This window comes from Pseudomonas sp. TMW 2.1634 (assembly GCF_001703595.1).
GTDB classification, from domain to species: Bacteria; Pseudomonadota; Gammaproteobacteria; order Pseudomonadales; family Pseudomonadaceae; genus Aquipseudomonas; species Aquipseudomonas fragi.
This window is the reverse complement of sequence record NZ_CP016849.1, coordinates 4,234,275-4,290,065: the sequence shown is the minus strand read 5'-3', so window position 1 is coordinate 4,290,065 and position 55,791 is coordinate 4,234,275. Positions and strand designations below refer to the sequence as shown.

At 61.0% G+C, this 55,791-nt stretch carries 55 protein-coding genes and 1 pseudogene (2 of these 56 running past the window's edge); 30 read left to right on the top strand and 26 right to left on the bottom strand.

All coding sequences use genetic code 11. From position 1 onward, the window contains the following. The 11 genes from BFC21_RS20330 to BFC21_RS20280 form a co-directional block, all read left to right on the top strand. A protein-coding gene (locus tag BFC21_RS20330) for a C40 family peptidase (RefSeq protein WP_029611615.1) crosses the window boundary here: on the top strand, positions 1-97 show its 3' end. It extends 551 nt beyond the left edge of the window; only the last 97 of its 648 coding nucleotides appear in the window; its start codon lies beyond the left edge, outside the window; the stop codon is at positions 95-97. A 179-nt stretch (positions 98-276) separates the two neighbouring features. Continuing rightward, a complete protein-coding gene (locus tag BFC21_RS20325) occupies positions 277-963 on the top strand; it encodes a YggS family pyridoxal phosphate-dependent enzyme (protein ID WP_088378770.1) in 687 nt (228 codons plus the stop codon). A gap of 33 nt (positions 964-996) precedes the next feature. Next, complete coding sequence (gene proC, locus BFC21_RS20320) at positions 997-1,815, top strand: pyrroline-5-carboxylate reductase (protein WP_016782539.1); 819 nt, start codon at positions 997-999, stop codon at positions 1,813-1,815. A gap of 11 nt (positions 1,816-1,826) precedes the next feature. Continuing rightward, complete coding sequence (locus BFC21_RS20315; protein ID WP_088378769.1) at positions 1,827-2,414, top strand: YggT family protein; 588 nt, start codon at positions 1,827-1,829, stop codon at positions 2,412-2,414. Beyond that, complete coding sequence (locus tag BFC21_RS20310) at positions 2,414-2,704, top strand: DUF167 domain-containing protein (protein WP_016782541.1); 291 nt, start codon at positions 2,414-2,416, stop codon at positions 2,702-2,704. Before BFC21_RS20315 ends, BFC21_RS20310 begins: the two co-directional genes overlap by 1 nt. Positions 2,705-2,891: 187 nt before the next feature. After that, positions 2,892-4,031, top strand: a complete 1,140-nt coding sequence (locus BFC21_RS20305) for a homoserine O-acetyltransferase (protein WP_088378768.1) — start codon at positions 2,892-2,894, stop codon at positions 4,029-4,031. Between the two features lie 7 nt (positions 4,032-4,038). Continuing rightward, entirely contained in the window at positions 4,039-4,659 is a 621-nt protein-coding gene (metW, locus tag BFC21_RS20300) for a methionine biosynthesis protein MetW (RefSeq protein WP_016782543.1), read from the top strand. 25 nt (positions 4,660-4,684) lie between these two features. Next, positions 4,685-5,122: a DUF4426 domain-containing protein gene (locus BFC21_RS20295; RefSeq protein ID WP_120266455.1), complete on the top strand. Its 438-nt coding sequence runs from the start codon at positions 4,685-4,687 to the stop codon at positions 5,120-5,122. Then, positions 5,119-5,715, top strand: a complete 597-nt coding sequence (rdgB, locus tag BFC21_RS20290) for an RdgB/HAM1 family non-canonical purine NTP pyrophosphatase (RefSeq protein WP_088378766.1) — start codon at positions 5,119-5,121, stop codon at positions 5,713-5,715. The genes BFC21_RS20295 and rdgB overlap by 4 nt, the downstream gene beginning before the upstream one ends. Next, positions 5,712-6,926, top strand: a complete 1,215-nt coding sequence (gene hemW, locus BFC21_RS20285; RefSeq protein WP_088378765.1) for a radical SAM family heme chaperone HemW — start codon at positions 5,712-5,714, stop codon at positions 6,924-6,926. Before rdgB ends, hemW begins: the two co-directional genes overlap by 4 nt. Before the next feature lie 9 nt (positions 6,927-6,935). Further along, positions 6,936-7,259: a DUF3392 domain-containing protein gene (locus BFC21_RS20280; protein WP_088378764.1), complete on the top strand. Its 324-nt coding sequence runs from the start codon at positions 6,936-6,938 to the stop codon at positions 7,257-7,259. Positions 7,260-7,423: 164 nt separating this feature from the next. On the opposite strand, the gene trmB is transcribed toward BFC21_RS20280, so the two are convergent. The 4 genes from trmB to BFC21_RS20255 all read right to left on the bottom strand — a co-directional run bounded on the left by trmB (position 7,424) and on the right by BFC21_RS20255 (position 9,660). Then, positions 7,424-8,146, bottom strand: coding sequence for a tRNA (guanosine(46)-N7)-methyltransferase TrmB (gene trmB, locus BFC21_RS20270; protein ID WP_016782548.1), 723 nt, complete (start codon positions 8,144-8,146; stop codon positions 7,424-7,426). A gap of 9 nt (positions 8,147-8,155) precedes the next feature. Further along, a complete protein-coding gene (locus tag BFC21_RS20265) occupies positions 8,156-8,950 on the bottom strand; it encodes a thiazole synthase (RefSeq protein WP_086795669.1) in 795 nt (264 codons plus the stop codon). Positions 8,951-9,007: 57 nt separating this feature from the next. Continuing rightward, a complete protein-coding gene (gene thiS / locus BFC21_RS20260) occupies positions 9,008-9,208 on the bottom strand; it encodes a sulfur carrier protein ThiS (protein WP_016782550.1) in 201 nt (66 codons plus the stop codon). An 80-nt stretch (positions 9,209-9,288) separates the two neighbouring features. After that, positions 9,289-9,660, bottom strand: a complete 372-nt coding sequence (locus tag BFC21_RS20255) for a DUF423 domain-containing protein (RefSeq protein WP_095003922.1) — start codon at positions 9,658-9,660, stop codon at positions 9,289-9,291. A 44-nt stretch (positions 9,661-9,704) separates the two neighbouring features. Here BFC21_RS20255 and mtgA point away from each other — a divergent pair, with 44 nt between their 5' ends. Continuing rightward, entirely contained in the window at positions 9,705-10,460 is a 756-nt protein-coding gene (gene mtgA / locus BFC21_RS20250) for a monofunctional biosynthetic peptidoglycan transglycosylase (protein ID WP_371914921.1), read from the top strand. 74 nt (positions 10,461-10,534) lie between these two features. Here the strand turns inward: mtgA and BFC21_RS20245 are convergent, their stop codons facing one another. Next, entirely contained in the window at positions 10,535-11,035 is a 501-nt protein-coding gene (locus tag BFC21_RS20245; RefSeq protein ID WP_088378763.1) for an ATP-dependent zinc protease, read from the bottom strand. A 231-nt stretch (positions 11,036-11,266) separates the two neighbouring features. Between BFC21_RS20245 and BFC21_RS20240 the strand changes: the two genes are divergently transcribed. Then, positions 11,267-12,154: an acyltransferase gene (locus tag BFC21_RS20240; protein ID WP_088378762.1), complete on the top strand. Its 888-nt coding sequence runs from the start codon at positions 11,267-11,269 to the stop codon at positions 12,152-12,154. A 3-nt stretch (positions 12,155-12,157) separates the two neighbouring features. On the opposite strand, the gene BFC21_RS20235 is transcribed toward BFC21_RS20240, so the two are convergent. After that, a complete protein-coding gene (locus tag BFC21_RS20235; RefSeq protein ID WP_016782555.1) occupies positions 12,158-12,715 on the bottom strand; it encodes a DUF2780 domain-containing protein in 558 nt (185 codons plus the stop codon). A 182-nt stretch (positions 12,716-12,897) separates the two neighbouring features. On the opposite strand from BFC21_RS20235, the gene BFC21_RS20230 reads away from it, so the two are divergent. Next, complete coding sequence (locus BFC21_RS20230) at positions 12,898-13,530, top strand: sigma-70 family RNA polymerase sigma factor (protein WP_177342598.1); 633 nt, start codon at positions 12,898-12,900, stop codon at positions 13,528-13,530. Then, complete coding sequence (locus BFC21_RS20225) at positions 13,527-14,201, top strand: anti-sigma factor domain-containing protein (RefSeq protein WP_086795666.1); 675 nt, start codon at positions 13,527-13,529, stop codon at positions 14,199-14,201. The genes BFC21_RS20230 and BFC21_RS20225 overlap by 4 nt, the downstream gene beginning before the upstream one ends. Before the next feature lie 119 nt (positions 14,202-14,320). Here the strand turns inward: BFC21_RS20225 and fdhA are convergent, their stop codons facing one another. The 7 genes from fdhA to glyA form a co-directional block, all read right to left on the bottom strand. Next, entirely contained in the window at positions 14,321-15,520 is a 1,200-nt protein-coding gene (gene fdhA / locus BFC21_RS20215; protein WP_088378760.1) for a formaldehyde dehydrogenase, glutathione-independent, read from the bottom strand. A 66-nt stretch (positions 15,521-15,586) separates the two neighbouring features. Beyond that, entirely contained in the window at positions 15,587-16,444 is an 858-nt protein-coding gene (purU, locus tag BFC21_RS20210; RefSeq protein WP_095003924.1) for a formyltetrahydrofolate deformylase, read from the bottom strand. A 146-nt stretch (positions 16,445-16,590) separates the two neighbouring features. Next, the gene (locus BFC21_RS20205) at positions 16,591-17,223 is read right to left on the bottom strand and encodes a sarcosine oxidase subunit gamma (RefSeq protein ID WP_120266737.1); all 633 of its coding nucleotides are present in this window, start codon (positions 17,221-17,223) and stop codon (positions 16,591-16,593) included. 12 nt (positions 17,224-17,235) lie between these two features. Then, entirely contained in the window at positions 17,236-20,253 is a 3,018-nt protein-coding gene (locus BFC21_RS20200; RefSeq protein ID WP_120266453.1) for a sarcosine oxidase subunit alpha, read from the bottom strand. Then, the gene (locus BFC21_RS20195) at positions 20,250-20,582 is read right to left on the bottom strand and encodes a sarcosine oxidase subunit delta (RefSeq protein ID WP_016782562.1); all 333 of its coding nucleotides are present in this window, start codon (positions 20,580-20,582) and stop codon (positions 20,250-20,252) included. Before BFC21_RS20195 ends, BFC21_RS20200 begins: the two co-directional genes overlap by 4 nt. 14 nt (positions 20,583-20,596) lie before the next feature. After that, positions 20,597-21,847 (bottom strand): sarcosine oxidase subunit beta family protein, encoded by a 1,251-nt coding sequence (locus BFC21_RS20190; RefSeq protein ID WP_016782563.1) that lies wholly within the window; start codon positions 21,845-21,847, stop codon positions 20,597-20,599. Between the two features lie 22 nt (positions 21,848-21,869). After that, positions 21,870-23,123 carry a serine hydroxymethyltransferase gene (gene glyA, locus BFC21_RS20185; protein ID WP_088378758.1) on the bottom strand — a complete coding sequence of 418 codons (1,254 nt, stop codon included), beginning with the start codon at positions 23,121-23,123 and terminating at the stop codon, positions 21,870-21,872. Positions 23,124-23,472: 349 nt separating this feature from the next. Here glyA and BFC21_RS20175 point away from each other — a divergent pair, with 349 nt between their 5' ends. Continuing rightward, positions 23,473-24,513 (top strand): low specificity L-threonine aldolase, encoded by a 1,041-nt coding sequence (locus tag BFC21_RS20175; RefSeq protein ID WP_094999835.1) that lies wholly within the window; start codon positions 23,473-23,475, stop codon positions 24,511-24,513. 129 nt (positions 24,514-24,642) lie between these two features. Here the strand turns inward: BFC21_RS20175 and BFC21_RS20170 are convergent, their stop codons facing one another. From BFC21_RS20170 to gbcB, 3 genes are all read right to left on the bottom strand, one after another. Continuing rightward, positions 24,643-24,945, bottom strand: a complete 303-nt coding sequence (locus tag BFC21_RS20170; protein ID WP_016782567.1) for a cell division protein ZapA — start codon at positions 24,943-24,945, stop codon at positions 24,643-24,645. Further along, the gene (locus BFC21_RS20165) at positions 24,942-25,166 is read right to left on the bottom strand and encodes a hypothetical protein (RefSeq protein WP_016782568.1); all 225 of its coding nucleotides are present in this window, start codon (positions 25,164-25,166) and stop codon (positions 24,942-24,944) included. Before BFC21_RS20165 ends, BFC21_RS20170 begins: the two co-directional genes overlap by 4 nt. Positions 25,167-25,311: 145 nt before the next feature. Then, a complete protein-coding gene (gbcB, locus tag BFC21_RS20160; protein WP_016782569.1) occupies positions 25,312-26,412 on the bottom strand; it encodes a glycine-betaine demethylase subunit GbcB in 1,101 nt (366 codons plus the stop codon). A 282-nt stretch (positions 26,413-26,694) separates the two neighbouring features. On the opposite strand from gbcB, the gene gbcA reads away from it, so the two are divergent. Beyond that, on the top strand, positions 26,695-27,987 hold the full coding sequence (gene gbcA / locus BFC21_RS20150) for a glycine-betaine demethylase subunit GbcA (RefSeq protein WP_095003926.1): 1,293 nt from the start codon (positions 26,695-26,697) through the stop codon (positions 27,985-27,987). A gap of 21 nt (positions 27,988-28,008) precedes the next feature. Here gbcA and BFC21_RS20145 read toward each other — a convergent pair whose 3' ends face one another. From BFC21_RS20145 to BFC21_RS20115, 7 genes are all read right to left on the bottom strand, one after another. Beyond that, entirely contained in the window at positions 28,009-28,590 is a 582-nt protein-coding gene (locus BFC21_RS20145; RefSeq protein WP_120266452.1) for a GNAT family N-acetyltransferase, read from the bottom strand. 527 nt (positions 28,591-29,117) lie between these two features. Further along, a complete protein-coding gene (locus BFC21_RS20140) occupies positions 29,118-29,888 on the bottom strand; it encodes an electron transfer flavoprotein subunit beta (protein ID WP_088378755.1) in 771 nt (256 codons plus the stop codon). A gap of 69 nt (positions 29,889-29,957) precedes the next feature. After that, entirely contained in the window at positions 29,958-31,199 is a 1,242-nt protein-coding gene (locus tag BFC21_RS20135) for an electron transfer flavoprotein subunit alpha/FixB family protein (protein ID WP_088378754.1), read from the bottom strand. Further along, a complete protein-coding gene (dgcB, locus tag BFC21_RS20130) occupies positions 31,196-33,139 on the bottom strand; it encodes a dimethylglycine demethylation protein DgcB (protein ID WP_088378753.1) in 1,944 nt (647 codons plus the stop codon). Before dgcB ends, BFC21_RS20135 begins: the two co-directional genes overlap by 4 nt. A 135-nt stretch (positions 33,140-33,274) precedes the next feature. Continuing rightward, a complete protein-coding gene (gene dgcA, locus BFC21_RS20125; RefSeq protein WP_088378752.1) occupies positions 33,275-35,335 on the bottom strand; it encodes a dimethylglycine demethylation protein DgcA in 2,061 nt (686 codons plus the stop codon). A gap of 15 nt (positions 35,336-35,350) precedes the next feature. Continuing rightward, the gene (locus BFC21_RS20120; RefSeq protein ID WP_088378751.1) at positions 35,351-35,881 is read right to left on the bottom strand and encodes a 4-vinyl reductase; all 531 of its coding nucleotides are present in this window, start codon (positions 35,879-35,881) and stop codon (positions 35,351-35,353) included. 179 nt (positions 35,882-36,060) lie between these two features. Then, positions 36,061-37,038, bottom strand: a complete 978-nt coding sequence (locus tag BFC21_RS20115; RefSeq protein WP_016782575.1) for a dipeptidase — start codon at positions 37,036-37,038, stop codon at positions 36,061-36,063. A 230-nt stretch (positions 37,039-37,268) separates the two neighbouring features. Between BFC21_RS20115 and BFC21_RS20110 the strand changes: the two genes are divergently transcribed. From BFC21_RS20110 to BFC21_RS20100, 3 genes are all read left to right on the top strand, one after another. Further along, positions 37,269-37,670: a lysozyme inhibitor LprI family protein gene (locus BFC21_RS20110; RefSeq protein WP_016782576.1), complete on the top strand. Its 402-nt coding sequence runs from the start codon at positions 37,269-37,271 to the stop codon at positions 37,668-37,670. Positions 37,671-37,800: 130 nt separating this feature from the next. Next, positions 37,801-38,208 (top strand): DUF3010 family protein, encoded by a 408-nt coding sequence (locus tag BFC21_RS20105; RefSeq protein WP_088378750.1) that lies wholly within the window; start codon positions 37,801-37,803, stop codon positions 38,206-38,208. Positions 38,209-38,439: 231 nt separating this feature from the next. Then, positions 38,440-38,697: a hypothetical protein gene (locus BFC21_RS20100; RefSeq protein WP_088378749.1), complete on the top strand. Its 258-nt coding sequence runs from the start codon at positions 38,440-38,442 to the stop codon at positions 38,695-38,697. Positions 38,698-38,762: 65 nt separating this feature from the next. Here BFC21_RS20100 and BFC21_RS20095 read toward each other — a convergent pair. Next, positions 38,763-39,865: pseudogene (locus BFC21_RS20095) on the bottom strand (GlxA family transcriptional regulator). 447 nt (positions 39,866-40,312) lie between these two features. After that, positions 40,313-41,689, bottom strand: a complete 1,377-nt coding sequence (locus BFC21_RS20090; protein WP_088378747.1) for an L-serine ammonia-lyase — start codon at positions 41,687-41,689, stop codon at positions 40,313-40,315. 360 nt (positions 41,690-42,049) lie between these two features. Between BFC21_RS20090 and BFC21_RS20085 the strand changes: the two genes are divergently transcribed. The 3 genes from BFC21_RS20085 to choV all read left to right on the top strand — a co-directional run bounded on the left by BFC21_RS20085 (position 42,050) and on the right by choV (position 45,086). Further along, entirely contained in the window at positions 42,050-42,997 is a 948-nt protein-coding gene (locus tag BFC21_RS20085) for a choline ABC transporter substrate-binding protein (RefSeq protein WP_088378746.1), read from the top strand. A 68-nt stretch (positions 42,998-43,065) separates the two neighbouring features. Continuing rightward, positions 43,066-43,911, top strand: a complete 846-nt coding sequence (gene choW / locus BFC21_RS20080; protein WP_088378745.1) for a choline ABC transporter permease subunit — start codon at positions 43,066-43,068, stop codon at positions 43,909-43,911. Beyond that, positions 43,908-45,086, top strand: a complete 1,179-nt coding sequence (gene choV / locus BFC21_RS20075) for a choline ABC transporter ATP-binding protein (RefSeq protein WP_088378744.1) — start codon at positions 43,908-43,910, stop codon at positions 45,084-45,086. The genes choW and choV overlap by 4 nt, the downstream gene beginning before the upstream one ends. 114 nt (positions 45,087-45,200) lie before the next feature. Here choV and BFC21_RS20070 read toward each other — a convergent pair whose 3' ends face one another. Beyond that, the gene (locus tag BFC21_RS20070; RefSeq protein ID WP_232462841.1) at positions 45,201-47,138 is read right to left on the bottom strand and encodes a BCCT family transporter; all 1,938 of its coding nucleotides are present in this window, start codon (positions 47,136-47,138) and stop codon (positions 45,201-45,203) included. Between the two features lie 475 nt (positions 47,139-47,613). On the opposite strand from BFC21_RS20070, the gene betI reads away from it, so the two are divergent. From betI to mdtD, 7 genes are all read left to right on the top strand, one after another. Further along, entirely contained in the window at positions 47,614-48,207 is a 594-nt protein-coding gene (gene betI, locus BFC21_RS20065) for a transcriptional regulator BetI (protein ID WP_016782585.1), read from the top strand. Between the two features lie 108 nt (positions 48,208-48,315). Further along, entirely contained in the window at positions 48,316-49,788 is a 1,473-nt protein-coding gene (gene betB, locus BFC21_RS20060) for a betaine-aldehyde dehydrogenase (RefSeq protein ID WP_088378742.1), read from the top strand. A 141-nt stretch (positions 49,789-49,929) separates the two neighbouring features. Beyond that, complete coding sequence (gene betA / locus BFC21_RS20055) at positions 49,930-51,633, top strand: choline dehydrogenase (protein WP_088379558.1); 1,704 nt, start codon at positions 49,930-49,932, stop codon at positions 51,631-51,633. A 228-nt stretch (positions 51,634-51,861) separates the two neighbouring features. After that, complete coding sequence (locus tag BFC21_RS20050) at positions 51,862-52,557, top strand: RraA family protein (RefSeq protein ID WP_047278180.1); 696 nt, start codon at positions 51,862-51,864, stop codon at positions 52,555-52,557. A 133-nt stretch (positions 52,558-52,690) separates the two neighbouring features. Continuing rightward, positions 52,691-54,133, top strand: a complete 1,443-nt coding sequence (locus tag BFC21_RS20045) for a TldD/PmbA family protein (protein WP_088378741.1) — start codon at positions 52,691-52,693, stop codon at positions 54,131-54,133. Then, entirely contained in the window at positions 54,133-55,470 is a 1,338-nt protein-coding gene (locus BFC21_RS20040) for a TldD/PmbA family protein (protein WP_088378740.1), read from the top strand. The genes BFC21_RS20045 and BFC21_RS20040 overlap by 1 nt, the downstream gene beginning before the upstream one ends. A gap of 124 nt (positions 55,471-55,594) precedes the next feature. After that, positions 55,595-55,791, top strand: the 5' portion of a protein-coding gene (gene mdtD / locus BFC21_RS20030) for a multidrug transporter subunit MdtD (RefSeq protein WP_016782591.1). It continues 1,234 nt past the right edge of the window; the window shows 197 of its 1,431 coding nt (coding positions 1-197); its start codon is at positions 55,595-55,597; the stop codon falls past the right edge of the window.

The following is a 55,791-nucleotide window of genomic DNA, read 5'->3' as shown; positions in this document are numbered from 1 at the left end:
CGACACCCTGCAAAAGCCGTACTGGCAGAGCCACTATGTGGTCGCCAAACGTGTGCTGCCTAAAGAGAAGTCCACACTGCAGGTTGTGCAACGCTAACACCGCTTTTGCTTTTGATGCTGTGGGAGCACCGCCGCTCCCACAGCGTTATCGCTGCCAACTCCCGGCCCCTGCGCTCCAATCTTCGCTCCCTCCCCCGGCGACAGGCCGGCGATATCCATCCCCCCTGCCAATTCCAGTAGAATGCCGCTGACTTTCACAACGGCGGGCTTAAACGAATGTCCACGATAGCAGGCAACATTGCCCAGGTTGAGGCGCGTATCCGTGCCGCTGCACTGGCTGTTCACCGTGATGTAACCAGCATTCATCTACTCGCGGTCAGCAAGACCAAGCCTGCCGCCGCGCTGCGTGAGGCCCATGCCGCCGGGGTTCGCGACTTTGGCGAGAACTACCTGCAGGAAGCCCGCGCCAAACAGGTCGAATTGGCCGACCTGCCCTTGTGTTGGCACTTCATCGGCCCCATTCAATCGAACAAGACGCGTGATATCGCCGAGCATTTTGCGTGGGTGCATTCCGTCGACCGGCTCAAGATTGCCCAGCGTTTGTCTGAACAACGCCCGGCAGACTTGCCGCCGCTCAATATCTGCATCCAGGTCAATGTCAGCGGTGAAGCCAGCAAATCGGGCTGTACCCCGGCAGACTTGCCTGCGCTGGCGGCCGCCATCAGCGCCCTGCCACGCTTGAAGCTGCGCGGCTTGATGGCGATTCCGGAGCCCACTGAGGACCGCGCCGAGCAGGATGCTGCTTTTGCGCAGGTGCGCACGCTGCAAGAGCGCCTGAACATGGGCCTCGACACGCTTTCAATGGGCATGAGCCACGACCTGGAGTCAGCCATTGCCCAAGGCGCCACCTGGGTGCGCATCGGCACTGCATTATTTGGCGCCCGCGACTACGGCCAGGCCTGAAAGGGCCTATCTCATTTTTTATAAGGATCGGTTATGAGCAAAACGCGTATTGCCTTTATCGGCGCCGGCAACATGGCGTCCAGCCTGATCGGCGGCCTGTTGGCCAAAGGCCTGGATGCAGCACAGATCCGCGCCAGCGATCCGGGTGCCGAGACGCGGGCCAAAGTGGCCGCTGAGCATGGCATCGAACTGTTTGCCGATAACGCGCAAGCCATCCAGGACGCCGACGTGATTGTCATTGCGGTCAAGCCACAGGCCATGAAAGCCGTGTGCCAGGACCTGCGCCCGCATCTGCAGCCCCATCAATTGCTGGTCTCGATTGCTGCCGGCATTACCTGCGCCAGCCTGCTCAACTGGCTGGGCAGCCAGCCGCTGGTGCGCTGCATGCCCAACACCCCGGCCCTGCTGGGCAAGGGTGTGAGCGGCCTGTTCGCCACTGCCGACGTCACCGCCGAGCAACGCCAGCAGGCGGAGCAACTGCTCAGCGCCGTGGGCATTGTGGTGTGGGTGGACAGTGAAGCGCAGATCGATGCCGTGACGGCCGTGTCCGGCAGCGGCCCGGCGTACTTCTTCCTGCTGATCGAAGCCATGACCGACGCCGGCGTCAAACTCGGCCTGCCGCGTGACGTGGCCAAGCAACTGGCCGAGCAGACCGCGCTGGGCGCCGCACACATGGCCGTGGCCAGCGATGTCGATGCCGCCGAACTGCGCCGCCGTGTGACCTCGCCAGCGGGCACCACTGAAGCTGCGATCAAATCATTCCAGGCTGACGGCTTTGCCGCCTCGGTCGAAAAAGCATTGAGTGCCGCCGCGCACCGCTCGGCCGAAATGGCCGAACAACTGGGTCAATAAAGGAGCACATGATGTCCGGACTTAATGGCGCTGCCATTTTCGTGATTCAAACCCTGGGTAGCCTCTACCTGCTGATCGTACTGCTGCGGTTTATCCTGCAGCTGGTGCGGGCCAACTTCTACAACCCGCTGTGCCAGTTCATCGTCAAGGCCACCCAGCCGCTGCTCAAGCCGCTGCGCCGGGTGATCCCGAGCGTGTTCGGCCTGGACATGTCGTCACTGGTGCTGGCGATTCTCGTGCAGATGGTGATCTTCGCCGTGGTCCTGACGCTCAGCTACATGTCCTTCAACATTCTGGGCCTGTTGCTGTGGGCGATCATTGGCGTCACCGCGCTGTTCCTGAAGGTGTTCTTCTTCGCCATGATCATCAGCGTGATCCTGTCGTGGGTAGCACCGGGCAGCGTCAGCCCGGGCGCTGAACTGGTCAACCAGATCACCGAACCGGCCCTGGCGCCGTTCCGCCGCTTCCTGCCAAGCATGGGCGGCCTGGATATCTCGCCGATCCTGGCGTTCATGGTCATCCAACTGATCCAGAGCTTCGTGATCCCGCCATTGGCCATGTATGTCGGCATGCCGGTCATGTTGTTCGGCCTGATCTGATGAGCTACTTCCGGTGGGACGGCGAGGACCTGATTCTCGACTGTCACCTGCAACCCAAGGCCAGCAGCGACGAGTTTGCCGGCCTGCACGGTGACCGTCTGAAAATCCGCCTCACCGCCCCGCCGGTAGAAGGCAAGGCCAACGCCCACCTGATGGCCTTCCTGGCCAAGGCGTTCGGCATTGCCAAAAGCCAGGTGAGCCTGATCAGCGGCGAACTCAACCGGCAGAAGCGCGTGCGTTTACATGCGCCGAAAAAACTGCCGGACTTGCCGGGTTTGGTCCGACCCTGAACCTGTGGGAGCGGGCTTGCCCGCGATCCTGGCACCGCAGTCTGTCGACAAACAGCGGTGATGCAATCGCGAGCAAGCCCGCTCCCACCGAGTTTGGCTACAGGTCATAAAATCAGCCCAGACCATTGCTTGCTGCTGCGCCCCCCGCTCATTAGACTTACGCCTCATTTAAATGAGAGCAGGGTCGATGCCAGCTGCCTTTCCCCCCGATTCCGTTGGTCTGGTCGTGCCGCAAACAGCGCACTTCAACGAGCCCCTGGCACTCGCCTGCGGCCGCTCACTGCCTGCCTATGAACTGATTTACGAAACCTACGGCCAGCTCAATGCCACGGCCAGCAATGCCGTGCTCATCTGTCACGCGCTGTCAGGGCATCATCACGCGGCGGGCTACCACAGCGCCGACGATCGCAAGCCCGGTTGGTGGGACAGCTGCATCGGCCCCGGCAAGCCCATCGACACCAACAAGTTCTTCGTCGTCAGCCTCAACAACCTGGGCGGGTGCAACGGTTCTACCGGCCCAAGCAGCCTCAACCCGCAAACCGGTCGCCCGTTTGGCGCTGACTTCCCGGTACTGACCGTTGAAGACTGGGTGCACAGCCAGGCGCGCCTGGCTGACCGCCTGGGCATCAACCAGTGGGCCGCCGTGATCGGTGGCAGCCTGGGCGGCATGCAGGCGTTGCAGTGGAGCATCAGCTACCCGGATCGCCTGCGCCATTGCCTGGCAATTGCCTCGGCGCCCAAATTGTCCGCGCAAAACATCGCGTTCAACGAAGTCGCCCGCCAGGCCATCCTCACCGACCCCGAGTTCCACGGCGGTTCGTTCCAGGAAAAAGGCGTGATTCCCAAGCGCGGCCTGATGCTGGCGCGCATGGTCGGGCACATCACCTACCTGTCCGATGACTCGATGGGTGAAAAATTCGGCCGTGGCCTGAAGAACGAAAACCTCAACTACGACTTCCACAGCGTCGAGTTCCAGGTCGAGAGCTACCTGCGTTATCAGGGTGAAGAGTTCTCCGGGCGCTTCGATGCCAACACTTACCTGCTGATGACCAAGGCGCTGGACTACTTCGACCCGGCCGCCAACTTCGACAACGACCTGGCCAAAACCTTTGCCGGGGCCAAGGCGCGCTTCTGCGTGATGTCGTTCACCACCGACTGGCGCTTCTCGCCGGCCCGTTCGCGGGAGCTGGTGGATGCACTGATGGCGGCGAAAAAAGACGTCTGCTACCTGGAAATCGATGCTCCGCAAGGCCATGACGCCTTCCTGATTCCGATCCCGCGTTACCTGCAAGCCTTCAGCAACTACATGAACCGCATAGAACTGTGAGAACGCCATGAGAGCCGACCTGGAAATCATCCAAGACTGGATCCCCGCCGGCAGCCGCGTGCTCGACCTCGGTTGTGGTGATGGCGAACTGCTGAGCTGGCTGCGCGACAACAAGCAAGTCACCGGCTATGGCCTGGAAAACGACCCGGACAACATCGCCGAATGCGTCGCCAAGGGCATCAATGTCATCGAGCAGGACCTGGACAAGGGCCTGGGCAACTTCGCCAGCAACAGTTTCGACATCGTGGTCATGACCCAGGCGCTGCAGGCCGTGCATTACCCCGACCGGATCCTCGACGAAATGTTGCGCGTCGGCCGCCAGTGCATCATCACCTTCCCCAACTTCGGTCACTGGCGCTGCCGCTGGTACCTGGCCAGCAAGGGGCGGATGCCGGTTTCCGAATTTCTGCCGTACACCTGGTACAACACGCCGAACATTCACTTCTGTACGTTCGAAGACTTCGAAGCGCTGTGCCGCGAGCGCGAAGCACAAGTGATCAACCGCCTTGCCGTAGATCAACAACACCGACACGGGTGGGCGAGCAAGATATGGCCTAACCTGTTGGGCGAGATTGGCATTTATCGTGTCAGCAGTCCTGGCCTTCAGGATCATCAAGTCGCGGTCTAAACCGGCAAGTTCAAGGAGAGTGACAATGGGTCGTATTGGATTACTACTGCTTTCGATGTGTTTTGGCATGCAGGCGTTTGCCGCTGACGGCACCTCTGCCCAGCGTCAGCAGACGTTTGGCGACACAACGGTGTATTACAACGCGTTCCCGTCGACTTTCCTTACGCCGGACATCGCCAACGAATTTGAGGTCACCCGCAGTAAAACCAACGGGGTGCTCAACATCACCCTGAACAAGGGCGGCAAGAACATTGCCGCCAACGTTCAAGGCACGGTGCAGACCGGCGATGCCAAGCCAACGCCGCTGACGTTCCGTCAGGTGGGCAAGAACGGCGAAATCAATTACCTGGCCCAGTTCCCGGTGGCCGGGCCGCAGACCTTCACCTTCAAGGTGGATGTGAAGGCTGGCGGCGCCACCTCTGAAACCCTCCAATTTTCCCAAATGGTCGCTCCAATCGAATGATGAACCTTACGCAACTGGTACTGGCTAGCCACAACGCCGGCAAACTCAAAGAACTTCAGGCCATGCTCGGCGAGTCGGTGCAGTTGCGCTCGATTGGAGAATTCAGCAGCGTCGAGCCGGAAGAAACCGGCTTGTCGTTTGTTGAGAACGCGATTCTTAAAGCCCGTAATGCGGCGCGTCTCTCGGGTTTGCCGGCACTGGCCGACGACTCGGGGCTGGCGGTGGACTTTCTTGGCGGCGCGCCGGGCATTTACTCGGCCCGTTACGCGGACGGCAAAGGTGATGCCGCGAACAACGCCAAGCTGCTCGACGCCCTCAAGGACGTGCCTGAAGCCGAGCGCGGTGCACAGTTTGTCTGCGTGCTGGCACTGGTGCGCCACGCCGACGACCCGCTGCCGATCATCTGCGAGGGCCTGTGGCAAGGGCGCATCCTGCCTGCCGCCAGTGGTGAACACGGTTTTGGCTATGACCCGCTGTTCTGGGTACCTGAGCGCAACTGCTCCAGCGCCGAACTGAGCCCCACTGAGAAAAACCAGCTAAGCCATCGTGCTCGCGCCATGGTCCTGCTGCGTCAGCGTTTGGGCCTGAAATGACCCACGACACACCTCCACAGCCGCTCTATCTGGGCGCGGCTGGCTTTACCCAGCAGGCGCCGCGTGCGCCGCTGAGCCAATTGCCACCCCTGTCGCTGTATATCCATATTCCGTGGTGCGTGCGCAAATGCCCGTATTGCGATTTCAACTCCCACACCGCCAGCCCGGTGCTGCCCGAAGACGAATACGTTGACGCGCTGCTGGCCGATCTTGATCAGGACCTGCACGCGGTTTATGGCCGCGAGCTGAGCTCGATCTTCTTCGGTGGCGGCACGCCAAGCCTGTTCAGTGCGCAAGCGCTGGGGCGCCTGCTCAAGGGCGTTGAGGCGCGCATCCCGTTTGCCGGCGACATCGAAATCACCCTGGAAGCCAACCCGGGCACTTTCGAGCAGGAAAAATTCGTGGCTTACCGCAAGCTGGGCATCAACCGCCTGTCGATCGGTATCCAGAGCTTCCAGCAAGAAAAACTGCAGGCCCTGGGCCGCATCCACAACGGTGACGAAGCCGTGCGTGCGGCCGGCATGGCGCGCCAGGCAGGTTTTGACAACTTCAACCTGGACCTGATGCACGGCCTGCCCGACCAGTCCCTGGACGACGCCCTGAGCGACCTGCGCCAGGCCATCGCGCTCAAGCCGACCCACCTGTCGTGGTATCAGCTGACACTGGAGCCCAATACGGTGTTCTGGAACCAGCCGCCGGTGCTCCCCGAAGACGACACCCTGTGGGACATTCAGGAAGCCGGCCAGGCGCTGCTCGCCGAACATGGCTACACCCAGTATGAAGTATCGGCCTATGCCCAGCCTGGCCGCCCGGCGCGGCATAACCTCAACTACTGGAGCTTTGGCGATTTTATCGGCATTGGCGCTGGCGCCCACGGCAAACTGAGCCATCCTGATGGTCGCATCGTGCGCACCTGGAAAACTCGCCTGCCTAAGGACTACCTGAATCCGGCGAAAAACTTTCAAGCAGGCGAGAAAACCCTTACAGCTGAAGAGCTACCTTTTGAGTTTCTAATGAACGCCTTGCGCCTGACCGACGGCGTTGATTCAGCGCTCTACCCGCAGCGCACCGGTCTGGCACTGGACAGCTTGAGCATTGGACGCAAAGCAGCCGAACAAAGTGGCTTATTGCAGGTCGAACCGTCACGCCTGGCGGCAACCGCCCGGGGCCAGCTGTTTCTCAACGACTTGTTGCAGCACTTTTTGATCTAAGGAACTCGAATGGACTTGGTACTTGACCTGCTTGCCACCGTATCGCGCTGGAGCCGCAGCCATCTCTCGGAGATTGCCCTGGCGTTGATTGGCTGTGTGCTGGTGCTGTTTGGTGCCGACTTCAAGAGCTGGGTCGAGCAGCGTCTGGGCAGCATTGCCGGGGCTTTGCGCGTGCCATTGATGGCATTGCTGTGCCTGATCGGCAGCGGTGCGGCCCTGATCTACGCCACGCCGTGGGTGGAACGCGGGCTGAGCCAGTTCAACAACTACAGCCTGGCGCCGGTGTTGTTGGTGGTGCTGGTGTTGATCGGGGTTGTGGCGGATCGGCGCTGAGGAACACCCAGGATATCTTGTGGGAGCGGGCTTGCTCGCGATACAGGCAACGCGGTGCAGCTGATTCACCGCTGTGATGCCATCGCGAGCAAGCCCGCTCCCACAGATACCGTACGAACTTCACCGACCCCAAAGCAGGGTGAGATCGGTGATTGAAAAACCGCTTACGCCAGTTTTTCGAACTTCAAATCCCACACGCCATGACCCAGGCGTTCGCCGCGGCGTTCGAACTTGGTCACCGGGCGCTCAGGCGGACGTGGCACGCACTTGCCGTCTTCAGCCAGGTTGCGATAACCCGGCGCGACGTTCATCACTTCCAGCATGTATTCAGCATACGGTTCCCAGTCGGTCGCCATGTGCAACACGCCGCCCACCTTGAGCTTGGAGCGCACCAGCTCCGCGAAGGACGCTTGCACGATCCGGCGCTTGTGGTGACGGCTCTTGTGCCAAGGGTCCGGGAAGAACAGCAGCAGGCGGTCAAGGCTGTTGTCTGCCACGCAACGGGTCAGGACTTCGATGGCATCGCAATCGTAAACCCGCAGGTTGGTCAGGCCTTGAGTCAGCACGCCATTGAGCAGCGCACCCACACCCGGGCGGTGAACCTCAACCCCGATAAAGTCCTGTTCAGGCGAAGCCGCGGCCATTTCCAGCAGGGAATGGCCCATGCCAAAACCGATTTCCAGGGTGCGCGGCGCAGAGCGACCGAACACCTGGTCGAAATCGACTGGCGCGTCAGCCAGCGGCAGTACATACAGCGGCGTGCCTTGATCGAGACCGCGTTGCTGGCCTTCGGTCATGCGCCCGGCGCGCATCACAAAACTCTTGATGCGACGGTGTTGGCGATCTTCGCCTTCTTCCGGGATTGGGGTGTCTAGTGATTCAGTCATCAGTGGCTCTTACTTGATCAGACCATCCAGCGGCGAAGAGGCGCTGGCATAGAGTTTTTTCGGCATGCGCCCGGCCAGATACGCCAGGCGGCCCGCCACAATGGCGTGTTTCATGGCTTCGGCCATGATGATTGGATGCTGGGCGTTGGCGATGGCCGAGTTCATCAGCACCGCTTCACAGCCCATTTCCATGGCAATGGTCGCGTCGGAGGCAGTGCCCACGCCCGCATCGACCAGCACCGGAATTTTGGCTTCTTCAAGGATGATGCGCAGGTTGTAGGGGTTGCAAATCCCCAGGCCAGTGCCGATCAGGCCAGCCAGCGGCATCACGGCAATACAGCCCATCGCCTCGAGTTCACGCGCAATGATCGGGTCATCACTGGTGTACACCATCACGTCGAAACCGTCCTTGACCAGAATCTCGGCGGCCTTGAGGGTTTCGATCACATTGGGGAACAGGGTTTTCTGATCGGCGAGCACTTCCAGCTTGACCAGCTTGTGGCCATCGAGCAGCTCACGGGCCAGGCGGCAGGTGCGCACGGCTTCGACTGCGTCGTAGCAACCGGCGGTGTTCGGCAGGATGGTGTAGCGATCCGGCGGCAGCACGTCGAGCAGGTTAGGCTCGCCAGGATTCTGACCGATGTTGGTGCGACGCACGGCAACGGTGACGATCTCGGCACCCGAGGCTTCGATGGCCAGGCGGGTTTCTTCAAGGTCACGGTACTTGCCGGTGCCCACCAGCAGGCGCGACTGATAAGTACGGCCAGCCAGGGTAAAAGGCTTGTCGTTGCGAACGTTGCTCATCGGGAATCCTCTTTAATTATGTGCACTGCGGGGTGAGCGTGACGCGTGTGGCAATACTTAGCCGCCACCGATGGCGTGCACCACTTCGACCTGATCACCTGCTTTAAGTACCGTTTCGGCATGCTGGCTGCGCGGGACAATGTCCAGGTTCAGCTCCACCGCAACCCGACGGCCGGTCAGCTCCTGACGGGCCAAAAGGTCGGCGACGGTCTCGCCGTCCGGTAGTTCAAAGGATTCACCGTTCAACTGAATGAGCATGCGCGACGCTGCCTTCATTTTAAGGGGCCAGCATTCTAGCCCGATCAGTCAGGTCGACCCAAGCCATTCATCTTGCCGGCTCAGCCAAGGCGCCAGGCGGCCAGCCCCAGGCACAACCAGCCGGCCAAAAAGGCCAGGCCGCCAAAGGGGGTAATGATCCCCAGCTTGCTGATGCCGGTCATGGTCAGCAGGTACAGGCTGCCGGAAAAGAGCACGATCCCGAGGGTGAAGCAGATACCCGCCCAGGTCACCAGGCGCCCGGGAAGGTGGGTGGCCAGCAGAGCCACGCCAAACAGGGCCAGGGTGTGGACCAGTTGGTAGGTCACGCCTGTATGAAAAATAGCCAGATATTGCTCAGTCAGGCGGCCTTTCAGACCGTGGGCAGCGAATGCACCCAGAGCAACACCGGTGAAGCCGAAAAAGGCGGCCAGCATCAGGTAAACGCGCAGCATGGGTAACTCCCGTCAGGATCATGGAATGGCGCAGGGTCTGTATAATGGCCCGCTCAACGGGTTCGGCCAAGTCATCCATGCTGCGTATTCTGGTTCATCGCTTTCTCAAGGTCCTGCTCTGGTTCGCAGTGGGCAGCGCATTGCTGGTGCTGGTTTTTCGCTGGGTGCCACCGCCAGGTACGGCACTGATGGTCGAGCGCAAGGTCGAGTCGTGGCTAGAAGGCCAGCCGATTGACCTGCAACGCAGTTGGCGGCCGTGGGATGAAATATCCGACGAACTGAAAGTTGCGGTCATGGCGGGTGAAGATCAGAAATTCCCCGAGCACTGGGGTTTTGACTTCGGCGCGATCAAGGCCGCACTGATCCACAACGAGCAGGGCGGTACGTTGCGCGGCGCCAGTACGCTGAGCCAACAGGTGTCGAAGAACCTGTTTTTGTGGTCTGGCCGCAGTTGGCTGCGCAAAGGCCTGGAGGCCTGGTTTACCGCATTGATTGAAGTGTTGTGGCCCAAGCAGCGGATTCTTGAGGTGTACCTCAATAGTGCGGAGTGGGATGAAGGCGTGTTCGGCGCCGAAGCCGCAGCGCAGCATCACTTTGGTGTGAGCGCGAAAAACCTTTCGCGCCAGCAGGCCAGTTATCTGGCGGCCGTGCTGCCCAGCCCGCTGAACTGGAGTGCCAGCCACCCCAGCACCTATGTCAGCCGCCGCGCCGGCTGGATTCGTCAGCAGATGAACCAGCTGGGTGGCGACAGCTACCTCACCACACTGAACAACTCACGCAAGGCGCCCTGGTCCAGTTAACCCGAAAGCCTGAAAGCCCCTCACCCCAACCCTCTCCCTCCGGGAGAGGGTTGGGGTGAGGGCCAGGGGTTGACTCAGCAATCCGGCTTGTCCGCCGTATACCGCCGCGCCGGGTTTACCGCCGCGCCAAACTCACGCAGTGCCTTGGCGCCAATCAACAGCGGGTAATTGAAGCTGCTGCGGTCAGTCAAATTGACCTCCACGGTGCGCTTGACGTTACCCAGGCACATTTCCAGATCCACCACCGGGCGCCTGGCACTTTCGGGGGTATCCCGGTCTTCATCTTCATCGGCACGGCTTTTGATTTTGCTGATGCGCGCCACCTTGTGTTCATACACTTTGCTGCTTGCGCCTTCGGTGGCCAGCTGGAAGCGCACCCACTCTTCACCGTCACGGGTAAAGGTCTGGATATTTTTGGCCGACAGCGACGCGGTCAAGGCACCCGTGTCCATCTTGGCTTTAAGGGTCTGGCCGATTTCCGGCAATTTTATGTACTCGTAACGCCCATAAAGGGTCGGCTCGGCGGCCATCACCGGCAGCGCCAATACAGACAGCAACGCAAGAACAGACTTCATGCAGGCATTTCCTTTCAAAGAGTTCAGGTTAGACCACGGCGCCGCAGTAGGTTCATAACGCTTGTTTCTGTGGGAGCGGGCTTGCTCGCGATAGCATCACTGCGGCCATATCAGATACACCGGGTTGTCTGCATCGCGAGCAAGCCCGCTCCCACAAAGGCGGGTCATTGATTTGGCGTTCTACGCCAGTCTGCTTATCATGACCAGTCCTTAAACGTTCAAGAGTTGCTTATGCGCCGCCTGCTCACCGGCTGTCTGGTCACCCTGTTATTGCTGTGCAACACCCTGGTCCTGTTCGGGCCGTTGATGCTGTTTGCCCTGCTCAAACTGGCATCGTCGGGGCGCCTGCGCGACTACAATTCGCGGGCGGTGATGTGGATCGCCGAAACCTGGTCCGAAATCGACAAACGGATTTTTGCCCTGTGCCTGCCCACCCAATGGGACATTCGCGGCGCCGAAGGCCTGAGCCGCGAGACCTCGTATCTGGTGATCAGCAATCACCAGTCGTGGGTTGATATCCCCGCCCTGATGCAGGGCCTTAACCGGCGCACGCCGTTCTTCAAGTTCTTCCTGAAAAAAGAACTGATCTGGGTGCCCTTCCTGGGCCTGGCCTGGTGGGCCCTCGACTACCCCTTCATGAAGCGTTATTCCAAGGCCTTTCTGGCCAAACACCCGCAGCTCAAAGGCGAAGACCTGAAGATCACCCGGGCCGCCTGCGAGCTGTTCAAGCGCCAACCGGTGACGATCGTCAATTACCTCGAAGGTACGCGCTTCACCCCGGCCAAACACGCGCAGCAACACTCACCCTATACCTGGCTGCTCAAGCCCAAGGCAGGCGGCGTAGCGTTTGTGCTGGCGGCAATGGGCGAACAGCTGGATGCCGTGCTCGACGTGACCGTGGTGTACCCACAGGCAAAGATTCCGGGCTTTTGGCAGTTGATCAGCGGGCAGGTGCCCAAGGTGATTGTCGATATACAGACCCGCGAACTGGATCCGGAATTGTGGCAAGGCGATTACGAAAACGACCCGGTGTTCCGTGAACAGGTCCAGGGCTGGGTCAACCAGCTCTGGACCCTGAAAGACCAGCGCATCAGCACTTTGCGTGCCGAGCGCGGCTAGCCTTTAAACGCCCCAGGCGCTGCTCAGTTTGCTCAGCAACGAAGTGCTGACGTTCTGGCCCTTGAAGTAGTCCAGCAAGACCGGTGCGAACTTGGCAACCATGCCGTCCTGCATGCCCAGCGCAGTAAAGGCGCTGTTGAGCTGGTCAGTGTTGGCCACGTTGCTCACCGCGCTGGTCGCGGTCTCGGAAACGCCATTGGACTTGCCCAGCAGGCCGCCCAACTGGCTCAGCTGGCCCAGGGCACCGGCGCCGGCCAGCTTGTTGACGCCTGGCACTTGCTTGGTCAGTTCGGAGTAGTCGCTGGAGGTCAGCTGGTTTTTCGCCAGGCTCAACATTGCGCCAATACCGCCCGCCGCCTGCTCAGGCTTGACGCCCAGCTCGTTGACCTTGGTCAGCATTTGCACAGCCTGAGCCGACTTGTCCGTGGTTGCGCCATTGCCGTTGCCGCCCTGCACTTGCGCAGCCACGTTAGCCACGTCGCTCAGGCTGAAACCTGCAAACACCGGGCTCGCTGCCACGGTCATCAATGTTGCCAGTGCCACGCCGCTCAACTTTTTCATCGCTTCAACCTCTAGAACCAAAATGCCGCCCGCATTGGGGCGGTAAAACTATGGGTTTGACCCGAAACCCGGGCAGATGTTCCCAAGTGCCACTATCGGATCAAACGGCCCCCAATCTTAATTGAAAACAGGTGCATCCGCTGAGCCCTTGCCTGCGTATACCGAGTAGCGAGGTGACTCACATGATTGGAACAACCCCACACCCTGAACTACCCTCAACCGACAACTGGTCTGAAGTCCTGGCTTTTTTTGAGGGGAGAACAGCTATTTTAACTGCCAATACCGATTACCTTGAAAAGCTCCTGGCCCAATGTTCATTGGGTAATCGGCGTGCCTTCGAAACCCTCTATCGCAGCGTGGCCCCGCGTTTGTACAGCGTGGCTTTGCGCTGCATGGGGCGCAGCGATCTGGCCGAGGAAGTGGTGCAGGAAAGTTTTGTGCGTATCTGGCACAACGCCTCGCGTTACCAGGCCCATTTGTCGTCACCGCTGACCTGGATGATCACCATCACCCGCAACCAGGCCATCGACCAGTTGCGCAAACACCGCGAATTGCCATTGAGCGACCTGCAGCAGGACGCCGTGGTCGATGACAGCCCCAGCGCCCTCGAACAACTGGGCAGCGCGCGTGAAGCCAGCGCTCTCAATCAGTGCCTGGAAGGCCTCGAAAGCATGCAGCGCCAGAGCATCACCATCGCCTATTTTCATGGGCTGAGCGCCAGTGAACTGGCACAGCAATTGGCCGCGCCCCTGGGTTCGGTCAAATCCTGGATTCGCCGGGGCATGGAGCGACTGCGCAGGTGCCTGGAATCATGAACTATCAAACCCCCGAACGGCGCCGTGCGCTGGCCGCCGACTACGCCATCGGCCTGATGCCGCCCACCGCCCGCAAACGTTTCGAGCATCTGCTGCAAGACGATGCGCCGCTGCGCGCCGAACTGGCGCGCTGGAACACCCACCTCAGCCAGTTGACCGAGCCTTTGCTCGAGCAACCCGTGCCCGACCATGTGTGGCAGGCCATCGTGGCGCGCATCGAGCCGCAAACCCTGCATGTGCCGGCCAGGCGGCCGTTCTGGAGCTGGGTACGCCTGAGTGCGCTGGCCTGTTCCTTGCTGATTGCCTTGACCGTGGGCCTGCTCTACAACCGCGACAGTGTGCAGTACAAGGCCACCCTGCTCAGCGGCACGGCGCAGCCGGGCCTGAGCATCGAGGCCCACAGCGACTACCTGGCTGTGCGGCCACTGGAACTGGCGGCGGTGGATGGCGGCCGCAGCCTGGAGTTGTGGGCGATACCGGTCGAAGGCAAACCGGTGTCCCTGGGCCTGATCCCCCGCGATGGGGATGGCCGGATCACCCTTAGCCAAACCCAGCAGCAATTGATCAGAATTCCGGTGGTGCTGGCGGTCAGCCTTGAACCGCAAGGCGGCTCGCCGACCGGGCAACCGACGGGCCCGGTGCTGTATCAGGGGCCGCTGGCCAGCCTGTAAAAACAATCCACGCACTTGTGGGAGCGGGCTTGCTCGCGATGCAGACAACTCGGTACACCTTAATAACCGAGGTGCTGCAATCGCGGGCAAGCCCGCTCCCACAGGGTTGGTGGTGGTGTTTAGGCCTTGCTGAACATCCGGTGCGGGTCGATCACGAATTTCTTCGGCACACCGGCATCGAACTCGCCATAGCCCCGTGGCGCTTCGTCCAGGCTGATGACTTCTACACCCACAATGTCAGCAATCTTGATCCGGTCCCACATGATGGCCTGCATCAGCTGGCGGTTGTATTTCATCACCGGGGTCTGGCCGGTGTGGAAGCTGTGGGACTTGGCCCAGCCCAACCCGAAGCGGATGCTCAGGCTGCCCTTCTTCGCCGCCGCGTCCACCGCGCCCGGGTCTTCGGTCACATACAGGCCCGGAATGCCGATCTTGCCCGCTACCCGCACCACACCCATCAGCGAGTTGAGCACCGTGGCCGGCGCTTCGTGCTTGACCCCGTCATGGCCGTGACCGCGCGCTTCAAAGCCCACGGCATCCACTGCACAGTCCACTTCCGGCTCGCCCAGCAGTTCGGCGATCTGTTCATGCAGCGGCGTGTCCTTGGACAAGTCGGCGATTTCAAAACCCTGGGCCTTGGCGTGGGCCAGGCGAATCGGGTTAACGTCGCCGACAATCACCACCGCCGCCCCGAGCAAACGCGCCGAGGCCGCAGCCGCCAGGCCCACCGGGCCAGCGCCGGCGATATACACCGTGCTGCCCGGGCCAACGCCTGCGGTAACGGCACCGTGATAACCGGTGGGCAGGATGTCGGAGAGGCACGTCAGGTCGCGGATTTTTTCCATCGCCGCATCGCGATTGGGCAGCTTGAGCAGGTTGAAATCGGCATACGGCACCAATACATATTCAGCCTGACCGCCAACCCAGTCGCCCATGTCCACGTAACCATATGCGCCGCCGGGACGGGCCGGGTTGACGGTCAGGCACACGCCGGTGTTCTGCTCCTTACAGCTGCGGCAGCGGCCGCACGCCACGTTGAACGGCACCGACACCAGGTCGCCGACTTTCAGGTGTTCCACATCGCGCCCGGCCTCGATCACCTCGCCGGTGATCTCATGGCCCAGCACCAGCCCGGTTTGCGCCGTGGTGCGGCCACGCACCATATGCTGGTCGGAGCCGCAGATATTGGTCGACACCACCCGCAGGATCACGCCGTGGTGGATGGGCTTGCCCTGGGGGTTCTGCATCTTGGGGAAAGGAATGCTTTGCACTTCGACCTGGCCATTGCCCAGGTACACCACACCGCGATTGTCAGCCATCGTATTCACCCTTGTTGTTATTGGAGGGATTAACTTGCTGCTTGCAGCTTAGAAGGTGGCGCGGGCTCACAGCACCACCGTACGACCTCCATTTAGGAAAACGCGCCGTTCAATGTGATAGCCCACGCCTCGGGCCAGGGTTTGCGCTTCGATATCGCGGCCCTTGGCGATCAGATCTTCGGGGTAGTGGCTGTGGTCTACCACCTCGACGCCCTGGGCAATGATCGGGCCTTCGTCGAGGTCGTTGTTGATGTAATGGGCGGTGGCGCCCACCAGTTTCACGCCTTTTTCGTAGGCCTGGTGATAGGGCTTGGCGCCCTTGAAACCGGGCAGCAGGGAGTGGTGGATATTGATCGCCTTGCCGTCGAGCTTGCGGCACAGCTCGGGGGACAGCACTTGCATGTAACGGGCGAGGATCACCAGTTCGGCGCCGGTGTCTTCGATTACTTGCCAGACTTTGGCCTCCTGCGCGGGCTTGTTGGCCGGATCGAGGGCGAAGTGGTGGTAGGGGATGCCGTGCCATTGCGCCAGCGGCTCCAGATCGGGGTGATTGGAGACCACGGCCACCACGTCCATCGACAATTGGCCGATACGCTGGCGATAGAGCAGGTCGTTAAGGCAGTGGTCAGCTTTGGACACCATGATCAGCACTTTGGGCCGGTGGTGTGGCGGTGTCAGTTCGAAGGTCATGCCGAACGCGGCGCCGCGTTCGGCCAGGCCTGCGCGAAACTCGTGCTCATCGAAGCCATCTGGCTGGCGGAATTCCACACGGATAAAAAACCGCGCCGAGCGCTGGTCGTCGAAGGAATGGTGTTCAGTGACGTAGCAGCGGTGCTCGAACAGATAACGGGTGACCGCGTCCACCGTGCCCAGCAGGCTCGGGCAGTCGGCGGTGAGGATCCAGGTGTCGGGGGCGCGGCTCATGGCGGGAGTCCTTGGTTGTTGTTGGAATGCGCACTTACAGGTGTGGGAGCGGGCTTGCTCGCGATTGCAGCATCTCGGTTATTCAGATGTACCAAGTTGTCAGCATCGCTGAGCAAGCCCGCTCCCACAGGGGACAGCAGGCGGGTTTACGCTTCCACGCTCAACCCGTATTCCGCCGCCGCATCCTGCAACCATAACCACCAGTAATCCGAAAAGCTGCGGCGGATCAGCAGTTCCCAGGTGTCTTCAGCCGTGTGGCGAATCACCAGCTGCGACTTGGCGAACACCGTGCCCACGGCCTTGCCCACCGGGAAGTTATCCGGGTGTACGTCATAGCTGGTGGACTTCATCAGTACGTCGCGCACGTTCGGCCCGCTCAGTTCCAGCAGCTGCTGCCCACCACTGACATTGACCACCGAAATATGCAGCCCCGCCAGCGCCGCCCGCAATGCTTGTTCTACGGCGAATTCCTGGCCGCCGGGCACAATCAGCAGCCATTCATCGGGGCCCATCCATTGCAGCGAGGTATCAGCGTTGGCCACCAGGCTCAGGGCCACGGGCAGTTCCAGGCCCAGGGCCTTGTGTACGCCTTCGGCAAAGACCGGATCCTTGCCGTCGCCGCGCAGGGTCAGGTGGCCCAGCAGTTTTTTCTCGCGCACAGTCACGCCGGGGTTTTTACGACCCTTGCCAATCAGGCCGGCGAGGTTGGCGTGGTGCAGCGATGACTCGGCTTTGGCGCCCGAACCCGGGCGCTGTTGGTATATGTTGGCTGTGGTCATGAGATCACCCATTCAAATATTCTGCCGGTCGCCTTTCGGGTCGAAGAACACCGAAGACACAATTTCCGCTTCGATCACGCTGCCATCCGCCTGGGGCGAAAACACCCGCTCGCCGATGCGCTTCAAGCCGCCCTTGACCACCCCCATTGCAAACGAATACCCCAGCGAGTTGTGCGCATAGCTGGAGGTCACATGGCCGACCATCGTCATCGGGATCGCCTGTTTGGCGTCGAACACCAGCTGCGCCCCTTCGGGCAGCCATTGGGTCGGGTTAACGGGCTTGAGGCCCACCAGTTGCTTGCGCTGTTCACGCAGGCAGTCTTCACGGTTCATGCCGCGCCAGCCGATCCACGAGAACGGTTTGGTGCGGCCCACGCACCAGCCCATGTTCAGGTCGTCGGGGGTCATGGAGCCGTCGGTGTCCTGGCCCACAATGATGAAGCCCTTCTCGGCCCGCAACACGTGCATGGTCTCGGTGCCGTACGGGGTAAGGTTGTAGGCCTTGCCCGCCTCGACGATTTTTTCCAGCACGCCCATCGCGTAATCGGCCTGGATATTGACCTCATACGACAGCTCGCCGGTAAACGAGATACGGAACACCCGCGCCGGCACGCCCGCCACCAGGCCTTCTTTCCAGGTCATGAACGGGAACGCATCGCGGTCCAGGTCGATATCGGTCACTTCACTCAGCAGCTTGCGGCTGTTGGGGCCGGACAGGGTCAGGGTCGCGTAGTGGTCGGTGACCGAGGTGAAGTAGACCTTCAGCTCCGGCCATTCGGTCTGCTGGTAGATTTCCAGCCATTGCAACACGCGGGCCGCGCCGCCGGTGGTGGTGGTCATGACGAAATGGTTGTCGGCCAGGCAGGCCGTCACGCCGTCGTCGAAGACCATGCCGTCTTCCTTGCACATCAGGCCGTAGCGGGCCTTGCCCACGTCGAGCTTGGTCCAGGCGTTGGTGTAGATGCGGTTGAGAAACTCCCGCGCATCCGGGCCCTGGATGTCGATTTTGCCCAGGGTGGAAGCATCGAGGATGCCGACGCTGTCGCGCACCGCCTTGCACTCGCGCTTGACCGCTGCGTGCAGGTCTTCGCCGGCGCGCGGGAAGTACCACGGCCGCTTCCACTGGCCGACGTCTTCAAATTCAGCGCCCTGCTTCACATGCCAGGCTTGCAGCGCGGTGTAGCGCACCGGCTCGAAGATATGCCCGCAATGGCGGCCCGCTACCGCGCCAAACGTCACCGGCGTGTAGTTGGGACGGAACATGGTGGTGCCCATCTGCGGGATGGTCACGTTCAGCGAGCGTGCAGCGATGGCCAGCCCGTTGACGTTGCCCAGCTTGCCCTGGTCGGTGCCGAAGCCCAGCGCGGTGTAGCGCTTGACGTGCTCCACCGACTCGAAGCCTTCGCGGGTTGCCAGTTCGATGGCCGCTGCGGTGACGTCGTTTTGCAGGTCGACAAATTGCTTGGGCGCCCGCGCCGTGCCTTTTTCATGGGGCACATGGAACAGCGCCAGGGTGGGTTCCTGCAACTGGTTCAGGGCTTTGGGCAACACGCCTTCCACCGCCTTGAAACCCGCTTCACTGGCTGCACGCACGCCGCCTTCAAAGCCATCGGCCAGGCTGTCGCCCAACGGATAAACGCCGTTGATGCCGCCTACGCACACACGCTTTTGCGGGGCTTCGCCGGGGACGAAACCGAGAATGTCTTCGCGCCAGGTCGGCTTGCCGCCCAGGTGCGAGGCCAGATGCACCACCGGGCTGTAGCCGCCCGAGGTGGCCAGCAGGTCGCAGTCCAGCCATTCGCCGGGGCTGGCGACGCTCAGCGCCTTGACGTCAATCGCCGCCACCCGGGCACCGGTTACATGTTTGCTGCCACGGGCTTCGATCACGGCGCTGCCGGTGAGGATGCGGATGCCCTTGGCCCGCGCTTCTTCGACCAGCGCACCACGAGGGTTGCTGCGCGCATCGGCAACGGCGACCACCTGCTGGCCGGCGTCGAGCCAGTCCAGGGCCACGCGGTAGGCGTGGTCGTTGTTGGTGCTGAGCACCAGCTTTCTGCCCGGCGCCACGCCATAGCGGCGCACATAGGTGGACACCGCACCGGCGAGCATATTGCCCGGCACGTCGTTGTTGCCGTACACCAACGGCCGCTCGCAGGCACCGGTGGCCAGCACCACGCGCTTGGCGCGGACCCGATGGATGCGCTGGCGTACCTGGCCGATCGGGGCACGGTCGCCCAGGTGGTCGGTGAGGCGTTCGTGAATGGTCAGGAAGTTGTGGTCGTGATAGCCGTTCACCGTCGCCCGGGGCAACAGGATCACGTCCGGCAGTGACTTGAGTTCAGCGATAACCTTGGCCACCCATTCCATCGCCGGTTTGCCGTCCAGGCTTTCGCGGCTGTCGAGCAGGCTGCCGCCGAATTCTTCCTGCTCATCGGCGATGATCACCCGTGCCCCGCTGCGGGCAGCTGCCAGTGCCGCCGCCAACCCCGCAGGGCCAGCGCCGACGATCAGCACGTCGCAGTGGTGGTTCATGTTGTCGTAGGTGTCGGGGTCGTTCTGGGTCGGGGATCGGCCCAGGCCTGCCGCCTTGCGAATGTACTTCTCGTAGGTCATCCAGAACGACTGCGGGTACATAAAGGTTTTGTAGTAGAAACCCGGCGGCATCAGCTTGCCGCCAACCTTGCCGAGGATGCCCATCACGTCGTTATTAACGTTGGGCCAGCCGTTGGTGCTGGTGGCGACCAGGCCCTGGTACAGCGCCTGTTGCGTGGCGCGCACGTTGGGGATTTGCGTGGCTTCGGTGGCGCCGATCTGCAGCACCGCGTTGGGTTCTTCGGCACCGGCGGCATAGATGCCCCGGGGCCGGGAATATTTGAAACTGCGGCCGATCACGTCAACGCCGTTGGCCAGCAAGGCGGCCGCCAGGCTGTCGCCTTCATAGCCTTTATATTGCTGACCGTTGAAGGTGAAGCTCAGCACTTTGGTGCGGTCAACGCGGCCGCCATTGGGCAAGCGATGGGTCTGGCTCATACTTTTTCTCCCAGCTCGCGGGTAGCCGTGGTGGCCGCTGGCGCCGCCTGTTCAGTGAACTGCGGCTTGCTGCCGATCAAGTAGGTTTCGAGAATTTCGTAAGTCACGGTGTTGCGCGTGGCATTGAAAAACTGCCGGCAACCGGCGACGTGGTTCCACAGTTCGTGGTGCAGGCCGCGGGGGTTGTCGCGAAAGAACAGGTAGTCGCCCCACTCGGCGTCGGTGCAACTGCCGGGGTCGAGCGGGCGCGGGATGTGCGCCTGGCCGCTGGCGTGGAATTCCTCTTCGGAGCGAAGCTCGCCGCAATGGGGACAGAAGATATGCAACATGGGTATTTCTCCTGTTAGTGGGCGACAGCGGCTGCGCCGTGTTCGTCGATCAGGGCACCGGTGTGGAACCGGTCAATGGAAAACGGTGCGGCCAGCGGATGCATTTCGCCCTTGGCCAGGCTGGCGGCAAACACGTTGCCCGAACCTGGTGTGGCCTTGAAGCCACCCGTGCCCCAGCCGCAGTTGAAGAACAGGTTCGGCACCGGGGTTTTCGAAATGATCGGGCAGGCGTCGGGCGTGGTGTCGACGATGCCGCCCCACTGACGGTTCATGCGCACGCGGGACAACACCGGGAACATTTCCACAATCGCCTGGATGGTGTGCTCGATCACCGGGTACGAGCCGCGCTGGCCGTAGCCGACCCAGCCGTCGATACCGGCGCCGATCACCAGGTCGCCCTTGTCGGACTGGCTGATGTAGCCGTGAACGGCGTTGGACATGATCACGCTGTCGATAATCGGCTTGATCGGCTCGGACACCAGGGCCTGCAGCGGGTGCGACTCGATGGGCAGGCGAAAGCCCGCCTGGCGGGCCATGTGTCCCGAGTTGCCGGCCGTGACCACCCCCACGCGCTTGGCGCCGATAAAGCCCTTGCTGGTTTCGACGCCGATGCACACGCCGTTTTCCTTGCGAAAACCGAGCACTTCGGTTTGCTGGATCAGGTCCACGCCCAGGGCATCGGCGGCGCGGGCAAAGCCCCAGGCCACGGCATCGTGACGGGCTACGCCGCCACGGCGCTGTACGGTGGCGCCGATGATCGGGTAGCGGGTGTTTTTCGAGCAGTCGAGGTACGGGATTTCATCCGCCACCTGCTTGCCGTTGAGCAGTTCACCGTCCACGCCGTTGAGGCGGTTGGCGCTCACCCGGCGCTCAGAGTCGCGCATGTCCTGCAGGGTGTGGCACAGGTTGTAGACGCCGCGCTGGGAGAACATGACGTTGTAGTTCAAGTCCTGGGACAACCCTTCCCACAGCTTCATCGCATGTTCGTAAAGGTGTGCCGACTCGTCCCACAGGTAGTTGGAGCGCACGATGGTGGTGTTACGCGCCGTGTTGCCGCCGCCCAGCCAGCCCTTCTCGACCACGGCCACGTTGGTGATGCCGTGTTCCTTGGCCAGGTAGTACGCGGTCGCCAGCCCGTGGCCGCCACCGCCGACGATGACCACGTCATAGACCTTTTTCGGGGTCGGCGTGCGCCACATCTTCTGCCAGTTTTCGTGATGGCTGAGGGAGTGCTTGAAGAGGCCGAAGCCTGAATACCGTTGCATAGGATCTACTCCAAAAACGCGCTCAGCGATAAACCGGGAAGTCTTTGCACAGCGAGGTCACCTGGCGGGCCACATCGGCCTCGATATCGGCATCGCCGAGGTGATCGAGGATGTCGCAGATCCAGCCCGCCAGCTCCGTGCATTGCGCCACCTTGAAACCGCGGGTGGTCACTGCCGGGGTGCCGATGCGCAGGCCCGAGGTGACAAAGGGTGATTGCGGGTCGTTGGGCACGGCATTTTTATTGACCGTGATATGGGCGCGGCCCAGGGCGGCGTCGGCGTCCTTGCCGGTCAGGCCCTGGCGGATCAGGCTGAGCAGGAACAGGTGGTTGTCAGTACCGCCCGAGACCACGTCATAACCGCGCTTGATAAACACCTCGGCCATAGCCTGGGCGTTATCGATGACCTGTTTTTGATAGGTTTTGAAGCCCGGCTCCAGTGCTTCCTTGAAGCACACGGCCTTGGCAGCAATCACGTGCATCAACGGCCCGCCCTGGCCGCCGGGGAACACCGCCGAGTTGAGTTTTTTCTCCAGCGCTTCGTTGGCCTTGGCCAGGATCAGCCCACCACGGGGGCCGCGCAGGGTTTTGTGGGTGGTGGTGGTCACCACGTCGGCATACGGCAGCGGGTTGGGGTACAGCCCGGCTGCGACCAGCCCGGCAACGTGGGCCATATCCACAAACAGATATGCACCGACCTTGTCCGCTATCTGACGAAAGCGTGGGAAATCGAGGAATTTGGAGTAGGCCGAGAACCCGGCAATGATCATTTTTGGTTGATGTTCAACAGCCAGACGCTCGACTTCGTCGTAGTCGATCAAGCCGGTGCTGGTGTCGATACCGTACTGCACGGCGTTGTAGAGTTTGCCCGAGAAGCTGACGCTGGCGCCGTGGGTCAGGTGGCCGCCGTGGGCCAGGCTCATGCCCAGCACCGTGTCGCCAGCATTGAGCAACGCCAGGTACACCGCTGCGTTGGCCGAGCTGCCCGAATGCGGCTGCACGTTGGCGTAATCGGCGCCGAACAATTGCTTGGCGCGGTCGATGGCCAGCTGTTCGACTTTATCCACATGCTCGCAGCCGCCGTAGTAGCGCTTGCCCGGGTAGCCTTCGGCGTACTTGTTGGTCAGGCCGCTGCCCTGGGCTTGCATCACCCGCTGGCTGGTGTAGTTCTCGGAGGCGATCAACTCGATGTGATCTTCCTGGCGCTGGTCTTCGGCGTTCATGGCCGCCAACAAGGCGTCGTCGTAACCCTGGATCTGATCCTGCTTGCTGAACATTGCGTTCTCCCAGCGCCAGCGCGCCTTTTGGTCTCGGTGGGGCTGATGCCCTTTGAGCCAGATGGTAGAGCTGGCGCAGGCAGACCAAATGCCCATGGACGCCACGCAATGGTGCGTTTACGACATGGTTTCCCATAACCCTGTGGGAGCGGGCTTGCTCGCGATACTGGCTGCGAGGTTTGTCTGGCGAAACCGGGCGATGCCATCGCGGGCAAGCCCGCTCCCACATTTTGTTACGGGGCTTTGGGCTATTCTTTTGTAAGGTATTTCCGCACTTCACGTCGTGCCTGTGCACCTGCCTGAATGTTGGATAAAGTGCACCCACACAATTGGACCATGGAACCGGGAAATGACTGATAAGAGCCAACAATTCGCCAGCGACAACTACTCCGGTATCTGCCCTGAAGTCTGGTCCGCTATGGAAAAGGCCAACCACGGCCACCAGCGCTCATACGGTGACGATGAGTGGACCCTGCGCGCCTCCAACGACTTTCGCAAACTGTTCGAAACCGACTGCGAAGTGTATTTCGCCTTCAACGGTACGGCGGCCAACTCCCTGGCGCTGTCGTCCCTGTGCCAGAGCTTTCACAGCGTGATCTGCTCCGAAACCGCCCACGTCGAAACCGACGAATGCGGCGCCCCGGAGTTCTTTTCCAACGGTTCCAAACTGCTGATCGCCCGTACTGAAAACGGCAAGATCACCCCCGAGTCGATCCGCGAAATCGCCCTCAAGCGCAAGGACATCCACTATCCAAAACCGCGGGTGGTCACCATCACCCAGGCCACCGAAGTCGGCAGCGTGTACCGCCCCGAAGAAATCCGCGCCATCAGCGACACCTGCAAGGAACTGGGCCTGCTGCTGCACATGGACGGCGCCCGTTTCTCCAATGCCTGCGCTTTCCTGGGCTGCACGCCGGCAGAGCTGAGCTGGAAAGCCGGGGTGGATGTGCTGTGTTTTGGCGGCACCAAAAACGGCATGGCGGTGGGCGAGGCGATCCTGTTTTTCGACCATGCCTTGTCAGTGGATTTTGACTACCGCTGTAAGCAGGCCGGGCAACTGGCCTCGAAAATGCGCTTTCTCTCGGCGCCGTGGGTGGGCCTGCTGGAAAACGACGCCTGGCTCAAACACTCGCGCCACGCCAACCACTGCGCACAGTTGCTCAGCCAGCTGGTCAGTGACATTCCGGGGGTCGAGCTGATGTTTCCGGTGGAGGCCAATGGCGTGTTCCTGCAACTGTCGGAACCGGCCGTGGCTGCATTGACCGCCAGGGGCTGGCGCTTCTACACCTTTATCGGCAAAGGCGGCGCACGTTTCATGTGCTCGTGGGACACCGAGGAGGCCCGTGTGCGGGAACTGGCAGCGGATATTCGGGAAGTGATGTCAGCTTAATAAAACACACCCGCAATACTGTGGGAGCGGGCTTGCTCGCGATGGCATCAGCGCAGTCGTGGAGACATACCGCGTTGCCTGAATCGCGAGCAAGCCCGCTCCCACAGGGGATGATTGATGGGCGAAGCGTCAGGATTGCCCTAACGTTCGTTCAATCACATCGACCGTGGCGCTGACTTGCTCTTGATAACGGTCGAGTTCCTGTTTGTGGCTCAGTTGCAACTCAATCTGTTGTGAACACAGATTCAGTGCTGCCAGCACCAGCAGTTTGTCCCCGATCAGGCTCGGGTACTTTCTTTTCGTTTCGGCCAGGGCGGCTTTTAACATGACCGTGGCCGCCATCAGGGTCTTTTGCTCCCCCTCCGGCGCCTTGATCGTGTAGTCGTTACCCAGAATCGAGACGACATTTACTCCGTCTCTGTCAAGGCTCATGCGCTGACAGGGCTCGCGCGCTCAACCAGTGCCTGGATGCGGGCGGCGGTCGCGCCTTGCTTTTCTTCCTGTTCCATCAGGGTCAGTTGCAGGCTTTCGTTTTCGTCACGGGCCTGGGCCAGTTCGGTGTTCAGTTGCTCGTTGGCGTCCAGCAGTTCCTGCTTTTGCTGTACCAGGTCGCTGACCAGTTGTTCCAGTTTGCTAAGGGATGACTCAATCATGGTGGTGTTCTCAAGCAGTTTCGAAGGGCGCGTACGATAAAGAAAAGTCACCGGCTAAGCTAGCGGCAACCTTGCTTTCAGACCCCTAAAGACTGTGGTTTGCAACCTTTGTTCCCGGCCGGCTCCCACAAGTGGCCTGCACACCTCAAAACTCAATCCGCACATCGCCTTTCGGCACGCTGCAACACGACAGGATGTAGCCCTCGGCGACGTCTTCATCGGTGATGCCGCCGTTGTGCTCCATCTCCACCTCGCCGCCCAGTTTCAGCACCTTGCATGTCCCGCAAATGCCCATGCCGCAAGCCTTGGGGATCATCAGCCCGAGTTTGGCCGCGGCCGCATGCACCGTCTCGCTTGGGCCCACGCGGATGCTCTTGCCGGAAGCCGTGAACTCCACCTGGTTCAAGTCCGCCACGTCCAGCTCCGGCGCGTCGGCCGCCTGTTCGGCCTGTTCCACCGCCTCGGCCCGCACCTCAGGCGGCGTCGCGCCAAACGACTCTTCGTGATACCGGCTCATGTCGAAACCGTTGCTTTCCAGCAGGCGCTTCACGGCATTCATATAAGGTGTCGGCCCGCAGCAAAACACCTCGCGCTCCATAAAGTCGGGCGCCATCAGGTCGAGCATCTTGTGGTTCAGATAGCCGCGATACCCGGCCCAGGGTTCGCCCAGCCCGTGCTTCTCGCAGATCAGGTGCAGGCTGAAGTTGTCGATACGCGAGGCCATATGCTCCAGCTCGCGGTGGTAAATGATGTCCTTGGGCGAACGGGCGCTGTGGATAAACACCATGTCGACATTGGCGTTGGTGTCGTAGAACCAGCGCGCCATCGACATCACCGGGGTAATCCCGACGCCACCGCTGAGGTACAGCACCTTGGGGCTGGGCGCATCGATGGCGTTGAACAGCCCCACCGGGCCGTGTACCGCCAACTCCTGGCCTTCCTGCAGGGTGTCGTGCAGCCAGTTGGACACCCGCCCGCCGGGCACGCGCTTGATGGTCACCGAGAAGCTGTACGGCACCGACGGCGAACTGGAGATGGTGTACGAGCGCATCACCGGGTCACCGTCAATTTCCAGCTCCAGGGTCACGAACTGCCCCGGCTTGAAAAAGAACAGGATTGGCTGGTCGGCCATAAAACAGAAGGTGCGCACATCCCAGGTTTCCTGAATCACTTTGACGCATCGCACGATGTGTCGGCCATTGGCCCAGGTCTGGGTGGTTACCGGGTTCAGAAAGCTGTTGGACATGCGCTTCTCCACGGCCGACAGCCGGCCTCTTGCTGGCGATTCTGCGCATGCCCCGAAGCGGCCATTTATCTATTCGCGACATCCACATACTTATCGCGACCAGCCCCTGAGAGCAGGCGCTTGCGCGTCGGGAACAGATTGGGCCATGTCGCCCGCAGATATGGCCCCGGCGCACTTCGAACGCACACTCAGCGCCACTCACTATGTGTATTGCTTTGCCTTGCGTCGCACCCCTGATCAGCCACTTTAAGGCCACACCGAATGGCCATGAGGACTACAACGATGGACGTCACCGCAAACCTGAGCCTGGGCGATCCACTGGAACCCGCACGCAAGGCCACCGCCGAGATGCTGCAGAACCGCGAGCGCACCTATTCGCTGCCGCAGCCGTTCTATAACGACGAACGACTGTTTCAGATCGACATGCAGGAAATCTTCCAGAAGGAGTGGCTGATTGCAGGCATGACCTGCGAGATTCCGGCCAAGGGTAACTTCCTGACCCTGCAGGTGGGTAACAACCCGATCATCGTGATCCGCGGCGCCGAAGGCCAGGTGCATGCCTTTCATAACGTGTGCCGCCATCGCGGCTCGCGGCTGTGTACCAGCGAAAAGGGCAAGGTCGCCAAACTGGTGTGCCATTACCACCAGTGGACCTACGAGCTGGACGGGCGCCTGCTGTTTGCCGGCACCGAGATGGGCGCCGATTTCGACATGAAGCAATACGGCCTCAAGCCGGTGAACGTCAAAACGGCGGGCGGCTACATCTTTATTAGCCTGGCCGAACATCCGCCGGCCATCGACGAATTCCTGGCCACCCTGAACCACTACATGGAACCCTATGACATGGAAAACACCAAGGTGGCGATCCAGACCACCCTGGTGGAAAAAGCCAACTGGAAGCTGGTGCTGGAAAACAACCGCGAGTGCTACCACTGCAATGCGTCGCACCCCGAGTTGCTCAAGACCCTGCTGGAATGGGACGACGTGACCGACCCTCGCGCCGACCAGGCATTCAAGGATCACGTCGCGGCTTCGGCCGCCGCCTGGGACGCCGAAAAAATCCCCTACGCCCACGCCAGCTTCGGCCTGCGCAACCGCATCGTGCGCATGCCACTGCTCAAGGGCACCGTATCGATGACCCTGGATGGCAAGCAAGGCTGCGCAAAGCTGATGGGGCGCATCAAAAACCCGGACCTGGGCTCGATGCGCATCCTGCACTTGCCCCACTCCTGGAACCACTGCATGGGCGACCACATCATCGTGTTCACGGTGTGGCCGATCAGCGCGCAAGAAACCGTGGTCACCACCAAGTGGCTGGTGCACAAAGACGCAGTCGAGGGTGTGGACTACGACGTGGAACGCATGCGCAAGGTCTGGGACGCCACCAACGACCAGGACCGCCGGCTGGCAGAAGAAAACCAGCGCGGCATCAACTCGATCGCCTACCAACCAGGGCCGTATTCGCAAACCTATGAATTTGGTGTGGTCAACTTTGTGGACTGGTACAGCGAACGGTTGCTGAACAACCTGGGGGCGGCGCCGGCGGCGTACCTCAAAGGGGTGGTTGCTCAATAAATACCATCAACCTGTGGGAGATTATCTGGACAGGGGGCAATGCATCAAATACGCCTCACCCGTCACGCGGATCAACGGGTGGGGCGTTATCTGGCAGGTTTTAACGATCTCGAACCCATGACGCTCATAAAAGCGCCGTGCTCCTGTGTTGGCGGCATAGTCGATCAGGCTCAGGCCCTCGACACCCAGGTCGCGGCAGCGCTCGCGGGCCTGTTGCAAAAACTGCTGGCCCAACCCAAGGCTGCGCCAGCCCTCATGCAGGGCCAGGCTTGAGATATACAGCGTGTCCGGGATTTCCATGTCGGCGTAGGGCGCCAGCACCGGGTCGGTCTCAGGCTGAGCCTCTGGGTCATGGCGCATCACAAAGCTGTGCATCATGCCGATCACCCGGCCCTCGGCCTCGGCCTCGGCGATCAGGCAGTTCTCATACGAGAAAATCACACCTTCGCGGGCATACCGCTGCTCACCCACGTCCAGTAGCGACTGCCCCGGTTGCGCGATCTGGCTCCAGATGTAGTCAGCACAACCTTCGGACGATATCTGAAACAAACGGGCAATTTCTCGCGCATCGGCACGCACGGCTGGACGAAATAGAACGGTCATTCACTTCACTCCACAGGTGATCGGGCGCTCTTTTTAGCCCAGCCTCAAGAGGGGCAACAACTCAAAGGCGAGGGAACATTATTTCCAGGCATTACCATGTACTGATCATTTATTGAGCAGCGCGCTATACCCCGCGCAATCAAAGGGCCGCAGCCCTCCGCTAACAACTTGTCCACAGGCACACCCACAGCAATTGTGGGGAAGTGGACAAGTCATCCCGATAATCACGATTGAACGTTTTTTGTACAACACCCTGAAAGCCACGATTTTAAAGGCCTGTAGCCAGCCGCGAACACCTTATCCACATATCCACCAACAGAGATTGTGCGCAACTTATGCACTGGCCGCACAGACTGTGGAAAACCGCGCAAGCAACCGATTATTCAGGGGTTTAAAGGCTGGCCAGTGGATAAAACAGCAGATTGATCGTTTTTTGATCAGAACCTTGCAGCGCCCGGTTTATATGGCTTACGGACGATAGCAAACAACTTATCCACATAAGCGCTAACAGACTTTGTGGGCAAGTGTCAGCGCACCACACCTTCTTCAATCAACAGCTTCAAAATGGCCTGGGCACCCTCTTCGGCACCGATGCCCTTGAGCACTTGCCCGGAACCGCCAGCGGACTTGGCCGTAGCGGCTTTCATACGGTCGGCGCCACTCTTGGCCTTGATCACCTTCAAGCGCTTGGGCCGTGGTCGCGCAGGTTGCAGGCTCCCCGTTGTGGATAACTCATCGGCGACGATTTCAACCACTTCGGCGTTGACCAAACCCCGCGTGGCAGGGCCGTAGGCGCTTTGCCGCGCCTTGGGAGCAGCGTTATCCACAGTGACCAGAAACGGCAGCCGCACCTGCAGCCGGCGTCGTTGGCCCCGGGGCAAGGCTTGCAGCACCTGCGCCACGCCGTTGTGGACAGATTCGATCTGCGCCACGCCCACCAGCAGTGGCCAGCCCAGCTCCTCGGCCAGCAGGTACGGGAGCATGCCCGAGCCTTCGCCGGTTTCGGCCTGGCTGCCGGTGAGCACCAGTTGCACACCGGCCTCGCGGATGTAATCGCGCAACACCGGCACGGCATCGGCGCCGTCCGCTTGTTCCAGCACATGCAGTTCGTCCAGGCCCATGCCCAGATAGGCGCGCAAGGCCGGCTCATGGGGGTTGCCCGCATGCAGCACATGCAGATTGTCCCCAACCAGCTCCAGGCCAAGCTCGACGGCACGCGCGTCCTGCTCGGCGCGACGGGTGCGGCCTGAAGCGGGATGGGCGCCGATTGAAACCAGTGCAACGGTGGCGATGGTCATCTATAAATCTCCAGACTGAACTCAATCCTGTGGGAGCGGGCTTGCTCGCGATGGGATCACTGCGGTGGATCAGGCAGACCGGGTAGCCTGAATCGCGGGCGAGCCCGCTCCCACAGAGGTTGCGTTGCGCCAGTTATCCACAGCCACGATCAGCGCTTCAAGCACCGCCGCCCCGTCACCGATGACCGACAAATCAGCGCGTTTGATCATGTCGCAGCCCGCATCCTGGTTAATCGCCACCACCTTGTCGCACGCGCCAATCCCTTGCAGGTGCTGGATCGCACCGCTGATGCCAACCGCCACATAGACCCGCGCCGTAACCCAGGTGCCACTGGCACCCACCTGCCGGTCACGACCCATAAAGCCGTCATCCACCGCCACCCGCGACGCACCTTCGGTGGCGCCCAGTGCCGCCGCCGCCCTGTGGAAAAGCGCCCAGTCTTTAACCCCGTTGCCGCCGCTGAGGATAAATTCGGCCTCGGCCATAGGTACTGCGGCCGGGTCGACCTCCACCGCGCCCAAATCCTCGATCCGCGCCAGGCACGGCACGACAGCTGTGGATAACTGCACCACCAAGGCTTCATGACGGGTTTCACTGACCGGCTCGGCGCATTCGGCCGTCGCCAGAATCAACCGGCGCAGCGGCTGCGCCAGATCCTGCAGGCCTGCCCCGGCACGGCCGATACAGGCGCCGTCCTTGACCTGCCACACCCGCGTAGCCGGGCGCTCGCCCAGGCTGGCGGCAAAGCGTCGGCCCAGTTCACCGCCCCCCGTGCGGCTGTCAGGTAACAGCCAGTGGCGCGGCGCAAACTGGTTATCCACAGCGCGCAAACCCAGCACCCGCTGCTCCGGTGCATAACCCTTACTGTCGAGCAGCAACAGTCGATCCACCCCGGCCGTGGCAAAGGCCGTTTCCTTGCACTCGCCAAACACCACGGCCAATACGGCGCCATCGCTACCCGCCAATTGTCGGGCCAGCCCGAGCAAATCGCGGTCGTGACTGCTCAGGCGGCCGCCGACCATGTCCGGCACCACGGCGATATGAAAAGCTGCAGCCGTGATCTGATGCAGTGGCAATTGCACCTCGGCCTGGGCCGAACGCTTGCTCGCCCCGCCCTGCTGCGCACCGCTGCGGTCTATGCGCTTGATGCCATTGGGGCCAATAAAGCCCACACCGTGGACGTTTTTGCGCATTACGCCATTGGGTCCCATCCAGCTCTGCTGCGCGGGTTGCATGGCCGCGTGCAACGGATGCAGACGGTTGCGGGCGATCCACTCGGCACGCGGGTCGCGGCGAATAATGTCACTCATGCGATCACCTCAGCTTCAGGGCGCCGGGCCGGTTTGGCCGCAGCTGAGTCTTCAATCAGCGCATCGGCCACCAGTTCGGCGATGTCCTTGATTTGTGGACGGGGCTCGACCACCCCTTCGAGCATCGCCGTGCATTGCGGGCAACCTACCGCTACGCGTTCGGCGCCCGTCTCGCGGATGTCTTCCATACGCATGTCGGGAATTCGCTGTTTGCCGGGGATGTCGGTAATCGGCGCGCCGCCACCGCCACCGCAGCAACGGGAGCGAAAGCCCGAGCGCTGCATCTCTTTGACCTCAATGCCCAGCGCACGCAACACCGCACGCGGCGCCTCGTATTCGCCGTTGTAGCGGCCCAGGTAGCAGGGGTCGTGATAGGTCACGCTGCCGCCCGCGTCCGCAGCGAGATTGAGCAGGCCGGCACTGATCAGCTCGGCCATGTAAGTGCTGTGATGTTGCACAAGGTATTCACCGCCAAAGGCGCCGTATTCGTTTTTAAGCACATGGAAACTGTGCGGGTCGCAAGTGACGATGCGCTGGAAGCGGTACTGCGCCAGGGTCTGGATATTGCGTTTGGCCAGCGCCTGAAAGGTCGCTTCATCGCCCAGGCGCCGGGCCACGTCGCCACTGTCGCGCTCTTCCAGGCCCAGCACGGCAAAGTTGACCCGCGCGGCCTTGAGCACTTTGACAAAAGCACGCAAGGTCCGCTGGTTACGCATGTCGAAGGCACCGTCACCGACCCAGAACAGCACGTCTACGGCGGGCTTGTCGCGCATCAGGTCAAGGCTCAGGTCTGCTGCCCAGTTCATCCGCCCGCCGGGGGCAAAACCGCCGGGGTTATCGGTGGCGATCAGGTTATCCAGCACCTGGGCACCGTTGTTCGGCGTCGCGCCTTTTTCCAGGGTCAGAAAGCGGCGCATGTCGACGATGGCGTCCACATGCTCGATCATCATCGGGCACTCTTCAACGCAAGCACGGCAAGTGGTGCAGGACCACAGCGTGGCGGCATCGACCAGGCCGTTGACGATCGGCTGGTGCGGGTTGCCGCCATGTTCACCAATCGGTTTGCCGGGGTACGGGCTACCCGCAAAATGGGCATCGGTGCCACCCGCCAGCCCGACCACCATGTCCTGAATCAGCTTTTTCGGGTTGAGCGGCTGGCCGGCGGCGAAGGCCGGGCAAGCGGCTTCGCATTTACCGCATTGCACGCAGGCATCAAAGCCCAACAGTTGGTTCCAGGTGAAGTCCTTGGGTTTTTCCACCCCCAAAGGTGCGGTGCGGTCGCTCAGGTCCAGCGGCTTTAGGCCCGTGGAGCGGCCACCGCCAAAGCGTTCGGCGCGACGATGCCAGGCCAGGTGCAGGGCACCGGCGAAGGCATGTTTCATCGGCCCGCCCCAGGTCATGCCAAAAAACAGCTCGGACACGCCCCACAGCACACCAAGCGCCAGCACCGCCGCCAGCGCCCAGCCGCCAAAGCCTTCGGGCAACACACCGGCCACCGGCAGGGTGAGGACAAAAAAACTCGCTGAAAACACCAGCAGGCTTTTCGGCAGGCGCATCCACGGGCCTTTGGACAGCCGCGACGGCGGGTTGAGGCGACGCTTGAACACAAACAGCGCGCCCACGAACATCAGCGCCGTGGCCAACAGCAAGACATAGCCGAGGATGCGGTTATGCAAGCCCAGGCCATGCACCAGAATCGCCAGCACGGCCGCCAGCACAAAGCCGCCAGCCGTGGCGACGTGGGTATTGGCCATGTATTTGTCGCGGGCAACCACATGGTGCAGGTCGACCATATAGCGCCGGGGCATGGCCAGCAGCCCGCCAAGCAGATCGACCCTGGCCGGGCGGCCACGGCGCCACATGTTCATACGGCGCACGGCGCCCACAATCGCCAGGGCGAGGGCGGCGAACAGCAGGAGGGGAAGAACGATATTGAGCATGGTGAAGCTCCCAAAGACCAGGCAGTTCTGATGTGGGAGCGGGCTTGCTCGCGATTCTGGCGACGCGGTGCATCAACAGCACCGCGTGATCGTTTATCGCGAGCAAGCCCGCTCCCACATTGGTTCGGTGTCGGGTCAAAAATCCTTGCACAACCGCAGCGCGTCATAGATCGCTGCATGCACATTGCGCTGGGCCACGCAGTCGCCGATACGAAACAGCAAGTAGCCGTCCCCCGCTTCGCTCAAACAAGGCTGCGGCTTGATCGCAAACAGCGCTTCGACGTCGATCTGGCCCTTGTTGCGCGAGTCCGGCTTGAGCCCGTAATACAGCTCTTCGTCCGGGCGCACGCCGTTTTCAATGATCACCTGATCGACCACCCGCTCCTCCCGGGTGCCGGTGTATTCGTTCTCCAGTACCGCAATCACCTTGTCGCCTTCGCGGTAGACCTTCTCCAGCATCATGTCGCCGGTCATGATCACTTCCTTGGGGTACAGGCTGCGGTAGTAGGTGGGGAATGACGTGCCGCCAATGGCCACGCCGGGCTTGGTGTCATCGGTGACGATCTCGACCTGCGCACCTTTGTCCGCCATATAGTCGGCCACCGACATGCCGGTAAATTCGCAAATAGTGTCGTACACCAGCACGTTTTTGCCCGGCTCCACCTTGCCGTCGAGCACATCCCAACTGCTGACCACCAGCCCTTCGGCCGCACCCCAGTGTTCGTTCTGCTCCACAAACGGGTGCCCGCCCACCGCCAGCACCACGATGTCCGGGCGCAGGTCCATGATCGTCGCCGCATCGGCCGCGGTGCCCAGGCGCAGGTCAACGTTCAGGCGCGCCAGTTCCAGTTGAAACCAGCGGGTGATGCCCGCCATCTGATCACGCTGCGGCGCTTTGGAGGCGGTAGTGATCTGCCCGCCGATGGCGTCCTTTTTCTCGAACAGGGTCACGTCATGGCCGCGCTCGGCGGCCACACGCGCCGCTTCCATCCCCGCAGGCCCGGCGCCGACGATCACCACCTTGCGCTTGGCCCCGGTGGATTTCTCGATAATGTGCGGCACGCCCATGTACTCACGGGAGGTCGCGGCGTTCTGAATACACAGCACGTCCAGCCCCTGATACTGGCGGTCGATGCAGTAGTTGGCACCCACGCATTGTTTGATCTGATCGACCTGGCCCATTTTGATCTTGGCGATCAGGTGCGGGTCGGCGATATGGGCGCGGGTCATGCCCACCATATCGACGTAGCCGCCTTCCAGAATCCGCGTGGCCTGGTTCGGGTCCTTGATGTTCTGCGCGTGCAGCACCGGGGCCTTGACCACTTCCTTGATGCCGGCGGCCAAATGCAGGAACGGCTCCGGCGGAAAGCTCATGTTCGGGATCACGTTGGCCAGGGTGTTGTGGGTGTCACAGCCCGAGCCGACCACGCCGATAAAATCGAGCATGCCGGTGTCGTCGTAGTACTTGGCGATTTGCTTCATGTCCTCGTGGCTCAGGCCATCGGGGTGAAATTCGTCGCCACACAGGCGGATGCCCACGCAGAAATCCGGGCCCACTTCGGCGCGCACGGCCTTGAGCACTTCAAGGCCAAAACGCATGCGGTTCTCAAAACTGCCGCCCCATTCATCGGTGCGTTTGTTGACGCGCGGGCTCCAGAACTGGTCGATCATGTGCTGGTGTACCGCTGACAGTTCCACGCCATCCAGCCCGCCTTTTTTGGCGCGCCCGGCGGCGCTGGCATAGTTGCCGATCACCCGCCAGATCTCCTCGGGCTCGATGGTTTTGCAGGTGGCGCGGTGCACCGGTTCACGCACGCCGGAGGGCGACATCAGGGTCGGCCAGTTGAAACCGTCCCAGCGCGAGCGGCGGCCCATATGGGTAATCTGGATCATGATCTTGGCGCCATGCTTGTGCATGGCGTCAGCCAGGTTCTGGAAGTGCGGGATAATGCGGTCGGTGCTCAGGTTGACCGAACTCCACCACTCTTGCGGGCTGTCGATGGCCACCACCGACGAGCCGCCGCAAATCGCCAGGCCGATACCGCCCTTGGCTTTTTCTTCGTAGTACTGCACATAACGCTCAGTGGTCATGCCGCCATCAGTGGCATACACCTCGGCATGGGCGGTGCTGAGCACACGGTTGCGGATGGTCAGTTTGCCGATTTGAATCGGCTCAAACATTGCTTCGAACGCCATATCCCGATCCTCGACTTACAACGGCTTGACGATAAACAGGCCGTGGTCGTGGCCTTCTTCCGATCCGCTATAAACCTGTTCTGCCACGGTGCGGATGTTGCTGCCACGGGCGTGCAGGATCTGATCCATTGCCCCGGCAAACCAGCCCGTGAACATGTAGTCGACCTTGCGCCCGACCTTGCCGTACACATAGACAAAACAGGAGTGTTCCAGCTTGATGGTGGCGGTGCCTTTGTCGAGATCGATGTCCTGAATGGTGAACAGGCCCCAGCCGCGCTGCGACAGACGTTTCATGTAGTGCTCGAACACCGCGACGCCTTCAAGGCCGTGGCATTCAGCTTCTTTTTCGCACCAGTGCCAGGCGGATTTGTAGCCGGCCTTGTAGAGAATGTCGGCGTAGGCGTCGGCGCCCAGGACTTCTTCGATGCCCATGTGGTTATTGACGAAAAAGTGGCGCGGCACATAGAGCATCGGCAGGGCGTCGGAGGTCCAGACACCGGTTTCGCTGTCGACTTCGATAGGCAATTGCGGGGCGATTTTAGCCATGAGTACAACTCCAGAAGATGATCAAGTCCCGTAGCAGCTGCCGAAGGCTGCGTTCGAGCGCGAAGCGGTCGTAAAACCGGTCACCGCGCCTTCACAGGCAAAATGTGCAATATGGGTTTGCGACTGCTTCGCAGCCGGACGCAGCCTTCGGCAGCTGCTACGCAAAAAGTGCCTTGGCGTTATTCGCCCCACACATCCTTGAGCACGTTGACCCAGTTCTCACCCATGATCTTGCGCACCACGCGCTCGTTATGGCCGCGCTTGAGCAGGGTTTCGGTGAGGTTGGGGAACTCGCCCACGGTGCGGATGCCCAGCGGGTTGATGATCTTGCCGAAGCTGGTCAGGCGGCGGGCGTAGCCCTTGTCATGGGTCAGCATTTCAAAGAAATCCTGGCCGTGGCCCTGGGTGAAATCGGTGCCGATACCAATCGAGTCTTCGCCGACAATGTTCATGGTGTATTCGATTGCTTCGGCGTAGTCGTCGATGGTCGAATCGATGCCCTTGGCCAGGAAGGGCGCGAACATGGTCACACCGACAAAGCCACCGTGGTCGGCAATAAACTTGAGTTCGGCGTCGGATTTATTGCGCGGGTGCTCTTTAAGACCAGACGGCAGGCAGTGGGAGTAGCAGACCGGTTTTTTCGATTCCAGGATCACCTCTTCCGAGGTTTTCGAGCCGACGTGAGAGAGGTCGCACATGATCCCGACACGGTTCATTTCAGCCACCACTTCGCGGCCGAAACCCGAGAGCCCGCCATCGCGTTCGTAGCAGCCGGTACCCACCAGGTTCTGGGTGTTGTAGCACATCTGCACCACGCCAACGCCGAGCTGCTTGAAGATCTCGATATAGCCCAGTTGGTCTTCAAAGGCATGGGCATTCTGGAAGCCGAAGATAATCCCGGTCTTGCCCTGCTCTTTCGCCCGACGGATGTCAGCAGTGGTCTTGACCGGGATCACCAGGTCGCTGTTGTCACGAATCAGGGTCTGGCTGGCGACGATATTGTTGATCGTGGCCTGGAAGCCTTCCCACACCGACACGGTGCAGTTGGCTGCGGTGAGGCCACCTTTGCGCATGTCTTCAAACAGTTCGCGGTTCCATTTGGCAATGATCAGCCCGTCGATAACGATGCTGTCTGCGTGCAACTCGGCTGGGCTCATCAGGCGTCCCCTTATTGGCGTTTGCTGCGCCGAATCGTCTGCCGGCGCTATTGGGGCCAGCATAGGCTCGGGGTCAAAAGCAGCCGGGTGCAAAAGCGACAGCGCAATTGCCGAAAGCGTCAAACCACGACAAAGCGTGGCAGCGGCAAAATCATGACCTGCGCGCCGTGGCTGTTCTTTGGCCCACGCTTGAGCCAGAATCGGCGCCAACTATGGATTAGGAAGCGGCAATGAAATCGATTCTCCTGGCCTTGGCATTGATCACCGGCGGCGCCCATGCAGCTGAAAATGCCGACTACAACCCGTGCGACGCGGTGGAAAACGACCGGCAGACCCTGGCGTGCTCGGTGTTCAGCAAAAATGCGGCCGAGCAGCTGTTGAGCGAAAACTACGAAGCCCTGCAGGAGCGCATGACTTCGCTGTACGGCAGTAACGCCACCCAGCTCAATAACATCCTGAGCAAGATCAAGACCGCCCAGGCCTTGTGGCTGCACCAGCGCGACGCCGATTGCGCAATTGCCGTGTTCCCCGCGACCGCCGGTACCGAAGCGTTCAACATCGCCCAGAACGACTGCATGGCGCGCATCAGCGACGACCGTTCGGAGTTTCTGGAATCGATCGGTCAGGACTGACCACTTTATTGTGTGGGAGCGGGCTTGCTCGCGATGCAAACCACCCGGCCTGTCAGTTGAACCGTGGTGATGCCATCGCGAGCAAGCCCGCTCCCACAAAAAAAGATTCAACTAATCAACCAGGGTTTTTATGACTATTTGCGGTATCGAAATCAAAGGCAGCGAAGCCATTTTTGCCCTGGCCGGCCCCGGCCTTGAGCATGTGGCTGTCGCGACCAAAAAAATTGCCCTGGACGATGATGACGAGGCCGCCAACATCAAGGCCTTCGCGGCGCAGCTTGCAGCCTTTGTGAAAAGCAACGGCATCACCCGTATCGCCATTAAAAAGCGCAGCAAGAAAGGCGAGTTTGCCGGTGGCCCGACCACGTTCAAGATCGAAGGCATCATCCAGTTGCTGGACGATTGCGACGTGCAGTTGCTGTCCCCGCAAACCCTCAACGCGCAATTCAAAAAGCACGCGTTCGACCTGCCCGCCTCGCTGAACAAATACCAGCATGAAGCGTTCAAGGCGGCGTGTGCGGCGTTGCTCAAAGGCTAAAAAAGCCCCGAACCTGCCGTGACAGATTCGGGGCCAAGCGTGTGATGCAGGACGGTGACCAAACCATCGAGGATGTTACTGCCCCCAGTGTGCCCAACCCTGCGCCGGGCACTTAGCCAAAAACGACCTGCAGTTAGGCATGCAGGACATCTCGCCCAACCGTCCTTGCCCCTTGGCTCAAGCCCCACCAGAATCAAACTTCGATCGCGCTTTGTAGAAGGATAAAAAGTCATGATGCACGCGGATTTGATTGATGAGCAGGATCTGGTTGGCCAACTGCGCTCACTGGGCTTTGAAGTGTCAGGCACGGCGGAGCAGGCTTGCACCGCGGCAGTGTGCGGGCTGAACGAGACCAATGCCCGCGCACTCAAGGGGCTGGTCGAAAAGCTCTACACCGGCAGCGCAACCATCTTGCCTGCGGTGCGCGAGGCGATTGACCGCCAGTTGCTTCCGGGCCTGGCGCAGTTCAAGCAGAGCAAGGCCGGGTAAGACAAGAGCAAAATCCCCTCACCCCGCCCTCTCCTGTAGGGAGAGGGTCAGGGCGCTTTTGCCTGTTAAATTCTCACACTGGCAAACGTCGACTCATTGCGCGCCTGGTTCAACGCCGACATCGGCCCGGCCAGCGGCGCCAGCAACAACGACTGCGGGATCTGCACCAGGGTGGTCTGCTGCGCGGTGTTGGAACCCACGCGCTCGTCCCGTGGCGGAATGCCAAAGTATTCGCGGTAACACTTGGAAAAGTGCGGCGTGGACACAAACCCGCACACCGCCGCCACTTCGATAATCGACATCGGCGTTTGCTTGAGCAATTGCCGCGCACGCACCAGGCGCAATTTCAGGTAATAGCGCGATGGCGAACAATGCAGGTACTTCTGAACAGGCGCTCCAGCTGACGCCGTGACACCGTCACATAAACCGCCAGCTCATCCAGGTCGATGGGCTCCTCGAGGTTGGCCTCCATCAATGCGACGATTTCCTGCAACTTGGGCTGGTTAGTGCCCAGCATGTGCTTGAGCGGGACGCGCTGGTGATCCTGCTCGTTGCGGATGCGTTCATACACGAACATTTCCGAAATCGCCGCCGACAGCTCACGGCCATGATCACGGCTGATCAGGTGCAGCATCATGTCCAGCGGTGCGGTGCCGCCCGAGCTGGTAAAGCGGCTGCGGTCGAGAGTAAACAGCCGCGTGCTCATGGCCACACGCGGGAAGGCTTCCTGCATCGACGCCAGGCATTCCCAGTGCACGCTGCAATCAAAACCGTCGAGCAAGCCGGCATAAGCCAGGGCCCAGCTGCCGGTGCAGACGGCGCCCAGGCGGCGCGACTGGCGCGCCTGGCTCTGCAGCCACGACACATGCTCACGGGTCACGGTGCGCTGAATACCGATACCCCCGCAAACAATCACCATATCCAGCGCCGGAGCCTTGTGCATGCTGGCGTCGGGAGTCACCTGCAGACCATCACTGGCCCAGACCTGGCTGCCATCGGCGCTGAGGGTGCTCCAGCGATACAACTCACGGCCCGACAACTGGTTGGCCATGCGCAAGGGTTCTATCGCGGAGGCCAGGGAAATGAGCGTGAAATTGTCCAGCAGCAAAAAGCCGATGGATTGAGGCGTACGGTTCTGGGGTTGAACCCCGGAGTTGAACGACGTCATCGCGGTATCTCCTCACACAAAGCGGGTGATGGCCTCAGGCGCAGGCTCTTGTTATGACCCTCGTTTCACGGGGCTATAAGATGACAACGCAAATGCCATGCCTAAAGTTGAATGGCTATTCAACAAAGCCTGAAAACGACGTCGCAATGTGTCTGGACGGGTGATGGGAAAACGCCGGTTAAACGCAGGTACACAGGTACTGGTCGACGCTGTTGAGCACATCGGTAGCACTTGTGGGAAGGATGTAGGAGCAGCTCAGTTACAGGATGTCACCAAAAGTACGAGTGCGCCAAAACGGGTCGCCGTGCGCTGAAAAAGCGCCGATGCATCAGTCACAGGCTTGTTGTGGGAGCGGGCTTGCTCGCGATGGCATCGACGCGGTGTAGATGTCAGACCGCAGCGACCCAATCGCGAGCAAGCCCGCTCCCACAGATGATGGGGGGGGAGTCAGCATTCCACCGCACTGACGGCCAGGCCGCCGCGCGAAGTTTCCTTGTATTTGTCGTGCATGTCGGCACCGGTGTCGCGCATGGTGCGGATCACCCGGTCCAGGGAAATAAAGTGCTGACCATCGCCCCGCAAGGCCATTTGCGCCGCATTGATCGCCTTGACCGCTGCAATGGCGTTGCGCTCGATGCACGGCACCTGCACCAGCCCGCCCACCGGGTCGCAGGTCAGGCCCAGGTTGTGCTCCAGGCCGATTTCCGCGGCGTTGCACAGTTGCTCCGGGGTGGCACCGAGGATTTGCGCCAGCCCCGCGGCCGCCATCGCACACGCCGAACCCACCTCGCCCTGGCAGCCCACCTCCGCCCCGGAGATCGAAGCGTTCTTTTTGCACAAAATACCGATCGCCGCTGCGCTCAGCAGGTAGTCCACCACATTGGCCTCACTGACTTCATCGCTGAATTTCATAAAGTAGTGCAGTACCGCCGGGATGATCCCCGCTGCACCGTTGGTGGGCGCCGTGACCATGCGCCCGCCAGCGGCGTTTTCTTCGTTGACCGCCAGGGCAAACAGGTTGACCCATTCCATCGCGCTCAGGGTCGAGCCGATCACATTGGGTTTGCCCAGTTCCTGCAGGCTGCGGTGCAAGCGCGCTGCACGACGGCGCACATTAAGACCGCCGGGCAGGATGCCTTCGTGTTTCAAGCCTTGCTCTACACAGTCCTGCATGGCGCGCCACAGTTTGATCAGGCCGCAGCGGATTTCGTCTTCGCTGCGCCAGGTGCGTTCGTTGGCCAGCATCAAGGCGGCCACGCTCAGGTGATGGGTGCGGCACAGGTCGAGCAGTTCGGCGGCGCTGCTGAAGTCATAGGGCAATTCGGTGCGGTCCATATCCAGCACGCCGCTGGCTGCCTGTGCCGCGTCCACCACAAAACCGCCGCCCACCGAGTAATAGGTGTCGCGGTGCAATTCAGCGGTTTCGGTGTGCGCGACCAGGGTCATGGCGTTGGGGTGAAACGGCAGGTTTTCGTCGATCAGGCGCATGTCCTGCGCCCACACAAACGGGATCGGCAGGTAGCCATCAAGCAATAAGGTTTCGCTGTGTTGCAGCTCGGCAATGCGCGGCCCGATCAGCGCCGGGTCAATGGCGTCCGGCCACTCGCCCATCAGGCCCATGATCACTGCGCTGTCGCTGCCGTGGCCTATGCCGGTGGCCGACAGCGAACCATAAAGCTGCACTTCGATGCGGCATATGCGTTGCAACTGGTCGCGCTCGCGCAGGCCCTGCACAAACAGCGCCGCCGCCCGCATCGGGCCTACGGTGTGGGAGCTGGAAGGGCCGATACCGATCTTGAACAGGTCAAACACGCTGATAGCCATGAGCACGAACCTCGGGGGTGAATGCTTGCATCATGGGGTGTTTGCCATCGGTAAAAACGTCCAGCTACGACCCGCCTTTGCCTGCCAGCGCCCCTGACGTTTTATAGGGTGCAGAGACATGAAAAAGGCAGTTTTCGAGCCTCGTTCGTCCAGATACGACCTCGCAGGTATCAGATACGACCCTGCCTGTACTGGATGCGACGCCCCCTGTAGGCGTTTGAATTTCGCTGTTACATGATCAGTCCCGACTCGATTGCAAGATGCGCCGGCACAGTCCCCTGCCGACCATCGCCCGACCGCAACTGATACCTGCGGTTTTTCGATCGAAAAACCGCACCCCGGACACACAGGAGTCGATCCATGAAACATTCCTCATCGTTGTTGTTGGCTGCATTGCTGAGTCTGCCCGTCATCACCCAGGCCGCAGAACCGGAGCAATGCAGCACCGTCAATTTCTCGGATGTCGGCTGGACCGACATCACCGTCACCACCGCCGTTACCAGCGAGGTGCTCAAGAGCCTCGGCTACAAGACCAGAACCACCATGATTTCCGTACCGGTCACCTACAAGTCGCTGGCCGATGGCAAGAACATGGACGTGTTCCTGGGCAACTGGATGCCGACCATGGAAAACGACATCAAGGCCTACCGCGACGCAGGCACCGTCGAGACCGTGCGCGCCAACCTGGAGAACGCAAAATACACCCTCGCCGTGCCTGAAGCGCTCTACAACAAGGGCCTCAAGGACTTCTCCGACCTGCCCAAGTTCAAGAAGGAGCTGGACGGCAAGATCTACGGCATCGAGCCGGGCAACGACGGCAACCGCATGATCCAGACCATGATCGACAAGAACGCCTTCGGCTTGAAAGACGCCGGTTTCAAGGTGGTTGAATCGAGTGAGGCAGGCATGCTGTCGCAGGTCGATCGCGCCCAGCGCCGAGGCACCGACGTGGTGTTCCTGGGCTGGGAACCGCACCCGATGAACACCCGCTTCAAAATGAAATACCTCACCGGCGGCGACGAGTTCTTCGGCCCCAACTATGGCCAGGCAACCATCTATACCAATACCCGCAAGGGCTACACCGAAGCGTGCAGCAACGTCGGGCAACTGCTGAAAAACCTGGTATTTACCCTCGACATGGAAAGCACCCTGATGGGCAAGGTGCTGGACGACAAGATCAAACCCGATGTGGCCGCCAAAGCCTGGCTCAAACAGAACCCGCAAGTGCTTGAAACCTGGCTGGCGGGCGTCACCACGGTGGATGGCAAACCGGGGCTTGAGGCCGTCAAAGCCAGCCTCGCGAAGTAATCGCGGACGCCGGGCTGCTTGCTCATCCGGCTCCGTTTCAATTTCCCTGCATGCGGACGTTCACTACCATGCTGATTGATCAAAAAATCCCTTTGGGTGATTACATCGCACGCTTCGTCGAATGGCTGACCCAGCACGGTGCCAATATCTTCGATGCCATCGCCAGCACACTGGAAGCCATGATCCACGCGGTGACCTTCACCCTGACCTGGTTCAACCCCTTTGTGTTTATCGGGCTGATTGCCCTGCTCGCCCACTTTATCCAGCGCAAATGGGGGCTCACGGTTTTTGTGGCGCTGTCGTTTCTGCTGATCCTCAATCTGGGGTATTGGCAAGAAACCATGGAAACCCTGGCCCAGGTGCTGTTCGCCACCTTCGTGTGCGTGATCATCGGCGTGCCGCTGGGGATACTCGCGGCGCACAAACCGATGTTCTACACCTTTATGCGGCCGGTGCTCGACCTGATGCAGACCGTGCCGACCTTTGTTTACCTGATCCCGACCCTGACCCTGTTCGGGCTGGGCGTGGTGCCGGGGCTGATCTCCACGGTGGTGTTTGCGATTGCCGCGCCGATCCGCCTCACCTACCTGGGCATTCGTGATGTACCCCATGAGCTGCTGGATGCCGGCAAGGCGTTTGGCTGTTCGCAGCGCCAGTTGCTCACCCGTATCGAGCTGCCCCACGCCATGCCGAGCATCGCCGCGGGGATTACCCAGTGCATCATGCTGTCGCTGTCGATGGTGGTAATCGCCGCGCTGGTGGGGGCCGATGGCCTCGGCAAACCGGTGGTCAACGCACTGAACACGGCCGATATCGCATTGGGCTTTGAGGCCGGGCTGGCGATTGTGCTGCTGGCCATCATGCTCGACCGTATCTGCAAGCAGCCGGACGCCAAAGCGGGAGCCGACGCATGAGTATTATTCGTTTCGATAATGTGGACGTGATCTTTACCAAAGACCCGCGTGAAGCGCTCAGCCTTCTGGACCAGGGCTTGTCGCGGGATCAGATCCTGAAAAAAACCGGGCAGATCGTCGGCGTTGAAAAAGCCAGCCTGGACATCGACAAAGGTGAAATCTGCGTGCTGATGGGCTTGTCCGGTTCGGGCAAGTCCAGCCTGCTGCGTTGTATCAACGGGCTCAACACGGTCAGCCGTGGCCAGCTGTATGTGGAACACGAAGGCAAGCAGATCGACATCGCTTCATGCACCCCCGCCGAGCTGAAGATGATGCGCACCAAACGCATCGCCATGGTGTTTCAAAAATTCGCCCTGATGCCCTGGCTGACAGTGCGCGAAAACATCAGCTTCGGCCTGGAGATGCAGGGCCGCCCGGAAAAGGAACGCCGTACCCTGGTGGATGAGAAGCTCGAACTGGTGGGCCTGACCCAATGGCGCAACAAAAAGCCCGACGAATTAAGCGGCGGTATGCAGCAACGGGTGGGCCTGGCGCGGGCGCTGGCGATGGACGCCGACATCCTGCTGATGGACGAACCCTTCTCGGCGCTGGACCCATTGATTCGCCAGGGCCTTCAAGACGAGTTGCTGGAGCTGCAACACAAGCTGAACAAGACCATCGTGTTCGTCAGCCATGACCTTGACGAAGCGCTCAAGCTGGGCAGCCGCATTGCAATCATGAAAGACGGCAAGATCGTGCAGTACAGCAAGCCCGAAGAAATCGTGCTTAACCCCGCCGACGACTATGTACGCACCTTTGTGGCCCATACCAACCCGCTCAATGTGCTGTGCGGGCGCAGCCTGATGCGCACACTGGACAACTGCAAACGCATCAACGGCTCGGTGTGCATTGATCCGGGGGATGATTCGTGGATTGACCTGGCTGAAGGCAACACCATCAAGGGTGTGCGCCAGGGTGCCAGCATCGTGGACCTGCAACACTGGAAAACCGGGCAGGCGGTTGAAGGGCTTGGCCGCGGGCCGACGCTGGTGGACAGTGGTATCGGCATGCGCGATGCACTCCAGATCCGTTACCAGACCGGCAACAAACTGGTGCTGCACGACAATCACAAAGTGGTGGGGATACTGGGGGATACCGAGCTGTATCACGCGTTGCTGGGCAAGAATCTGGGCTGATAGCCGCGAGTCCTGTGGGAGCGGGCTTGCCCGCGATAACATCAGCGCGGTGTACCTGATACACCGCGTCGCTTGCATCGCGAGCAAGCCCGCTCCCACACGAGTTCTCAGTGCTTAGCTATAAACCCTGCCAAGGAGTTGGCGATGGCTTTCAAACTGATCGAGCACATCGCGGCTGATTTGCTCCTGGGTGAAGCCCATCAGGTCGTACTCCTGGTTACCGTTGTGCAAGTACACCTCGGCCCGGTAATAACGGCTGCGCACTTCGTCCTGCTCAGACTCGCTTGGCGCGGCCAGGTAACCATCCAGGCTGACTTCGTAGACAAACGGGTTGCCTTCTTCCATCTCCACCCGCACGCCCATGCACCGCTTGGCGCTGCCCAGCAGGGTCTGCACATCAAGCCCCTGGTTGCGCAATTGTGCGGCTGCGTCTTCCAGTGCCGGGGTCACGTGTTTGTCCATGAAACGCTGCACCACGGCTTGAGTCGGTTGCAGGTCCTGGGCAGTCAGACGCTCGCTGAAACCACGACGGCCACGGGCAGCCAGCTCGGCTTGTTCCTGTTCAACCAGGGTGTCCTGACGCATCGCCTTGTGCAGGCCGAACATAAACAGGATCAGGACCACCGAAAACGGCAGACCCGCCAGCACCACCATGGTTTGCATGGCGGCGAAGTTACCGGCAAACAGCAGGCCGATGGTCACCAGGGTGATTACCGCCGACCAGAAAATGCGCAACCAGTGCGGCGCATCTTCATCCACGTCGCCGCCTTTGCACGAAAGGTTGGCCATCATCACCGCGCCAGAGTCCGCCGGGGTCAGGAACAACACAAAGCCGACAAAGATCGACACGCCAATCACGATTTTCGACGCCGGGTAATGCTCAAGCAGTTGGTAAATCGCCATCGACGGCTGCTCCAGCGCCGTCTTGCCCAGCTCCACGGCACCGTGGTTAACCACCAGATCCAGTGCCGAGTTGCCGAAGATCGACAACCAGGCCAGGGTGAAGCCCAGCGGGATCAGCAACACGCCCGCCACCAGCTCGCGCACGGTACGACCACGGGAAATACGCGCGATAAACATCCCTACAAATGGGGCCCAGCTAATCCACCAGGCCCAGTAGAACAGGGTCCACAGGCCCAACCAGCCCTCGGTTTTCTTGCTGTCGCCTTCGTACACGTACAGGTCGAAGGTTTTCATCACGATACCGTTGAGGTAATCGCCGGTGTTTTGCACAAAGCCGTTGAGCAGGTGCAGGGTCGGGCCAAACAACAGCACGAAAATCAGCAGGCCGCTGAACAGGATGATGTTCAGGTTGGACAAGCGACGGATACCGTTTTCAACACCCGATACAGCAGCGATGGTCGCCACGGTGCTCATCACGATGATCACGATCAGCAGGTTGGTGTTGCTGTGCTCCATGCCGAACAGGTTCTCAAGCCCCGACGACACTTGCATCGAGCCAATGCCCAGGTTAGTCACCAGGCCCAGCAGGGTCACGAACATGCCGAAACCGTCCACCGCGTGGCCCGCAGCGCCCTTGACCCAACGCTCGCCCATCAATGGGTACAACGCCGAACGCAACGCCAGCGGCTGGTTGTGACGGTAGGCAAAATAGGCCACGGCCAGGCCGACCAGCGCGTAGATCGCCCAGCCATGCAGGCCCCAGTGCAGGAAGGTCAGTTGCAGTGCCTGACGCGCCGCTTCATGGCTGCCCGACACGCCTTCAGGCGGGTTGAAGTAGTGGTCCAGCGGCTCGGAAGCGCCGAAGTACAGCAGCGAAATACCGATACCGGACGAAAACAGCATGCCGGCCCAAGCGCCATAGCTGAAATCCGGGGTGTCCTGCTTGGTCCCCAGTTTCAGTTTGCCGTAGGACGAAAACGCCAGACCGACCACAAAGATCAGGTAAGCGGCGATCACCACCATGTAATACCAGCCGAAGCTGCGCGACAGCCATTCCTGGGCAACACCCAGAATGCGGCCCGCTTCTTCGGGGGCGATGATCAGGATGGCAGTCAGCAAAAGTATCAAGGCAGTGGAGGTGTAAAACACCCAACCGTTGACCGTCACCTTCTGCGGTGGGGTCTTTATTAGAGAAGCAGAACTCATGGCACGGATGCTCCAGGCAGCGCGAGAGAAAAACTTGAGGCAAGGCACCACCCGACCAATCGCTTAGTTAGCGACCGGCGGTCGGGTGATATAAAGACATCGCTAAAAAAACCGGACCCGCCCAGACCAATGCTGTCAGTGGCAGCGGGTTTGCTCGCGAAGGCCTCAAGGGCACCGCATCTAATCCGTTAGTGTGCGTATCGTTAAAGACCTTCGCGAGCAAGCCCGCTCCCACTGGGGTTCCAGTGCTTTTGCCATGTCGTTTTGCGCCATTCATGCGTAGAGAAACGGCATCAATCGCGACGAATTGTCGCAGATACTATTCTTTGTTGATTGAACGTTCAATCAAAACAAAATAGACTGGCTGCCGTTCAGTGATGTTTCTTGCACTGCTCGCCGGCCCAAGGAGATTCACGAAATGCCCAAGGTCGGTATGCAACCCATACGCCGCCAGCAGTTGATCGAAGCCACCTTGACGGCTGTCGATCAGGTCGGGATGGCAGATGCCAGCATTGCGCTGATTGCCCGTCTGGCCGGTGTGTCGAACGGCATCATCAGTCACTACTTCAAAGACAAGAACGGTCTGATTGCCGCCACCATGCGGTACTTGATGAACGTCTTGATCGACAACGTCACCGAACGCCGCCAGGCGTTGGCCGACGACAGCCCGCGGGCTCATTTGCAGGTAATCGTCGAGGGCAACTTCGACGCCAGCCAGGTCAATGGCCCGGCAATGAAAACCTGGCTGGCCTTCTGGGCCGCCAGCATGCACCAACCGTCGTTGCACAGATTGCAGCGCATCAACGACCACCGCTTGTACTCCAATCTGTGCTGCCAGTTCCGCCGAGTACTGCCCCAGGCCCAGGCCCGCAATGCAGCACGGGGCCTGGCAGCGCTGATCGATGGTCTATGGTTGCGGGGTGCCCTTTCCGGTGACGGCTTCGACACCGACCAGGCACAACGCATCTGCTACGAATATATGGATCTACAACTGGCGAAACAGGTGAGTTAGGCCTCAATCAATGCTTAACCCCTGAACTGTCGTGAGTTTGAGTTGCCCCAATCAGATGGCACCCGGCTCACGATGACCGCCAACCACTTATGCACTTGCGAGGATTTTATGGCCCGTTTCGAACTGCAAAAACTCTACATCGACGGCGGCTACACCGACGCCGGTAGCGACGCTACTTTCGATGCCATCAACCCGGCTAACGGCGAAGTCCTCGCGCAAGTGCAACGCGCTACCAAAGAAGACGTCGAACGCGCCGTTGTCAGCGCTGAAAAAGGCCAGAAAATCTGGGCCGCCATGACGTCCATGGAGCGTTCGCGCATCCTGCGTCGCGCCGTGGAAATCCTGCGCGAACGCAACGACGAACTGGCCGCCCTGGAAACCCTGGACACCGGCAAGTCGTACTCCGAAACCCGCTACGTCGATATCGTCACCGGTGCCGACGTACTGGAATACTACGCAGGCCTGGCGCCCGCCATTGAAGGCGAGCAGATCCCGCTGCGCACCACCTCTTTCGTTTACACCCGTCGCGAGCCGCTGGGTGTTGTGGCCGGTATTGGCGCGTGGAACTACCCGATCCAGATCGCCCTGTGGAAATCCGCACCGGCCCTGGCTGCCGGCAACGCGATGATCTTCAAGCCAAGCGAAGTCACCTCGCTGACCACCCTCAAGCTGGCCGAGATCTTCACCGAAGCAGGCCTGCCGGATGGCGTGTTCAACGTCCTGACCGGCAGCGGCCGTGAAGTCGGCACCTGGCTGACCGAGCACCCGCGCATCGAGAAAATCTCGTTCACCGGCGGCACCGACACCGGCAAGAAAGTCACCGCCAGCGCTACCCAGTCGTCGCTCAAAGACGTGACCATGGAACTGGGCGGCAAGTCGCCACTGATCATTTTCGACGACGCCGACCTGGATCGCGCCGCCGATACCGCGATGATGGCCAACTTCTACAGCTCGGGCCAGGTGTGCACCAACGGCACCCGCGTGTTTATCCCGACAGCCCTGAAAGCGGCGTTTGAAGCCAAGATCCTGGAGCGCGTTGCGCGCATCCGCATCGGCAACCCGGAAGACGAAAACACCAACTTCGGCCCGCTGGTCAGCTTTGCTCACATGGAGAGCGTGCTGGGCTACATTGCCAAGGGCAAGGCAGAAGGCGCCCGCCTGCTGTGCGGCGGCGAACGCCTGACCGAAGGCGACCTGGCCAAGGGCGCATTCGTGGCACCGACCGTGTTCACCGACTGCACCGACGACATGACCATCGTCAAGGAAGAAATCTTCGGCCCGGTGATGAGCATCCTCACCTACGACAGCGAAGAAGAAGTGATCCGCCGCGCCAACGACACCGAATTCGGCCTGGCCGCAGGCGTCGTGACCAAGGACCTGAACCGCGCTCACCGCGTGATTCATCAGCTGGAAGCGGGTATTTGCTGGATCAATGCCTGGGGCGAGTCCGACGCAAAAATGCCGGTCGGCGGTTACAAGCAGTCGGGCATCGGCCGTGAAAACGGCATCAGCTCGCTGGCCCAGTACACCCAGGTCAAATCGGTACAGGTAGAGCTGGGCGACTACGTTTCGGTGTTCTAAACCGACAGGCCCGCACAAACCCTGTGGGAGCGGGCTTGCCCGCGATGGAATCGCTGCGCTCTGCCTGACAGACCGCGACGCATGAATCGCGAGCAAGCCCGCTCCCACAAGCTCTGCCATAACTTCCAAGAGGGTGCATTTATGTCCCAAGAATTCGATTACATCATCATTGGTGCCGGCTCTGCCGGTAACACTCTGGCGACCCGTCTGACTGAAGACCAGGGCGTCACCGTGCTGCTGCTTGAAGCAGGCGGCCCGGACTACCGCTTCGACTTCCGTACCCAGATGCCTGCCGCACTGGCGTTCCCGCTGCAAGGCCGTCGCTACAACTGGGCCTTCGAGACCGACCCGGAACCGCACATGGACAACCGTCGCATGGAATGTGGTCGCGGCAAGGGCCTGGGCGGCTCGTCCCTGATCAACGGCATGTGCTACATCCGCGGCAACGCGATGGACTATGACGGCTGGGCAAAAATGCCAGGCCTGGAAGACTGGGATTACCTCAGCTGCCTGCCGTACTTCCGCAAGGCCGAAACCCGCGACATCGGCCCCAACGACTACCACGGTGGCGATGGCCCGGTCAGCGTGACCACGCCTAAGGCCGGTAACAACGTATTGTTCCACGCCATGGTTGAAGCTGGCGTACAGGCCGGCTACCCGCGCACCGAAGACCTGAACGGCTATCAGCAGGAAGGTTTCGGCCCGATGGACCGTACCGTAACGCCCAACGGCCGTCGCGCCAGCACCGCCCGTGGCTACCTGGACACCGCCAAGCAGCGTCCGACCCTGAAAATCGTCACCCACGCCCTGACCGACAAAATCCTGTTTGAAGGCAAGCGTGCGGTAGGCGTGTCCTACATGGTCGGCGACAGCGACACCCGCATCCAGGCCAAGGCCCGCAAGGAAGTACTGCTGTGCAGCGGTGCCATCGGTTCGCCGACCGTGCTGCAACGCTCCGGCGTCGGCCCGGCCGAGCTGCTCAACAGCCTCGACATCCCGGTGGTTCACGACCTGCCGGGCGTTGGCCAGAACCTGCAGGACCACCTTGAGTTGTACCTGCAATACGCCTGCACCCAGCCGGTGTCGCTGTACCCGTCACTGTTGTGGTGGAACCAGCCGGCCATCGGTGCAGAGTGGATGTTCCTGGGCAAGGGCATTGGCGCCAGCAACCAGTTTGAAGCCGGTGGTTTTATCCGCACCCGCGAAGAATTCGAATGGCCGAACATCCAGTACCACTTCCTGCCGGTAGCGATTAACTACAACGGCAGCAATGGCGTGAAAGAGCACGGTTTCCAGGCGCACATGGGTTCCATGCGCTCGCCGAGCCGTGGCCGGATCAACGTGAAGTCCAAGGACCCGCGCGAGTACCCGAGCATCCTCTTCAACTACATGGCGAGCGAGCAGGACTGGCAGGAATTCCGTGACGGCATCCGCCTGACCCGCGAAATCATGCAGCAGCCTGCGCTGGATGCGTACCGTGGCCGCGAAATCAGCCCGGGCATCGACAAGCAGACCGACGAAGAGCTGGATACCTTTATCCGCGAACACGCCGAAACCGCTTTCCACCCGTCGTGCTCGTGCAAGATGGGCACCGACGAGATGGCCGTGGTCGACGCTGAAGGCCGTGTGCACGGGATGCAGGGCCTGCGTGTGGTCGATGCCTCGATCATGCCGCTGATCACCACCGGCAACCTCAACGCACCGACGATCATGATCGCCGAGAAAATCGCCGACAAGATCCGTGGCCGCCAGCCGGAGCCACGCAGCACTGCTGCTTACTACGTCGCAGGCGACGCACCGGTGCGCGGCAAGCCACTGCGTGAGGTAAGCCGTACCGCGCAGTAACCGCAACACCCTGTAGGAGCGGGCTTGCTCGCGATACAAGCGACTCGGTACACCGGGAAATTCACGGTGATACCCTCGCGAGCAAGCCCGCTCCCACAGGTCCCATTCCAGTTTCATCTTGCCCCGCTTGCCCCGGCCTCAACGCAGGCACTACTCTAGTACCTCGCTTCGCGCCACACCCCCCCGCCCCACCCGACATGCCAGCCTTGCCTGGCCAAGAGGTTTTCTATGTTTGATGTTGTCTCTTCGAGCAAATGGCCGACCGGCTTTCTGATTAATCCAAACGCAGAACCTCTCGATCCAAAATGGCTTACCGAATTCAGCAAGATCCCCGCAGCCGCTGTCAGTGACTGTCTGGGCCGCAACGTCGGCGGTCTGGGCCTGAAGTCTTTCCACGGCAATCGGCCGATGCTGGGCAGCGCCCTGACCGTTCGCGTACGCCCGGGCGACAACCTGATGATCCTCAAAGCCATGCAAATGGCCCGCCCCGGCGATGTGCTGGTGATCGACGGCAGCGCCGACCTGACCCGTGCCGTATTTGGCGGCATCATGCGTGCAATGGCCCTCAAGGCCGGAATTGTCGGCGTGGTGATCAACGGCGCCCTGCGCGACCTCGACGAATGGCAAACCGGTGAACTGCCGGCCTACGCCATCGGCGGCGTACACCGCGGCCCGAGCACTGACGGCGGCGGCGAAATCAACGTGCCGATCTCGTGTGCCGGCATGCTGGTAATGCCTGGCGACCTGATGATTGGCGATGGTGACGGCGTGGTTGCGGCTTCGCGCAGTGAACTGCCGGAATTGCTGATCCGTTGCCACGACCTGCTGGCGCGTGAACAGGCAACGCTCAAGGCAATCGAAGAAGGCACCCTGGACCCGGACCGTTTTGACGCCATCCTGCGCGCCAAGGGTTGCCCGGTTTAACACGCTACGCGCCCCCCCTGTGGGAGCGGGCTTGCTCGCGATGGCATCGGCGCGGTCCAGCGGGTTAACCGCACTGCCTGCATCGCGAGCAAGCCCGCTCCCACAGCCCCACCAAGTCCAAGGAGGTCTGTGCATGTTCGATTTCTACCCTCAGCTCAAGCAGCGCTTTGACGCGCTGCGCACCCGGGCCGAGTTCTTTTCGTTACGTTATGTACGCGAGTCCGGGCAATACCTGTCGGTACGCAAGAACGTCGCAGAGCCTCCCTCATTCAGTCACGACCAGGGCGCCATGCTCACCGTGCGGTTGCGCGGCATCGAGGCTTATGCCGCCACCAATGACCTGTCCCAGGCCGGCCTGCAGGCGGCCCTCGACCGCGCCGAAGCCCAGGCCCAACTGATCGCCGGGCATGCCCTGCTCAACCTGAGCCAGGAGCCGGTGTCCCATGAGCGCGCCGATTTTTTCTCCCCCGACCTCGACCAGGCCTTCCCGTCACTGAGTGAGTGCTTCGAGCTGCTGGGTGCCGAGTCGGCCGCCGTGCCCAAGGACGAGCGGCTGGTGAGCTGGGTGGTTTCACTGGGCCTCAATCACGTCGAACAGATTTATCTGAACAGCGCCGGCGCCGAACTGCGCCGCGCCCAGCGTTTTGTCTACCCGGGCATGAGCGTCACCGCCTATGACGGCAACGACAGCCAGAGCCGCAGCTTGGGCCGCGAGAACTTTGGCCAGCAAGGTGGCGCCGATGTGATCAGCCGCTGCGGGCTGATCGGCGCCGCACCCCAGGTCGCCGACCAGGCCCTGCAATTGCTGCTGGCGCCCAATGCCCCGGCGGGCAAGCGCGACCTGCTGCTGATGCCCGACCAGATGATCCTGCAAATCCACGAATCCATCGGCCACCCGCTGGAGCTGGACCGCATTCTCGGTGACGAGCGCAATTACGCAGGCACCAGCTTCGTCAAGGCCAGCGACTTCGGCAGCCTGCAATACGGCTCAAAACTGCTGAACGTGACCTTCGACCCGACCATCCCCGAGGAACTCGCCAGCTACCGCTTCGACGACGACGGCACCCCGGCCTACAAGGAGTATCTGATCCGCGAAGGCCTGCTGCTGCGCCCGCTGGGCGGCGCACTGTCGCAGTTCCGCTCGGGCCTTGAAGGCGTGGCCAACAGCCGCGCCTGCGGCTGGAACCGACCGCCGATCGACCGCATGGCCAACCTCAATATCGAGCCCGGCGACCAGTCGCTGGAGCAAATGATTGGCGGTATCGAAAGCGGCATCCTGATGGCCACCAACCGCTCGTGGTCGATTGACGATGCGCGCAACAAGTTCCAGTTCGGTTGCGAATGGGGCCAGTTGATCGAAAACGGCGAACTCAAGGGCGTGGTCAAGAACCCCAACTACCGGGGCATTTCCGACCAGTTCTGGCGCAACCTCAGCGCCGTGGGCGACGCCAGCACCTTCAAGGTACTGGGCACGCCCAACTGCGGCAAGGGCGAGCCGAACCAGGTGATTCGCGTGGGCCATGCGTCCCCGGCCTGTGTGTTCAGTCAAATCGATGTGTTTGGAGGTGATGCCTGATGAGTACCCCATTGAGTCAGGCCGGGCAGTTCAAGGCGCTGGTCGAGTGGCTGGGCAAGGCGATCCGCCCGCCCGAGCAGTTCACCCTGGGCTATAACGGCGAAGCCTCGGAATTTATCCGCTTCAACAAGGGCAAGGTGCGTCAGGCCGGGCAAGTGCAACAGGCCAGCCTGAGCCTGAAGCTGATCCACGATGGCCGCCATGCCGATGTGAGCCTTACCCTGGCCGGTGAGTCGAATGTCGACAAACACCGCCTGGCCGAAGCGCTGCAGCAACTGCGCGATACCTTGCCATTACTGCCCGTCGACCCGTACCTGCTGCTCAACCCGCAGCCGTGGCACAGCCATGCCGAGCAGAGCCAGCCCCTGCCGGACACGGCCCGGGTTCTGGAGGAAATTCGCAGTGCATCCAAAGGTGTCGATCTGGTGGGCTTTTATGCCAGCGGGCCGATCAGCTACGGCTACGCCAGTTCCGAAGGCGCTTTCGGCTGGCATGAGGCCAATAGTTTCAACTTCGACTGGAGCCTGTTCCACAGTAACGGGCAGGCGGTCAAAGCCAGCTACGCCGGTGCAGACTGGGACAGCGAGCGTTTCGCCCGGCGCATGCAATTGGCCCGCGAGCAACTGAGCTTCCTCGATCGCCCGCTACACGCCCTGGCGCCCGGAGAATACCGCGCCTACCTGGCCCCAGCTGCGCTGGAAGAAGTGATGAGCATGCTGTGCTGGGGTGGTTTTTCGGCCCAGGCCCTGGCCAGCAAATCCAGCCCGCTGCAAAAGCTCTACGCAGGGGATGCCCAGCTGAGCCCGCTGGTGTCGTTTGACGAGCAGGTCAGCCAGTCCCTGAGCCCGGCGTTTTCCGGCGAAGGCTACCCGCGTCAGGACTTGTCGCTGGTCAAGCACGGCAAGGCCGAGCAGCAACTGGTGAGTTCACGCAGTGCCGCCGAGTATGGCCTTGAGGTCAACGGCGCACCGGAACACGAAGCACCGAGCGCGCTGGCAATGGCGGCGGGGACGCTGGAACAGTCCGACATCCTCCAGCAGTTGGGCACCGGGCTGTATATCAGCAACCTGTGGTACCTGAACTACTCGGACCAGCCGGCCGCGCGCCTGACCGGCATGACCCGCTTTGCCACCTTCTGGGTCGAGAACGGCGAGATAAAGGCCCCGGTCAATACCATGCGGTTTGATGACAGCGTCTATAGTCTGCTGGGTTCGCAACTGGAAGCGCTGACGGCCGAGCGTGAATTGCTGTTGTCGGCCAGCACCTACGAGCAGCGCCAGACGGCGTCGAACCTGCTGCCGGGAGCGCTGGTCAAAAAACTCACGCTGACGCTGTAACACCTGTGGGAGCGGGCTTGCTCGCGATTGAATCGCTGCGGTTCACCTGGAAAACCCGGGTGTCTGCATCGCGAGCAAGCCCGCTCCCACAGAGGATTATCGACAATCCATAAAAAGAGGTCCTATGCCCGTACGCCCGGTTCTAAGCCCTGAAACCCTGCGCTGGTTGCCGTGGGTGGTGGCCATCGCGTTTTTCATGCAGTCGCTCGACGGCACCATCCTCAACACTGCCCTGCCCGACATGGCCCTCGACCTGAAGGAAAACCCGCTGCGCATGCAGGGCGTGATCGTTGCCTACATGCTCACCGTGGCCCTGCTAAT

What these genes read in the sequence shown, in the direction of transcription:
- BFC21_RS20325 (WP_088378770.1), top strand. Translation starts at nt 277, where the DNA reads ATGTCCACGATAGCAGGCAACATTGCCCAGGTTGAGGCGCGTATCCGT.
- proC (WP_016782539.1), top strand. Translation starts at nt 997, where the DNA reads ATGAGCAAAACGCGTATTGCCTTTATCGGCGCCGGCAACATGGCGTCC.
- BFC21_RS20315 (WP_088378769.1), top strand. Translation starts at nt 1,827, where the DNA reads ATGTCCGGACTTAATGGCGCTGCCATTTTCGTGATTCAAACCCTGGGT.
- BFC21_RS20310 (WP_016782541.1), top strand. Translation starts at nt 2,414, where the DNA reads ATGAGCTACTTCCGGTGGGACGGCGAGGACCTGATTCTCGACTGTCAC.
- BFC21_RS20305 (WP_088378768.1), top strand. Translation starts at nt 2,892, where the DNA reads ATGCCAGCTGCCTTTCCCCCCGATTCCGTTGGTCTGGTCGTGCCGCAA.
- metW (WP_016782543.1), top strand. Translation starts at nt 4,039, where the DNA reads ATGAGAGCCGACCTGGAAATCATCCAAGACTGGATCCCCGCCGGCAGC.
- BFC21_RS20295 (WP_120266455.1), top strand. Translation starts at nt 4,685, where the DNA reads ATGGGTCGTATTGGATTACTACTGCTTTCGATGTGTTTTGGCATGCAG.
- rdgB (WP_088378766.1), top strand. Translation starts at nt 5,119, where the DNA reads ATGATGAACCTTACGCAACTGGTACTGGCTAGCCACAACGCCGGCAAA.
- hemW (WP_088378765.1), top strand. Translation starts at nt 5,712, where the DNA reads ATGACCCACGACACACCTCCACAGCCGCTCTATCTGGGCGCGGCTGGC.
- BFC21_RS20280 (WP_088378764.1), top strand. Translation starts at nt 6,936, where the DNA reads ATGGACTTGGTACTTGACCTGCTTGCCACCGTATCGCGCTGGAGCCGC.
- trmB (WP_016782548.1), bottom strand. Translation starts at nt 8,146, where the DNA reads ATGACTGAATCACTAGACACCCCAATCCCGGAAGAAGGCGAAGATCGC.
- BFC21_RS20265 (WP_086795669.1), bottom strand. Translation starts at nt 8,950, where the DNA reads ATGAGCAACGTTCGCAACGACAAGCCTTTTACCCTGGCTGGCCGTACT.
- thiS (WP_016782550.1), bottom strand. Translation starts at nt 9,208, where the DNA reads ATGCTCATTCAGTTGAACGGTGAATCCTTTGAACTACCGGACGGCGAG.
- BFC21_RS20255 (WP_095003922.1), bottom strand. Translation starts at nt 9,660, where the DNA reads ATGCTGCGCGTTTACCTGATGCTGGCCGCCTTTTTCGGCTTCACCGGT.
- mtgA (WP_371914921.1), top strand. Translation starts at nt 9,705, where the DNA reads ATGGCCCGCTCAACGGGTTCGGCCAAGTCATCCATGCTGCGTATTCTG.
- BFC21_RS20245 (WP_088378763.1), bottom strand. Translation starts at nt 11,035, where the DNA reads ATGAAGTCTGTTCTTGCGTTGCTGTCTGTATTGGCGCTGCCGGTGATG.
- BFC21_RS20240 (WP_088378762.1), top strand. Translation starts at nt 11,267, where the DNA reads ATGCGCCGCCTGCTCACCGGCTGTCTGGTCACCCTGTTATTGCTGTGC.
- BFC21_RS20235 (WP_016782555.1), bottom strand. Translation starts at nt 12,715, where the DNA reads ATGAAAAAGTTGAGCGGCGTGGCACTGGCAACATTGATGACCGTGGCA.
- BFC21_RS20230 (WP_177342598.1), top strand. Translation starts at nt 12,898, where the DNA reads ATGATTGGAACAACCCCACACCCTGAACTACCCTCAACCGACAACTGG.
- BFC21_RS20225 (WP_086795666.1), top strand. Translation starts at nt 13,527, where the DNA reads ATGAACTATCAAACCCCCGAACGGCGCCGTGCGCTGGCCGCCGACTAC.
- fdhA (WP_088378760.1), bottom strand. Translation starts at nt 15,520, where the DNA reads ATGGCTGACAATCGCGGTGTGGTGTACCTGGGCAATGGCCAGGTCGAA.
- purU (WP_095003924.1), bottom strand. Translation starts at nt 16,444, where the DNA reads ATGAGCCGCGCCCCCGACACCTGGATCCTCACCGCCGACTGCCCGAGC.
- BFC21_RS20205 (WP_120266737.1), bottom strand. Translation starts at nt 17,223, where the DNA reads ATGACCACAGCCAACATATACCAACAGCGCCCGGGTTCGGGCGCCAAA.
- BFC21_RS20200 (WP_120266453.1), bottom strand. Translation starts at nt 20,253, where the DNA reads ATGAGCCAGACCCATCGCTTGCCCAATGGCGGCCGCGTTGACCGCACC.
- BFC21_RS20195 (WP_016782562.1), bottom strand. Translation starts at nt 20,582, where the DNA reads ATGTTGCATATCTTCTGTCCCCATTGCGGCGAGCTTCGCTCCGAAGAG.
- BFC21_RS20190 (WP_016782563.1), bottom strand. Translation starts at nt 21,847, where the DNA reads ATGCAACGGTATTCAGGCTTCGGCCTCTTCAAGCACTCCCTCAGCCAT.
- glyA (WP_088378758.1), bottom strand. Translation starts at nt 23,123, where the DNA reads ATGTTCAGCAAGCAGGATCAGATCCAGGGTTACGACGACGCCTTGTTG.
- BFC21_RS20175 (WP_094999835.1), top strand. Translation starts at nt 23,473, where the DNA reads ATGACTGATAAGAGCCAACAATTCGCCAGCGACAACTACTCCGGTATC.
- BFC21_RS20170 (WP_016782567.1), bottom strand. Translation starts at nt 24,945, where the DNA reads ATGAGCCTTGACAGAGACGGAGTAAATGTCGTCTCGATTCTGGGTAAC.
- BFC21_RS20165 (WP_016782568.1), bottom strand. Translation starts at nt 25,166, where the DNA reads ATGATTGAGTCATCCCTTAGCAAACTGGAACAACTGGTCAGCGACCTG.
- gbcB (WP_016782569.1), bottom strand. Translation starts at nt 26,412, where the DNA reads ATGTCCAACAGCTTTCTGAACCCGGTAACCACCCAGACCTGGGCCAAT.
- gbcA (WP_095003926.1), top strand. Translation starts at nt 26,695, where the DNA reads ATGGACGTCACCGCAAACCTGAGCCTGGGCGATCCACTGGAACCCGCA.
- BFC21_RS20145 (WP_120266452.1), bottom strand. Translation starts at nt 28,590, where the DNA reads ATGACCGTTCTATTTCGTCCAGCCGTGCGTGCCGATGCGCGAGAAATT.
- BFC21_RS20140 (WP_088378755.1), bottom strand. Translation starts at nt 29,888, where the DNA reads ATGACCATCGCCACCGTTGCACTGGTTTCAATCGGCGCCCATCCCGCT.
- BFC21_RS20135 (WP_088378754.1), bottom strand. Translation starts at nt 31,199, where the DNA reads ATGAGTGACATTATTCGCCGCGACCCGCGTGCCGAGTGGATCGCCCGC.
- dgcB (WP_088378753.1), bottom strand. Translation starts at nt 33,139, where the DNA reads ATGCTCAATATCGTTCTTCCCCTCCTGCTGTTCGCCGCCCTCGCCCTG.
- dgcA (WP_088378752.1), bottom strand. Translation starts at nt 35,335, where the DNA reads ATGGCGTTCGAAGCAATGTTTGAGCCGATTCAAATCGGCAAACTGACC.
- BFC21_RS20120 (WP_088378751.1), bottom strand. Translation starts at nt 35,881, where the DNA reads ATGGCTAAAATCGCCCCGCAATTGCCTATCGAAGTCGACAGCGAAACC.
- BFC21_RS20115 (WP_016782575.1), bottom strand. Translation starts at nt 37,038, where the DNA reads ATGAGCCCAGCCGAGTTGCACGCAGACAGCATCGTTATCGACGGGCTG.
- BFC21_RS20110 (WP_016782576.1), top strand. Translation starts at nt 37,269, where the DNA reads ATGAAATCGATTCTCCTGGCCTTGGCATTGATCACCGGCGGCGCCCAT.
- BFC21_RS20105 (WP_088378750.1), top strand. Translation starts at nt 37,801, where the DNA reads ATGACTATTTGCGGTATCGAAATCAAAGGCAGCGAAGCCATTTTTGCC.
- BFC21_RS20100 (WP_088378749.1), top strand. Translation starts at nt 38,440, where the DNA reads ATGATGCACGCGGATTTGATTGATGAGCAGGATCTGGTTGGCCAACTG.
- BFC21_RS20090 (WP_088378747.1), bottom strand. Translation starts at nt 41,689, where the DNA reads ATGGCTATCAGCGTGTTTGACCTGTTCAAGATCGGTATCGGCCCTTCC.
- BFC21_RS20085 (WP_088378746.1), top strand. Translation starts at nt 42,050, where the DNA reads ATGAAACATTCCTCATCGTTGTTGTTGGCTGCATTGCTGAGTCTGCCC.
- choW (WP_088378745.1), top strand. Translation starts at nt 43,066, where the DNA reads ATGCTGATTGATCAAAAAATCCCTTTGGGTGATTACATCGCACGCTTC.
- choV (WP_088378744.1), top strand. Translation starts at nt 43,908, where the DNA reads ATGAGTATTATTCGTTTCGATAATGTGGACGTGATCTTTACCAAAGAC.
- betI (WP_016782585.1), top strand. Translation starts at nt 47,614, where the DNA reads ATGCCCAAGGTCGGTATGCAACCCATACGCCGCCAGCAGTTGATCGAA.
- betB (WP_088378742.1), top strand. Translation starts at nt 48,316, where the DNA reads ATGGCCCGTTTCGAACTGCAAAAACTCTACATCGACGGCGGCTACACC.
- betA (WP_088379558.1), top strand. Translation starts at nt 49,930, where the DNA reads ATGTCCCAAGAATTCGATTACATCATCATTGGTGCCGGCTCTGCCGGT.
- BFC21_RS20050 (WP_047278180.1), top strand. Translation starts at nt 51,862, where the DNA reads ATGTTTGATGTTGTCTCTTCGAGCAAATGGCCGACCGGCTTTCTGATT.
- BFC21_RS20045 (WP_088378741.1), top strand. Translation starts at nt 52,691, where the DNA reads ATGTTCGATTTCTACCCTCAGCTCAAGCAGCGCTTTGACGCGCTGCGC.
- BFC21_RS20040 (WP_088378740.1), top strand. Translation starts at nt 54,133, where the DNA reads ATGAGTACCCCATTGAGTCAGGCCGGGCAGTTCAAGGCGCTGGTCGAG.